Annotated in this window: 58 protein-coding genes, 7 tRNA genes and 1 riboswitch (2 of these 66 cut by a window edge); of the genes, 26 read left to right on the top strand and 39 right to left on the bottom strand. The window is 56.3% G+C overall.

Annotated elements, in window-relative coordinates:
* Nucleotides 1-201 carry the final stretch of a lysylphosphatidylglycerol synthase domain-containing protein gene (locus PGQ95_RS05500; RefSeq protein WP_047049149.1) on the top strand. The gene continues 765 nt to the left of window position 1, outside the view, so 201 of the gene's 966 nt are visible here — the last part of the coding sequence; its start codon lies off the left edge, out of view; it ends in the stop codon at nucleotides 199-201.
* Between the two features lie 93 nt (nucleotides 202-294).
* On the opposite strand, the gene PGQ95_RS05495 is transcribed toward PGQ95_RS05500, so the two are convergent.
* The 6 genes from PGQ95_RS05495 to moaA all read right to left on the bottom strand — a co-directional run bounded on the left by PGQ95_RS05495 (nucleotide 295) and on the right by moaA (nucleotide 3756).
* Nucleotides 295-999, bottom strand: a complete 705-nt coding sequence (locus tag PGQ95_RS05495; protein WP_015367602.1) for a Bax inhibitor-1/YccA family protein — start codon at nucleotides 997-999, stop codon at nucleotides 295-297.
* 44 nt (nucleotides 1000-1043) lie between these two features.
* Entirely contained in the window at nucleotides 1044-1496 is a 453-nt protein-coding gene (gene moaE / locus PGQ95_RS05490; RefSeq protein ID WP_430917206.1) for a molybdopterin synthase catalytic subunit MoaE, read from the bottom strand.
* Between the two features lies 1 nt (nucleotide 1497).
* Nucleotides 1498-1746: a molybdopterin synthase sulfur carrier subunit gene (gene moaD, locus PGQ95_RS05485; protein WP_015367604.1), complete on the bottom strand. Its 249-nt coding sequence runs from the start codon at nucleotides 1744-1746 to the stop codon at nucleotides 1498-1500.
* Nucleotides 1739-2227 (bottom strand): cyclic pyranopterin monophosphate synthase MoaC, encoded by a 489-nt coding sequence (gene moaC, locus PGQ95_RS05480; RefSeq protein ID WP_015367605.1) that lies wholly within the window; start codon nucleotides 2225-2227, stop codon nucleotides 1739-1741. Before moaC ends, moaD begins: the two co-directional genes overlap by 8 nt.
* A gap of 3 nt (nucleotides 2228-2230) precedes the next feature.
* A complete protein-coding gene (gene moaB / locus PGQ95_RS05475) occupies nucleotides 2231-2743 on the bottom strand; it encodes a molybdenum cofactor biosynthesis protein B (protein WP_015367606.1) in 513 nt (170 codons plus the stop codon).
* A gap of 23 nt (nucleotides 2744-2766) precedes the next feature.
* A complete protein-coding gene (moaA, locus tag PGQ95_RS05470) occupies nucleotides 2767-3756 on the bottom strand; it encodes a GTP 3',8-cyclase MoaA (RefSeq protein WP_271032222.1) in 990 nt (329 codons plus the stop codon).
* Nucleotides 3744-3881, bottom strand: a riboswitch (molybdenum cofactor riboswitch). (Overlaps the previous gene by 13 nt.)
* Before the next feature lie 208 nt (nucleotides 3882-4089).
* On the opposite strand from moaA, the gene yvcK reads away from it, so the two are divergent.
* The 4 genes from yvcK to pmrB all read left to right on the top strand — a co-directional run bounded on the left by yvcK (nucleotide 4090) and on the right by pmrB (nucleotide 8519).
* Nucleotides 4090-4995: a uridine diphosphate-N-acetylglucosamine-binding protein YvcK gene (gene yvcK / locus PGQ95_RS05465; RefSeq protein ID WP_087860037.1), complete on the top strand. Its 906-nt coding sequence runs from the start codon at nucleotides 4090-4092 to the stop codon at nucleotides 4993-4995.
* Nucleotides 4996-5105: 110 nt separating this feature from the next.
* Nucleotides 5106-6749 carry a phosphoethanolamine transferase EptA gene (gene eptA / locus PGQ95_RS05460; protein WP_213317777.1) on the top strand — a complete coding sequence of 548 codons (1644 nt, stop codon included), beginning with the start codon at nucleotides 5106-5108 and terminating at the stop codon, nucleotides 6747-6749.
* Nucleotides 6746-7417 (top strand): two-component system response regulator PmrA, encoded by a 672-nt coding sequence (gene pmrA / locus PGQ95_RS05455; RefSeq protein WP_032705592.1) that lies wholly within the window; start codon nucleotides 6746-6748, stop codon nucleotides 7415-7417. Before eptA ends, pmrA begins: the two co-directional genes overlap by 4 nt.
* Before the next feature lie 4 nt (nucleotides 7418-7421).
* Nucleotides 7422-8519 (top strand): two-component system sensor histidine kinase PmrB, encoded by a 1098-nt coding sequence (gene pmrB, locus PGQ95_RS05450; RefSeq protein WP_113373896.1) that lies wholly within the window; start codon nucleotides 7422-7424, stop codon nucleotides 8517-8519.
* Between the two features lie 205 nt (nucleotides 8520-8724).
* On the opposite strand, the gene uvrB is transcribed toward pmrB, so the two are convergent.
* The 5 genes from uvrB to bioB all read right to left on the bottom strand — a co-directional run bounded on the left by uvrB (nucleotide 8725) and on the right by bioB (nucleotide 14956).
* Nucleotides 8725-10740 (bottom strand): excinuclease ABC subunit UvrB, encoded by a 2016-nt coding sequence (gene uvrB, locus PGQ95_RS05445; RefSeq protein ID WP_087860040.1) that lies wholly within the window; start codon nucleotides 10738-10740, stop codon nucleotides 8725-8727.
* A gap of 609 nt (nucleotides 10741-11349) precedes the next feature.
* A complete protein-coding gene (gene bioD / locus PGQ95_RS05440; RefSeq protein WP_113373895.1) occupies nucleotides 11350-12030 on the bottom strand; it encodes a dethiobiotin synthase in 681 nt (226 codons plus the stop codon).
* Nucleotides 12023-12778: a malonyl-ACP O-methyltransferase BioC gene (gene bioC, locus PGQ95_RS05435; protein WP_430917204.1), complete on the bottom strand. Its 756-nt coding sequence runs from the start codon at nucleotides 12776-12778 to the stop codon at nucleotides 12023-12025. The genes bioD and bioC overlap by 8 nt, the downstream gene beginning before the upstream one ends.
* Entirely contained in the window at nucleotides 12762-13919 is a 1158-nt protein-coding gene (bioF, locus tag PGQ95_RS05430) for an 8-amino-7-oxononanoate synthase (protein WP_430917202.1), read from the bottom strand. Before bioF ends, bioC begins: the two co-directional genes overlap by 17 nt.
* The gene (bioB, locus tag PGQ95_RS05425) at nucleotides 13916-14956 is read right to left on the bottom strand and encodes a biotin synthase BioB (protein ID WP_008805734.1); all 1041 of its coding nucleotides are present in this window, start codon (nucleotides 14954-14956) and stop codon (nucleotides 13916-13918) included. The genes bioF and bioB overlap by 4 nt, the downstream gene beginning before the upstream one ends.
* Nucleotides 14957-15042: 86 nt before the next feature.
* Here bioB and bioA point away from each other — a divergent pair, with 86 nt between their 5' ends.
* Together bioA and PGQ95_RS05415 are read left to right on the top strand one after the other, a co-directional pair.
* Entirely contained in the window at nucleotides 15043-16332 is a 1290-nt protein-coding gene (bioA, locus tag PGQ95_RS05420; RefSeq protein WP_430917200.1) for an adenosylmethionine--8-amino-7-oxononanoate transaminase, read from the top strand.
* Between the two features lie 70 nt (nucleotides 16333-16402).
* Nucleotides 16403-16879: a kinase inhibitor gene (locus PGQ95_RS05415; RefSeq protein WP_430917198.1), complete on the top strand. Its 477-nt coding sequence runs from the start codon at nucleotides 16403-16405 to the stop codon at nucleotides 16877-16879.
* A 513-nt stretch (nucleotides 16880-17392) separates the two neighbouring features.
* On the opposite strand, the gene PGQ95_RS05410 is transcribed toward PGQ95_RS05415, so the two are convergent.
* The 6 genes from PGQ95_RS05410 to hutI all read right to left on the bottom strand — a co-directional run bounded on the left by PGQ95_RS05410 (nucleotide 17393) and on the right by hutI (nucleotide 25237).
* Nucleotides 17393-18775: an amino acid permease gene (locus tag PGQ95_RS05410; protein ID WP_015367620.1), complete on the bottom strand. Its 1383-nt coding sequence runs from the start codon at nucleotides 18773-18775 to the stop codon at nucleotides 17393-17395.
* Between the two features lie 99 nt (nucleotides 18776-18874).
* Entirely contained in the window at nucleotides 18875-20410 is a 1536-nt protein-coding gene (hutH, locus tag PGQ95_RS05405; protein ID WP_015367622.1) for a histidine ammonia-lyase, read from the bottom strand.
* On the bottom strand, nucleotides 20407-22095 hold the full coding sequence (hutU, locus tag PGQ95_RS05400; protein WP_015367623.1) for a urocanate hydratase: 1689 nt from the start codon (nucleotides 22093-22095) through the stop codon (nucleotides 20407-20409). Before hutU ends, hutH begins: the two co-directional genes overlap by 4 nt.
* A 142-nt stretch (nucleotides 22096-22237) precedes the next feature.
* Nucleotides 22238-22963 (bottom strand): histidine utilization repressor, encoded by a 726-nt coding sequence (locus PGQ95_RS05395; RefSeq protein WP_087860047.1) that lies wholly within the window; start codon nucleotides 22961-22963, stop codon nucleotides 22238-22240.
* A 61-nt stretch (nucleotides 22964-23024) separates the two neighbouring features.
* On the bottom strand, nucleotides 23025-23981 hold the full coding sequence (gene hutG, locus PGQ95_RS05390) for a formimidoylglutamase (protein ID WP_430917196.1): 957 nt from the start codon (nucleotides 23979-23981) through the stop codon (nucleotides 23025-23027).
* Nucleotides 23978-25237 (bottom strand): imidazolonepropionase, encoded by a 1260-nt coding sequence (gene hutI / locus PGQ95_RS05385; protein ID WP_430917194.1) that lies wholly within the window; start codon nucleotides 25235-25237, stop codon nucleotides 23978-23980. The genes hutG and hutI overlap by 4 nt, the downstream gene beginning before the upstream one ends.
* A 213-nt stretch (nucleotides 25238-25450) precedes the next feature.
* On the opposite strand from hutI, the gene PGQ95_RS05380 reads away from it, so the two are divergent.
* The 4 genes from PGQ95_RS05380 to PGQ95_RS05365 all read left to right on the top strand — a co-directional run bounded on the left by PGQ95_RS05380 (nucleotide 25451) and on the right by PGQ95_RS05365 (nucleotide 28792).
* Nucleotides 25451-26734 carry a putative acyl-CoA thioester hydrolase gene (locus PGQ95_RS05380; RefSeq protein WP_430917192.1) on the top strand — a complete coding sequence of 428 codons (1284 nt, stop codon included), beginning with the start codon at nucleotides 25451-25453 and terminating at the stop codon, nucleotides 26732-26734.
* Nucleotides 26735-26909: 175 nt separating this feature from the next.
* Entirely contained in the window at nucleotides 26910-27449 is a 540-nt protein-coding gene (locus PGQ95_RS05375; protein WP_430917190.1) for a tetratricopeptide repeat protein, read from the top strand.
* Nucleotides 27450-27467: 18 nt separating this feature from the next.
* Nucleotides 27468-28001, top strand: a complete 534-nt coding sequence (locus PGQ95_RS05370) for an RNA polymerase sigma factor (protein WP_259678467.1) — start codon at nucleotides 27468-27470, stop codon at nucleotides 27999-28001.
* Entirely contained in the window at nucleotides 27998-28792 is a 795-nt protein-coding gene (locus PGQ95_RS05365; protein WP_430917188.1) for an anti-sigma factor family protein, read from the top strand. Before PGQ95_RS05370 ends, PGQ95_RS05365 begins: the two co-directional genes overlap by 4 nt.
* Here the strand turns inward: PGQ95_RS05365 and blc are convergent.
* The gene (gene blc / locus PGQ95_RS05360; RefSeq protein WP_087860053.1) at nucleotides 28789-29322 is read right to left on the bottom strand and encodes an outer membrane lipoprotein Blc; all 534 of its coding nucleotides are present in this window, start codon (nucleotides 29320-29322) and stop codon (nucleotides 28789-28791) included. The genes PGQ95_RS05365 and blc overlap by 4 nt on opposite strands.
* A gap of 391 nt (nucleotides 29323-29713) precedes the next feature.
* On the opposite strand from blc, the gene PGQ95_RS05355 reads away from it, so the two are divergent.
* Nucleotides 29714-29926 (top strand): hypothetical protein, encoded by a 213-nt coding sequence (locus PGQ95_RS05355; protein WP_113373886.1) that lies wholly within the window; start codon nucleotides 29714-29716, stop codon nucleotides 29924-29926.
* A gap of 28 nt (nucleotides 29927-29954) precedes the next feature.
* On the top strand, nucleotides 29955-30509 hold the full coding sequence (locus PGQ95_RS05350; RefSeq protein WP_113373885.1) for a helix-turn-helix transcriptional regulator: 555 nt from the start codon (nucleotides 29955-29957) through the stop codon (nucleotides 30507-30509).
* Nucleotides 30510-30562: 53 nt separating this feature from the next.
* Here PGQ95_RS05350 and PGQ95_RS05345 read toward each other — a convergent pair whose 3' ends face one another.
* The gene (locus PGQ95_RS05345; RefSeq protein WP_087860056.1) at nucleotides 30563-31297 is read right to left on the bottom strand and encodes a MerR family transcriptional regulator; all 735 of its coding nucleotides are present in this window, start codon (nucleotides 31295-31297) and stop codon (nucleotides 30563-30565) included.
* A gap of 156 nt (nucleotides 31298-31453) precedes the next feature.
* Nucleotides 31454-32665, bottom strand: coding sequence for a diguanylate phosphodiesterase (locus PGQ95_RS05340; protein ID WP_113373884.1), 1212 nt, complete (start codon nucleotides 32663-32665; stop codon nucleotides 31454-31456).
* 309 nt (nucleotides 32666-32974) lie between these two features.
* On the opposite strand from PGQ95_RS05340, the gene ycgZ reads away from it, so the two are divergent.
* The 3 genes from ycgZ (at nucleotide 32975) to PGQ95_RS05325 (ending at nucleotide 33901) form a co-directional block, all read left to right on the top strand.
* On the top strand, nucleotides 32975-33220 hold the full coding sequence (gene ycgZ / locus PGQ95_RS05335) for a regulatory protein YcgZ (RefSeq protein WP_087860058.1): 246 nt from the start codon (nucleotides 32975-32977) through the stop codon (nucleotides 33218-33220).
* Between the two features lie 61 nt (nucleotides 33221-33281).
* Nucleotides 33282-33587 (top strand): hypothetical protein, encoded by a 306-nt coding sequence (locus tag PGQ95_RS05330; RefSeq protein WP_087860059.1) that lies wholly within the window; start codon nucleotides 33282-33284, stop codon nucleotides 33585-33587.
* Nucleotides 33588-33634: 47 nt separating this feature from the next.
* Nucleotides 33635-33901, top strand: coding sequence for a biofilm development regulator YmgB/AriR family protein (locus PGQ95_RS05325; RefSeq protein ID WP_048230714.1), 267 nt, complete (start codon nucleotides 33635-33637; stop codon nucleotides 33899-33901).
* A 60-nt stretch (nucleotides 33902-33961) separates the two neighbouring features.
* Here the strand turns inward: PGQ95_RS05325 and pgl are convergent, their stop codons facing one another.
* On the bottom strand, nucleotides 33962-34957 hold the full coding sequence (pgl, locus tag PGQ95_RS05320; RefSeq protein WP_430917185.1) for a 6-phosphogluconolactonase: 996 nt from the start codon (nucleotides 34955-34957) through the stop codon (nucleotides 33962-33964).
* 184 nt (nucleotides 34958-35141) lie between these two features.
* Between pgl and PGQ95_RS05315 the strand changes: the two genes are divergently transcribed.
* Nucleotides 35142-35960: a pyridoxal phosphatase gene (locus PGQ95_RS05315; RefSeq protein ID WP_308958660.1), complete on the top strand. Its 819-nt coding sequence runs from the start codon at nucleotides 35142-35144 to the stop codon at nucleotides 35958-35960.
* Here PGQ95_RS05315 and modC read toward each other — a convergent pair whose 3' ends face one another.
* The 4 genes from modC to PGQ95_RS05295 form a co-directional block, all read right to left on the bottom strand.
* A complete protein-coding gene (gene modC, locus PGQ95_RS05310; protein WP_087860062.1) occupies nucleotides 35961-37019 on the bottom strand; it encodes a molybdenum ABC transporter ATP-binding protein ModC in 1059 nt (352 codons plus the stop codon).
* Between the two features lie 2 nt (nucleotides 37020-37021).
* Nucleotides 37022-37711: a molybdate ABC transporter permease subunit gene (gene modB / locus PGQ95_RS05305; protein ID WP_015367643.1), complete on the bottom strand. Its 690-nt coding sequence runs from the start codon at nucleotides 37709-37711 to the stop codon at nucleotides 37022-37024.
* Nucleotides 37708-38484, bottom strand: coding sequence for a molybdate ABC transporter substrate-binding protein (gene modA / locus PGQ95_RS05300; RefSeq protein ID WP_316424428.1), 777 nt, complete (start codon nucleotides 38482-38484; stop codon nucleotides 37708-37710). The genes modB and modA overlap by 4 nt, the downstream gene beginning before the upstream one ends.
* Nucleotides 38485-38611: 127 nt before the next feature.
* The gene (locus PGQ95_RS05295) at nucleotides 38612-38761 is read right to left on the bottom strand and encodes an AcrZ family multidrug efflux pump-associated protein (RefSeq protein WP_087860064.1); all 150 of its coding nucleotides are present in this window, start codon (nucleotides 38759-38761) and stop codon (nucleotides 38612-38614) included.
* Nucleotides 38762-38914: 153 nt separating this feature from the next.
* On the opposite strand from PGQ95_RS05295, the gene modE reads away from it, so the two are divergent.
* The 7 genes from modE to gpmA all read left to right on the top strand — a co-directional run bounded on the left by modE (nucleotide 38915) and on the right by gpmA (nucleotide 46722).
* The gene (gene modE / locus PGQ95_RS05290) at nucleotides 38915-39703 is read left to right on the top strand and encodes a molybdenum-dependent transcriptional regulator (protein ID WP_087860065.1); all 789 of its coding nucleotides are present in this window, start codon (nucleotides 38915-38917) and stop codon (nucleotides 39701-39703) included.
* Between the two features lie 67 nt (nucleotides 39704-39770).
* Nucleotides 39771-41246, top strand: a complete 1476-nt coding sequence (gene modF, locus PGQ95_RS05285) for a molybdate ABC transporter ATP-binding protein ModF (protein WP_113373880.1) — start codon at nucleotides 39771-39773, stop codon at nucleotides 41244-41246.
* Between the two features lie 206 nt (nucleotides 41247-41452).
* Nucleotides 41453-42469: a UDP-glucose 4-epimerase GalE gene (galE, locus tag PGQ95_RS05280; protein ID WP_045364697.1), complete on the top strand. Its 1017-nt coding sequence runs from the start codon at nucleotides 41453-41455 to the stop codon at nucleotides 42467-42469.
* Nucleotides 42470-42500: 31 nt separating this feature from the next.
* Nucleotides 42501-43553: a galactose-1-phosphate uridylyltransferase gene (gene galT, locus PGQ95_RS05275; RefSeq protein ID WP_430917182.1), complete on the top strand. Its 1053-nt coding sequence runs from the start codon at nucleotides 42501-42503 to the stop codon at nucleotides 43551-43553.
* The gene (gene galK, locus PGQ95_RS05270; protein WP_430917180.1) at nucleotides 43550-44698 is read left to right on the top strand and encodes a galactokinase; all 1149 of its coding nucleotides are present in this window, start codon (nucleotides 43550-43552) and stop codon (nucleotides 44696-44698) included. The genes galT and galK overlap by 4 nt, the downstream gene beginning before the upstream one ends.
* Nucleotides 44692-45735 carry a galactose-1-epimerase gene (gene galM, locus PGQ95_RS05265; RefSeq protein ID WP_430917178.1) on the top strand — a complete coding sequence of 348 codons (1044 nt, stop codon included), beginning with the start codon at nucleotides 44692-44694 and terminating at the stop codon, nucleotides 45733-45735. The genes galK and galM overlap by 7 nt, the downstream gene beginning before the upstream one ends.
* Before the next feature lie 234 nt (nucleotides 45736-45969).
* Nucleotides 45970-46722, top strand: a complete 753-nt coding sequence (gene gpmA / locus PGQ95_RS05260) for a 2,3-diphosphoglycerate-dependent phosphoglycerate mutase (RefSeq protein ID WP_015367652.1) — start codon at nucleotides 45970-45972, stop codon at nucleotides 46720-46722.
* Between the two features lie 110 nt (nucleotides 46723-46832).
* Here gpmA and aroG read toward each other — a convergent pair whose 3' ends face one another.
* Nucleotides 46833-47885, bottom strand: a complete 1053-nt coding sequence (gene aroG, locus PGQ95_RS05255; protein ID WP_430917176.1) for a 3-deoxy-7-phosphoheptulonate synthase AroG — start codon at nucleotides 47883-47885, stop codon at nucleotides 46833-46835.
* 314 nt (nucleotides 47886-48199) lie between these two features.
* Here aroG and PGQ95_RS05250 point away from each other — a divergent pair, with 314 nt between their 5' ends.
* Entirely contained in the window at nucleotides 48200-48571 is a 372-nt protein-coding gene (locus tag PGQ95_RS05250) for a YbgS-like family protein (protein WP_015367654.1), read from the top strand.
* Between the two features lie 114 nt (nucleotides 48572-48685).
* Complete coding sequence (zitB, locus tag PGQ95_RS05245) at nucleotides 48686-49624, top strand: CDF family zinc transporter ZitB (RefSeq protein ID WP_430917173.1); 939 nt, start codon at nucleotides 48686-48688, stop codon at nucleotides 49622-49624.
* Here the strand turns inward: zitB and pnuC are convergent.
* The 13 genes from pnuC to tolA all read right to left on the bottom strand — a co-directional run.
* Nucleotides 49621-50340, bottom strand: coding sequence for a nicotinamide riboside transporter PnuC (pnuC, locus tag PGQ95_RS05240; RefSeq protein ID WP_015367656.1), 720 nt, complete (start codon nucleotides 50338-50340; stop codon nucleotides 49621-49623). The genes zitB and pnuC overlap by 4 nt on opposite strands.
* A 35-nt stretch (nucleotides 50341-50375) precedes the next feature.
* A complete protein-coding gene (gene nadA / locus PGQ95_RS05235; protein WP_430917270.1) occupies nucleotides 50376-51419 on the bottom strand; it encodes a quinolinate synthase NadA in 1044 nt (347 codons plus the stop codon).
* A 370-nt stretch (nucleotides 51420-51789) separates the two neighbouring features.
* Nucleotides 51790-51865 (bottom strand) — tRNA-Lys (locus PGQ95_RS05230).
* 132 nt (nucleotides 51866-51997) lie between these two features.
* Nucleotides 51998-52073 (bottom strand) — tRNA-Lys (locus PGQ95_RS05225).
* Nucleotides 52074-52120: 47 nt separating this feature from the next.
* A tRNA-Lys gene (locus PGQ95_RS05220) sits at nucleotides 52121-52196 on the bottom strand.
* Between the two features lie 3 nt (nucleotides 52197-52199).
* Nucleotides 52200-52275: transfer RNA gene (locus PGQ95_RS05215), tRNA-Val, on the bottom strand.
* Nucleotides 52276-52425: 150 nt separating this feature from the next.
* Nucleotides 52426-52501, bottom strand: a tRNA-Lys gene (locus PGQ95_RS05210).
* A 2-nt stretch (nucleotides 52502-52503) separates the two neighbouring features.
* Nucleotides 52504-52579, bottom strand: a tRNA-Val gene (locus tag PGQ95_RS05205).
* Between the two features lie 36 nt (nucleotides 52580-52615).
* Nucleotides 52616-52691, bottom strand: a tRNA-Lys gene (locus PGQ95_RS05200).
* A gap of 161 nt (nucleotides 52692-52852) precedes the next feature.
* Nucleotides 52853-53656: a cell division protein CpoB gene (cpoB, locus tag PGQ95_RS05195; RefSeq protein WP_087860207.1), complete on the bottom strand. Its 804-nt coding sequence runs from the start codon at nucleotides 53654-53656 to the stop codon at nucleotides 52853-52855.
* Between the two features lie 9 nt (nucleotides 53657-53665).
* Nucleotides 53666-54190: a peptidoglycan-associated lipoprotein Pal gene (gene pal / locus PGQ95_RS05190; protein WP_004859700.1), complete on the bottom strand. Its 525-nt coding sequence runs from the start codon at nucleotides 54188-54190 to the stop codon at nucleotides 53666-53668.
* Between the two features lie 34 nt (nucleotides 54191-54224).
* Nucleotides 54225-55517, bottom strand: coding sequence for a Tol-Pal system beta propeller repeat protein TolB (gene tolB / locus PGQ95_RS05185; protein WP_015367659.1), 1293 nt, complete (start codon nucleotides 55515-55517; stop codon nucleotides 54225-54227).
* 130 nt (nucleotides 55518-55647) lie between these two features.
* Nucleotides 55648-55668: the 3' portion of a cell envelope integrity protein TolA gene (gene tolA, locus PGQ95_RS05180; protein WP_032714098.1), read on the bottom strand. It continues 1299 nt past the right edge of the window; the window shows 21 of its 1320 coding nt (coding positions 1300-1320); its start codon lies beyond the right edge, outside the window — the gene reads right to left on this strand; the stop codon is at nucleotides 55648-55650.

Genomic DNA, 55668 nt, shown 5'->3' with positions numbered 1-55668 from the left:
ATTGGCGTGCTGGAGGCGGTGTTTATCGCCATGCTCTCCGGCGAGTCGATTTCGAAGGGGGCGATAATTGCCGCTCTGCTGGCGTGGCGCGCGCTGTACTATTTTCTGCCGTTGCTGCTGGCGACCGTCGCCTATCTGGTACTGGAGAGTCGGGCGAAAAAGCTGCGGCAGAAGAACGAACGCAAGCTGGCCCGCGGATGAAACGGCCCGGTTGCGCTTACCGGGCGACATTTTTGCGGATTGCCTGGATTGGTAGCCCGGATAAGGCGCATCGCGCCGCTATCCGGGATGATATTAACGGCGGTTGCCGAAGATACGCAGCAGCATCAGGAACAGGTTGATAAAGTCCAGATACAGCGTTAAAGCGCCGAGAATCGAGTATTTACGCAGCGTGGCGCTATCGCGGGTATCAATCTGCTCGCCGATGTTTTTCAGCTTCTGGGTGTCGTAGGCGGTCAGGCCGACGAACACCAGCACCCCAATGTAGGTTACCGCCCACATCAGCGCTTCGCTCTTCAGCCACAGGTTAACCAACGACGCCAGCACGATACCGATCAGCCCCATAAACAGCATGCTGCCGAAGCCGCTCAGATCGCGCTTGGTGGTGTAACCATACAGGCTCATCGCCCCGAACATACCGCCAGTGACCACAAAAGTGCTGGCGATAGACGAATAGGTATAAACGATAAAAATGCTCGCTAACGTTAGCCCGGTCAGCGCCGAATAAAGCATAAATAGCGTCGTTGCCATACCCGCGCTTAAGCGCTGCACCATCCCCGAGAGCACAAACACCAGCGCCAGTTGGGCGATAATCAGCCCGAAGAAAGTGATTTTGCTTGAAAAGACGAACATCATGACCGCCGGGGTATTCGCCGCAAACCACGCGATAAACGCGGTTAACAACAACCCGACCGTCATCCAGCCGTAAACCTGCGCCATATAGGTCTGCAGGCCGCTGCGGCTCTGAACAATGGAATCGGAACGAGGGAATCTGTCCATGACTATCTCCTGATTAACAAGTTTCTCTCAGTAAGCGTATCACACTACCAGCGCTCTGCCGCCTGATGATCGCTGTCGCGGACATCGACCCAGCGTTCGCCTTCCGGCGTCGCCTCGCGTTTCCAGAACGGCGCGCGGGTTTTCAGGTAATCCATAATGAACTCTCCGGCGGCGAAGGCGCTGCCGCGGTGGGCGCTGGTCACGCCAACAAAAACAATCTCTTCGCCCGGCCACATTTCGCCAATGCGATGGATAACCGTCACCCGGCCAAGCGGCCAACGCTCCCGCGCCTGTTCGACGATTTCCGCCAGCGATTTCTCGGTCATGCCCGGATAGTGCTCCAGCGTCAGCGCTTTCACGCTGTCGCCGAGATTATGATTACGCACTTTGCCGGTGAAGGTGACCACCGCGCCGTCTTCATCGCGCTCGGCCAGCCACGGATACTCATCGCCGACGCAAAAGCGCGCCGGGCTAACCACGATACGAGTTTGCGTCATCTTAGCCCCCGGTGACCGGCGGGAAAAACGCCACTTCGTCGCCGCTCGCGACCGGATGGTCAAACGAGGTCAGCGTCTGGTTGACTGCCGCCAGCAATTTTCCTTCTTCCAGCGCCAGCGCCCAGCGGTCTCCGCGCGCGGCAAGCTGCTGACGCACGGCTTCAACGGTCGGCAATTCGCTGGCGTCGAGTGTGAGGGTATCGGTGCCAACCAGTTCGCGCACCTGGGCAAAAAACAGGACGTTAATCATGGGCTTCCTCCACCTTAAAATCGCCGGACTTGCCGCCGCTTTTCGCCAGCAGACGTACCGGACCAATCACCATATCTTTTTGTACCGCTTTACACATATCGTAGATAGTCAGCGCGGCAACCGAGGCCGCGGTCAGCGCTTCCATTTCTACGCCAGTTTTACCGGTCAGGCGGCAGAGTGACTCAATGCGCACGCGGTTATGTTCCGGCTGCGCCTGCAGGTTCACTTCTACTTTGCTGAGCATCAGCGGATGACACAGCGGGATCAGCTCCCAGGTACGTTTCGCAGCCTGAATACCGGCGATACGCGCGGTGGCGAATACATCGCCTTTATGGTGGCTGCCGTCGATAATCATCGCAAGCGTTGCGGCCTGCATTTCGACGTAAGCCTCAGCGCGCGCCTCACGCACCGTTTCCGCTTTGCCGGAGACGTCAACCATGTGGGCTTCGCCCGCGGCGTTAATGTGGGTCAGTTGTGACATAAACTATTTCTTTAGATGAGGAATGAAGTTGCACGGGCGAGTGCGCGCATCCAGCTGCGGCGCGATGATATTTTCCCACGCGGTGGCGCAGGCCTTGGTCGAACCCGGCATGGCGAAAATCAACGTGCGGTTGGCAACGCCGGCAACGGCGCGGGACTGCAGCGTCGAGGTACCAATCTCTTCAAACGAAAGCATACGGAACACTTCGCCAAAACCTTCGACCTCGCGATCAAACAGCGGCAACAGCGCCTCAGGCGCCTGATCGCCGTCGGTAAAACCGGTGCCACCGGTGATCAGCACCACCTGCACCTCATCGCTGGCAATCCACGCCGAGACCTGGGCGCGAATCGCGTAGCGGTTCTCTTTCACAATCGCCTTATCGACGAGGGTATGTCCCGCTTCGTGCAGCGCATCGCGCAGCCAGTGGCCGGAGGTATCGTCCTCTTCGCCGCGACGGTTGGAAACGGTAAGAATAGCAATACGGGTCGGGATAAACTCAGCGCTAGCCTGGCTCATCTGAATGCTCCTTTCGAAAACGATTATCCGCCAATATACGACAGGTTCTGCGTAATACCGGTGTTGCCCTGGTGCAGGAAATGGGTCTGCTTTTTATGGGTTAAGGCTTCGGCTATCCGCGCTTCCAGCTCGGCCTGCTGCTCGTCCTCGGCCATCAGGTCGCGCAGGTCTACGCCGCCTTCGCCGAACAGACACAGGTGCAGCTTGCCAACGGATGAGACGCGAAGTCGGTTACAGGTGGCGCAGAAGTCTTTTTCATACGGCATGATCAAGCCGATTTCGCCGGCGTAATCCGGATGGCAAAAGACCTGTGCCGGGCCATCGCTTCGCTGACGGATCTGATGGATCCAGCCGCGGCGCAGCAGTTCATCACGCAGCACCATGCCGGAGATATGGTGGCGGCGGAACAGATCGCTGCCTTCGCCGGTTTCCATTAACTCAATAAAACGCAGTTGAATATGACGTGGTTTGATCCACGCGAGGAAGGTATCGAGCTGGTGATGGTTGACATCACGCATCAGCACGGTGTTGACCTTTACCTTTTCAAAGCCGGCGGCAAACGCAGCGTCAATGCCGTCCATCACCTGTTGGAATTTATCCTGACCGGTAATGGCATGGAACTGGCGAGCGTCGAGGCTATCAACGCTGACGTTAATCGCCGTCAGCCCGGCATCGCGCCAGCGTTGGACATCGCGCGCCAGACGATAACCGTTGGTGGTCACCGCAATCTGACGAATCGCGCTGTTTTCACGCACGGCGGCAATAATCTCGGTAAAGTCGCGACGTAAAGAGGGTTCGCCGCCGGTAAGGCGGACTTTTTCCGTGCCCAGGGCGGAAAAAGCGCGCGTGACGCGTCGCACTTCGTCTACGCTAAGAAAGCCCTTGTTGGTCACGGCGCCGGGCTTGTAGCCGTCCGGCAGGCAGTAGGTGCAACGAAAGTTACACACGTCGGTAATCGACAGGCGCAAGTAATAAAACTTACGCGCAAATGCATCAGTAAGCTGTGAGGCCATATACACCTTTCCAAGTACGGGAGGCGTGGTCATTTCTTTCCACGCCCTGGCGACAGCGCGGCTGCCGCGGCCAGAGCACCATATCTTGCGACACAGGTACTAAGGCTAGAGTGTTAGTGGGTTATGCCGATAGTAGCGCTTTCACGATGGTTTCGCCATTTTCATTTTCGCTATATAATCATCTATATATCGCTAATATCTTGCATTTTCAGTACAGAATAGCCAAAAATCACACTTTAACATTGATATCGGTCAGTTTGACGGAAACCGGGCATTATCTTTTAGGGGTAGATCGGAGACGCTAAACCCGAACATTGAACAGAAGGAATTCGTATGCGCAATCGCACTTTCGCCGATCTGGACCGCGTCGTCGCCCTTGGCGGAGGCCACGGTTTGGGGCGGGTGATGTCGTCGCTCTCGTCGCTCGGCTCACGCCTGACCGGCATCGTGACCACCACCGATAACGGCGGATCAACGGGGCGAATTCGCCGCTCGGAAGGGGGGATCGCCTGGGGCGATATGCGCAACTGCATTAATCAATTAATCGCCGAACCCAGCGTCGCTTCCGCGATGTTTGAGTATCGTTTTGGCGGCAATGGCGAGCTTTCCGGGCATAATCTCGGAAATCTGATGTTAAAGGCGCTGGATCACCTGAGCGTGCGGCCTTTAGAGGCGATCAATTTGATCAGAAATCTGCTTAAAGTGGATGCTTTCCTGATTCCGATGTCGGAACAACCGGTCGATCTGGTGGCGCTCGATCATGAAGGCCATGAAGTGTATGGCGAAGTGAATATCGATCAGTTGGATCACGTTCCTCAGGAACTGATGCTCAGCCCACCGGTGCCGGCGACTCGCGAAGCGGTTGAGGCCATCGCCGAGGCCGATCTGATCCTGATTGGGCCAGGGAGCTTCTACACCAGCCTGCTGCCGATTTTACTGCTCGACGAAATGGCCCAGGCGCTGCGGCGGACCCCGGCGCCCATGGTGTTTATCGATAACCTGGGTAAGGAACATAGCCCAGCCGCCAATCTGACGCTGGCGGACAGAATGACTATTCTGGAACATTACGTCGGCAAAAAAGTGATTGATGCCGCCATCGTCGGGCCGAAAGCCGATGTTAAGGGTATGGAAGAACGACTGGTGATTCAGACCGCGCTGGACGCCAGCGATGTCACCTATCGTCATGACCGCGTGCTGCTGCGCCAGGCGCTGGAACACGCTATTCAGGCATTAGGTTAATCCTCAACCGGCCCCCTTTTAAACAAGATGACGCCTCAGATTAAAATCTTAAGGTTGTCTTAAAATAACGCTGTCAACATAACGAGCATCTCCTACTACGGGTATTCGTTATGTCGTTTATTTCTTTACGTCGGCCGGTACTCGGCCGCACGGCTTATTTGATTCTCTTTGCTTGCTATATCGGTATCTTTCTTAACCTGGCCTTTTATCGCCAGGTTTTCCCGCTACTGCCGGTAAACAATCTCCATAACTGGCTGGTTTTCCTCAGCATGCCGATCGTGGCAATTTGCGTGATGAACATCATCACCACCCTCGCCTCGTTCTTAAAACTCGACCGGGTGGTCATCAGCCTGTTTATTCTGCTGAGCGCCTCGGCGCAGTACTTTATCTGGACCTTCGGCGTGGTGATTGACCGTTCGATGATCGCTAATATCTTCGATACGACGCCTGCGGAAAGTTTTGCCCTGCTGTCGACGAAAATGGTCATCGTGCTGGGTCTCTCCGGGATATTGATGGTTCTGGTCGCCTGGTGGATTAAAATTCGCAAACCGGCCTCTTTCTGGCGCGGCGCGGCGATGCGCCTGCTCAATATCGCCGTTTCAGCGCTGCTCATTGTGCTGGTGGCGGCGCTGTTCTACAAAGATTACGCGTCGGTATTCCGTAACAATAAAGAGCTGGTGAAATCATTGAGTCCATCCAACAGCATTGTGGCGCTGAACTCATGGTATGCGCATAATCGGATGGATAACCTGCCGCTGGTGAAGATTGGCGAAGATGCCAAACAGAAAGCGGTGATGCATAACGGCGCGCGTAAAAATCTGACCATCGTGGTGCTTGGAGAAACCTCACGCGCCGAGAATTTCTCGCTGGGCGGCTACGATCGCGAGACTAACCCGCGTCTGAAGCAGGACGATGTGGTGTACTTCCCGAAAACCACCTCCTGCGGCACCGCAACCGCGGTTTCCGTCCCCTGCATGTTCTCCAATATGCCGCGCGCGCATTACGATGAAGAACTGGCGCACCATCAGGAAGGCGTTCTGGATATTCTGCAACGCGCCGGTGTACAGGTGCTGTGGAACGACAACGATGGCGGCTGTAAAGGCGCCTGCGACCGCGTGCCGCACCAAAACGTCACCAACCTGAACCTCAGCGGCCAGTGCATTGATGGCGAGTGCTACGATGACGTGCTGTTCCATAATCTGGATAGCTATATCGATAATTTACAGCAGGATGGCATTATCGTTCTGCACACCATTGGTAGCCATGGCCCAACCTACTACAACCGCTATCCGGCTGAATTCAAAAAATTCACTCCGACATGCGATACCAATGAAATCCAAAGTTGTACGCAACAACAGTTGACCAATACCTACGACAACACCATTTTGTATGTCGACTATGTAGTTGATAAAGCGATAAAATTGCTGCAATCAAAACAGGATAAATTTACCACCAGTCTGGTGTATTTGTCTGACCACGGCGAATCGCTGGGTGAAGACGGCGTGTATTTACATGGTCTGCCGTACTCCATAGCGCCGGACACGCAAAAACACGTGCCGATGCTGCTGTGGCTGTCGCCGGATTATCAGCAACGCTATGGCGTATCCAGCCAGTGTTTGCAACAACAGGCTAAGACGAACGATTATTCTCAAGATAATCTGTTCTCTACCCTGCTTGGCCTGCTCGGGGTAGACACCCGCGAGTATCAGGCAAAAGACGACCTTTTAACGCCATGTAGAGAGACCGGCAGATGAAAATCTTAGTCATTGAAGACGATGCGCTCCTGTTACAAGGGTTAATCCTGGCCATGCAAAGCGAAGGCTACGTCTGCGATGGCGTCGCCACCGCGCACGAAGCCGCGCTGTCGTTAGCCAGCAACCATTACAGTCTGGTGGTGCTCGACCTGGGCCTGCCGGATGAAGACGGTCTGCATTTCCTGGCGCGTATGCGCCGGGAGAAATTCACCCAGCCGGTGCTCATCCTCACCGCTCGCGATACCGTGGGCGACCGCATCAGCGGGCTGGATACCGGCGCTGACGATTACCTGGTGAAACCTTTCGCGCTTGAAGAGCTCAACGCCCGTATTCGCGCGCTGCTGCGTCGCCATAATAATCAGGGCGATAATGAGCTGACCGTCGGCAACCTGCGCCTTAATGTTACCCGCCGTCAGGTGTGGCTGGCCGGCGAATCGCTGGAGCTGACGCCAAAAGAGTATGCCCTGCTCTCGCGCCTGATGATGAAGGCCGGCAGCCCGGTGCATCGCGAAATTCTCTACAATGATATCTACAGCTGGGATAACGAACCGGCCACCAATACCCTCGAAGTGCATATCCATAATCTGCGCGACAAGATTGGTAAAGCGCGGATCCGCACCGTCCGCGGCTTTGGTTACATGCTGGTGAATAATACGGAGTCAGAATAACGCTATGGCACTGTTTGCGACCGAAACCTGGACCATGCGCCACCGCCTGCTGCTGACCATCGGCGCGATTCTGGTGGTCTGCCAGCTGATCAGCGTATTTTGGCTATGGCATGAAAGCAAAGAGCAAATCCAGCTGCTGGTTGCCAGCGCCATTGAGGGTCATAACAATCAAAGGCACGTCGAGCATGAGGTACGCGAGGCGGTCGCCAGCCTGCTGGTGCCCAGCCTGCTGATCATCGGTCTGGCGCTGTATATCAGCCTGGTGGCGGTGAAGAAAATCACCCGTCCGCTATCAAATCTGCAGAGCGAGCTGGAAAGCCGGACGCCGGATAATCTGCAACCCATTATTCTGCAGGAGTCGGTGCCGGAAGTAACCGCAGTAACCATGGCGATTAACCAACTGGTGTCGCGGCTGACCCTGACGCTCGATCGCGAGCGTCTGTTTACCGCCGACGTCGCCCACGAACTTCGTACCCCTCTTGCCGGGCTGCGCCTGCATCTGGAACTGCTGGCGAAGGTTCACGGCGTCAGCGTTGATCCGTTAATTCAACGCCTCGATCAGATGACCAACAGCATTTCGCAGCTGCTACAACTGGCGCGCGTCGGGCAGTCGTTTTCCGCCGGGAGTTACCAGCAGGTGCATTTGCACGAAGATGTGGTGGAGCCTCTGCAGGATGAGCTGAAAACAATGCTCGAAGCGCGCCAGCAGACGCTGGAGATAGAAAGCGGCGCCGGCGAGGATCTCATTTCCGGGGATGCGACGTTAGCGCGGGTGATTTTACGCAATCTGGTGGAGAATGCGCACCGCTATAGCCCCGTGGGGTCGAAGATTAAGATTTCGGTAAAACCGGGAAATACGCCGATTCTGGCAGTTGAAGATGAAGGGCCGGGCATTGATGAGGCCAAGAGCGGCGAACTGAGTAAAGCGTTTGTCCGTATGGATAGCCGCTATGGTGGAATAGGTCTCGGTTTAAGCATTGTCACCCGCATCGCTCAACTGCACGATGCGCAATTCTTTTTACATAACCGTCAACCCGGACCGGGCGTCCGCGCCTGGGTGCTGTTCCCACGCAGTTCGCGTCAGAAGGTTAATACCCATTGATGTAAGAAGGCGACCACTATCACAAAGGCGGTCGCAATGGCCAGATATTCACGGTTGGTCAGTTTTTGCATGGCGCTATCCTCATTAAACTGAGGATAGTTTGGCTGAAGAAAATTAAGCCAACATTAAGATCCTAAGAAAATAGCGTGACGGCAATTGCAAATTACGCATTGCCGCCATTTTTTAACCGTTCCCCGTATCGCCCTCACGATGCCGCAATAAACAGTTCGCGTAGCTGATGCAATTGATCGCGAATCTGTGCCGCTTCCTCAAACTCAAGGTTCTGCGCGTGCTGCATCATTTGCCCTTCCAGCTCGTGGATCTTCTGCTGCAGCGCTTTCGGCGTCAGTTCGACGCTATCGGCTTCCACCGGAGAACGGGCTTTGCCGCGGCCTTTGGTTTTGGTCTTCGCGATGTTCTGACCCAGCGCCAGAATATCGACCACTTTCTTATTCAGCCCCTGCGGCACAATACCGTGCTCTTCGTTATAACGCTGCTGCTTCTCGCGGCGGCGTTCGGTTTCACCGATCGCCTTCGCCATCGATGGCGTAATTTTATCACCGTAAAGGATCGCCTTGCCGTTCACGTTACGCGCCGCGCGGCCGATGGTCTGGATAAGCGATCGCTCGGAACGCAGGAAACCCTCTTTATCGGCATCAAGTATCGCCACAAGCGATACTTCCGGCATATCCAGCCCTTCACGCAGCAGGTTGATACCCACCAGCACGTCGAACTCGCCAAGACGCAAATCGCGAATAATTTCCATGCGCTCGACGGTATCGATATCTGAGTGCAGATAGCGCACCCGCTCGCCATGCTCTTCCAGATATTCGGTTAAATCTTCCGCCATGCGTTTGGTCAGCGTCGTCACCAGTACGCGCTCATTAATCGCCGCACGGGTACGGATTTCAGATAACAGATCGTCGACCTGCGTCGCCACCGGCCGCACCTCGATGACCGGATCCAGCAGCCCGGTTGGGCGGACGACCTGATCTACCACCTCATCGCCGGATTTTTCCAGCTCATAGGCGCCCGGCGTCGCCGAAACGTAGATAGTCTGCGGCGCCAGCGCTTCAAACTCTTCGAACTTCATCGGCCGGTTATCCAGCGCAGACGGCAGGCGGAAGCCATATTCCACCAGCGTCTCTTTACGCGCCCGGTCGCCGCGGTACATACCGCCGATTTGCGGGATAGTCACGTGCGATTCATCGATAACCAGCAGACCATCCGCCGGCAGGTAGTCGAACAGCGTCGGCGGCGGCTCGCCCGGCCCGCGGCCGGAGAGAAAGCGCGAGTAGTTCTCAATTCCCGAGCAGTATCCCAGCTCGTTCATCATTTCGAGGTCGAACTGAGTGCGCTGGCTCAGCCGCTGCTCTTCAAGCAGTTTGTTGTTCGCCAGCAGTACCTTGCGGCGGTCAGCCAGCTCGTCTTTGATCTCTTCCATCGCCTGAACGATACGCTCACGCGGCGTAACGTAGTGGGTCTTCGGATAGATGGTATAGCGTGGAATGGACGATTCCACGTGGCCGGTCAGCGGATCAAACAGCGATAGCCGTTCGACCTCTTCGTCAAACAGTTCAATACGCAGCGCGATATCATCGGATTCCGCCGGGAAGACATCGATAACCTCGCCGCGCACGCGGAAAGTGCCGCGCTGGAAGGCCTGATCGTTGCGGGTGTATTGCAGTTCCGCCAGCCGACGCAGGATCGCCCGCTGGTCAATCAGCATGCCGGTGGTCAGGTGTAGCATCATCTTCAGATACAGATCCGGATCGCCAAGACCGTAGATGGCGGAAACCGAAGCCACCACCACCACGTCGCGCCGTTCAAGCAGCGCTTTGGTGGCCGACAGACGCATCTGTTCAATGTGTTCGTTCACCGAGGCGTCTTTTTCGATAAAGGTATCCGAGCTCGGAACGTAGGCTTCAGGCTGGTAATAATCGTAGTAGGAGACAAAATACTCCACCGCATTCTCGGGAAAGAACTCTTTCATCTCGCCATACAGCTGCGCCGCCAGGGTTTTGTTCGGCGCCAGCACCATCGTCGGGCGCTGTAAATCAGCGATAACGTTGGCGATGGTGAAGGTTTTCCCCGAACCGGTTACCCCAAGCAGGGTCTGATGCGCAAGGCCATCTTCCAGCCCCTCTTCCAGGCGGCGGATGGCTTCGGGCTGATCGCCGGAAGGACGGAATGCGGAGTGCAGCTTGAACGGTTTGCTCATATTTCAGGACCTGAAGATGGGATTGGCCAGCAGGTGTTTAATTCTACCCTTCAGTTTGACTTTTGCCAATAAATAATACTGGATATAAAAACAGTATCGCATTATTGTATGGCGGTAAACGGACGCGTTGTACTCTGAGGGCGGGCGTAAAATGCGCGCTTTGCGGAATAATCCACCAGCCTGTGTGGTTATCCCCAGAAACATTTATCATTTAACATTTGTCAAGCAAGGTAATGAATCTTTTATGGCAGCCGGTGACACTTTTCTGACAGCCATTGCTTTTATTTAACTTGCTGAAATAAAACATAATTTACCAAAAGACGGGTTTCGCGCCAATTTGCTCGCAGGCCGCGTACTCTCTAGCTTACCGCAAGTTTTCTAACTCTAATACACAAGGTTATCCACAGGAATAGTGGATAACTGTCTGCAGGCCGCGAGGTCTGCCACCCGGCAGAAAAGTCTCATCGGACCAAAGCCCGCGGCTAAAAAAAATTATCGAATTTTTTTTGATATTTATCAGCTAAAGACGGCTGGATTTTTTGCGTTTCCTGGACCACATTTCATCGTCCTGTCAACAAAAAATAGAGCCGCCTCGCAGGCTTATGGGGGTTATTGCAGTGGGCTCAGATCCAGGTACTGCGCGAGTTCCTTACGCTGCGATGCGTCGGCAAGCCAGGGAATTTCCCCCAGCAGCGGCGCTGGCAATACCCGCGTTAAGGTTTGCAGATATTCGCGATGGCGTTTACCCGGCGGCTGGATATCGTTGGCGATCCAGCCCACGAGCGGCAGCCCGGCTTCGCGTACCGCCTGGGCGGTGAGCATCGCGTGATTGATACAGCCGAGTTTGACGCCAACCACTAAAATCACCGGCAATTGCTCCTGCTGCGCCCAGTCGGCGAAGGTCAGAGTTTCCGAGAGCGGCGTAAACCAGCCGCCCGCCCCTTCCACCAGCACCCAGTCTGCCAGGCGCTCAAGTTCGCGCAAGCCGTTGGAAAGCGTCGTCGCGGCGATTGGTCGCCCTTCATCGGCGCTAATAATATGCGGCGAGGTCGGCTCGGCAAAGGTATAAGGGTTAACCTGTTCATAGCGCAGCGCCACCCGGCTATTGCGCTGCAGGGCCAGCGCATCTTCATTGCGTAACCCATTTGCGGTCATGTCGCTACCGGAAGCCACCGGCTTATAGCCTGCGGTGTTAAATCCCAGCTGATTCGCCGCCTGCAGCAGCGCGCTGCTGGCGACGGTTTTACCGACTTCAGTATCGGTTCCGGTGACGAAGAAACGTTTAGTCACGTTCAATGACTCCTGTAAAAAGATGATACGTCAGCGGGCACTGGCCCTGCTGTTGCGGCCAGGCAAGCTGCAGTTCGCGCAGCTTGCCGCGGCTAAGCGGCGCAGACGTCCGGCCCTGATGTAAGTGGGTTGCGCCAATCCCCTTTAGCGAGCGCATGGCGCTTAACGCGTCGGCGAACGGTAAGCTAATCTGATGCACGACGCCTTCGGCGCGCAGGCCGCTCAGCGTCGCCCTTACCGCCCGTTCGCTAAGAAAACGGTTGGCATGGGGATGGTCGTCGACTGCCCGCCACGCTTGATTGAGTTCCGGTAGCGATCCGGCGAGCAACGTGGTGAACGCTACTCGCCCGCCGGGCCGCACCACCCGGCACAGCTCGCCGATTGCCGCGCTTAGCTCGTCACACCACTGCACCGCCAGGTTGCTCCATGCCAGATCGAAGCAGGCATCCGGCAGCGGCAGCGCTTCGATATCGCCCTGCAGATAATGCTGCGCGGCGCCGTTGCGTTGCGCCTGCGCCAACATCCCGGCGGAAAGATCCAGCGCGGTAACTTCGCTTCCTGCTTCGCGCCAGTAACGGCTCATGCTGCCAGGGCCGCAACCGGCGTCCAGCACCTCGGGGAAATCACCTTTCGCCAACTGGCGCAGTAGCAATTCGGCGCTGTGGCGCTGCAGCTCATCATGTTGCGTATAGCCGCTGGCCGCCCGACCAAACGCCGCGGCCACCGCCTGCTTATTCACCGTAGCCATGCAGCACCTCCAGTAAACGCGCAATGTCTTCAGCCTGATGAGCGGCGGTCAAAGTGAGGCGCAGACGCGCGCCGCCGACAGGAACCGTCGGCGGACGAATGGCGGTAGCCCAACAGCCGGCCTCGCGTAGGCTGGATGCCAGAGCCAGCGCTCGCGCGTTATCGCCGACGATCAACGGCTGAATCGCGCTCCGGGAATCGGTCAGGCCCAGCGAAACATCGCCCATTCCTGCGCGGAACTGACGGATGCGGGCGCTCAAGATTTCCCGCCGCTGCTGGCCCTCATCGCTACGAATGATCCGCAACGCCGCGCTTAACGCTACCGCCTGCGCCGGCGGCATCGCGGTGCTGTAGATGAGATGACGGGCAAACTGCAGCAGATAATCGGCCATCGATTCACTGCACAGTACCGCCGCGCCGCTCACCCCAAACGCCTTGCCGAAGGTGACCACCAGCAGCTCCGGACGAACCACCTGCGTATGACAGCTTCCTCGCCCTTCATCGCCAATCGCCCCGATTCCATGCGCATCATCAACCAGAAATAATGCTCCGGCGCTGCGGGCTGCCGCCTGAATATCAGCGAGCGGCGCGCTGTCGCCGTCCATGCTGAAAATCCCTTCGGTAACGACTAACTGCTGGCCGTCCAGCGGTTTCGCCAGCAGTTGAGCGAGCTGTTGCGGGTCATTGTGGGTAAAGCGGCGCAGCTGCGCCGGGCTGAGGCTTGCCGCCTCCAGCAGGGAGGCATGGCTCAGGCGATCGGCCACAATCCGATCGTCTTTTTCCGCAAGCGCAGCAATCAACGCCTGATTCGCGGCAAAGCCGGAGATAAACAGCAACGCGCGCGGATAGCCCAGCCAGTCGGCAAGTTCCTCTTCCAGCGCGCGATGCGCCTCGCTATAGCCGCTAACGTGGCCCGACCCGCCGGAACCGACGCCATAACGTTCCGCCCCCTGCTGCCAGGCGGCGATAATCGCGCCATGCTGGCTCAGGCCCAGGTAGTCATTACTGGAGAAGTTTAGCCAGCGCTCCCCTTCACGCTCCAGCCAGCGTCCGGCGCCGTGGCTTACCGGCAGGCGGCGGCGGAAAGCATCCGCCGCCCGCCGTTCGTCCAGCGCCCGATCGATTCGTTGCTGCCAACTCATAGCGCCGCCGCGTTGTAGTATTCCTCTGTGTCGGGGGTGAGTAAGGCCTGCTCCAGGCGCTGCTGCTGCTCATTATCGCCTTCCAGCACCGCCGTCTGCTGCGGATTGATCCCCAGCTTGCGGAACAGCTGCAGGTCTTTATCTTCTTCCGGGTTAGGCGTCGTCAGTAGCTTGCAGCCATAGAAAATCGAGTTAGCCCCGGCCATAAAGCACATCGCCTGGGTCTGCTCGTTCATCTGCTCGCGCCCGGCGGACAGACGCACGTAGGAGGTTGGCATCATGATGCGCGCAATGGCGATCGTGCGGATGAAATCGAAGGCGTCGACATCGTCGTTATCCGCCAGCGGCGTACCCTTAACCTTCACCAGCATATTGATTGGCACGCTTTCCGGCGGCGTTGGCAGATTAGCCAACTGCAGCAGCAGCCCGGCGCGATCTTTCACGGTTTCCCCCAACCCGACAATGCCGCCGGAGCACACTTTAATCCCGGCATCGCGTACCTTATCCAGCGTATCCAGACGTTCCTGATAGGTACGGGTGGTGATGATGTTGCCGTAAAATTCCGGTGAGGTGTCGAGGTTATGGTTGTAGTAATCAAGCCCCGCGCCGGCCAGGCGCTGTGCCTGACTATCGGTAAGGGTACCGAGCGTCATGCACGACTCTAGCCCAAGCGCCTTCACGCCTTTGACCATCTGCTCCAGATACGGCATATCGCGGTCATTGGGATTCTTCCACGCCGCGCCCATGCAGAAGCGGGTCGAGCCGGCGTTTTTCGCCTGACGCGCTGATTCCAGCACCTGCTCGACTTCCATCAAGCGCTCGGATTCAAGACCGGTTTTGTAGCGTGCGCTTTGCGGGCAATATTTACAGTCTTCCGGACAAGCGCCGGTTTTAATCGACAGCAACGTACTGACCTGCACCTGACGCGGGTCAAAATGCTGACGGTGGATTTGCTGCGCTTCAAAGAGCAGATCGATGAGTGGTTTATTAAATAACTCAGTAACTTGCGACATTGTCCAGCGTGCGTGGTGAGCCATTGGCCTCTCCAAAAAGGTTTTGTTAATTTGCGGTTCGGTTTATACTCGTAAACCTAAATGTTTTCAAAATGGTTTACAAGTCGCTTATGACACTGGACGATCTCGCTTTCGATCGGCGCCACATCTGGCACCCCTACACCTCTATGACTTCCCCCCTGCCGGTCTACCCGGTGGTTTCCGCCCACGGTTGCGAGCTGTCCCTCGCCGGCGGCGAACAGCTGATTGATGGCATGTCATCCTGGTGGGCGGCGATCCACGGCTACAATCACCCGCGCCTGAATGCGGCGATGAAAGCGCAGATCGACCAGATGTCGCACGTGATGTTCGGCGGGATCACCCATCCGTCGGCGGTGGCGCTATGTCGCCAACTGGTGGCGATGACGCCGGAATCGCTGGAGTGCGTTTTCCTCGCCGATTCCGGTTCGGTGGCGGTAGAAGTGGCGATGAAAATGGCGCTGCAGTACTGGCAGGCTAAAGGCCAACCGCGCCGTCGTTTCCTGACCTTCCGCAACGGCTATCACGGTGACACCTTTGGCGCGATGTCGGTCTGCGATCCGCAGAACTCGATGCACAGCCTGTGGCAGGGCTACCTGCCGGATAACCTGTTTGCCCCCGCGCCGCAAAGCCGCTTCGATGGCGAGTGGGATGAGATGGATATGGTGCCGTTTGCCCGCCTGATGGCCGCGCATCGCCACGAAATCGCCGCGGTGATCCTCGAACCGATAGTCCAGGGCGCCGGCGGGATGCGCATGTACCACCCGGAGTGGTTGAAGCGAGTGCGTAAAATGTGCGACCGGGAAGGGATTTTGCTGATCGCCGATGAGATTGCCACCGGCTTTGGCCGTACCGGCAAACTGTTCGCCTGTGAACACGCTGGCATTTCCGCCGATATTTTGTGTCTGGGTAAAGCGCTGACCGGCGGTACCATGACCCTTTCCGCCGCTATAACCACCCGAACGGTAGCTGAAACCATCAGCGATGGTGAAGCCGGCTGCTTTATGCACGGCCCCACCTTTATGGGCAATCCGCTGGCCTGTGCGGTGGCAAGCGAAAGCCTGCGCCTGCTGGAGAGCGGCGAATGGCAACAGCAGGTGGCGGCGATTGAAGCCCAGCTGAAGGCCGAACTGGCTCCGGCAGGAGAGTCAGAATGGGTCGCCGACGTGCGCGTACTGGGCGCGATTGGCGTGGTTGAAACCCGTCATCCGGTCAACATGGCCGCTCTGCAGCGCTTTTTCGTTGAACAAGGGGTGTGGATCCGCCCATTTGGCCGGCTGATTTACCTGATGCCGCCGTATGTCATCAGCCCACAACAGCTGACTCGCCTGACCCGTTCGGTCAACGCGGCGGTACGGGAAGAAACATTTTTTAGCGAATAAACAGCGGAATTGCGCCGTCGGGAAGGCTACACTTCTTTGTTAATCAGCGCATTATCAACGAGGATGAAGCATGAAACTGACCAGTCACGATCTGCAAGACGGCGGCAAGCTGCCTAATCGTCACGTATTCAACGGTATGGGGTACGATGGCGATAATCTTTCGCCGCATCTGATGTGGGACGACGTCCCTGCGGGAACTAAAAGCTTTGTCGTTACCTGCTACGACCCGGATGCGCCGACCGGCTCCGGCTGGTGGCACTGGGTGGTAGCCAACCTGCCTGCCGATACTCGGGTTTTGCCGCAGGGGGCCGGTTCCGGTCAGGCGGAGCTACCGGAAGAGGCCATTCAGACCCGCACCGATTTTGGTAAAGCAGGCTATGGCGGCGCCGCGCCGCCGAAGGGTGAAACCCACCGCTACATTTTTACCGTGCACGCGCTGGATATCGATAAGATTGATGTCGATGCCGAGGCGAGCGGCGCGATGGTCGGCTTTAATGTCCATTTCCATTCGCTCGCCAGCGTTTCCATCACCGCCCTGTTCAGTTAATTATCCCCCCGGATAGCGGCTTGCGCCTTATCCGGGCTACTCGCGGCACCGGTATATTGTCGGGTGGCGCTGCGCTTACCCGACCTACGGTCCGTGCGGCCTGCCTTTAATTTATTCACCATGCTTGCTGAAACTGCCGTTGTTGGCGGCCTCAAAATCGCTGAGACGTTCCCGGAAGGCCGGGGCAGCCCGCATGGATGCGGGCTGAGGGCCGTGTTTTGCAAGGACGCTGCCTCGGCCCGACCCGAAGCCTGCAGGGATAAGTCGAAGGTACCACGAAGTGGCGATTTTGGCGGCCAGAGCCCGGGGGTACAGGGGGCGGCGGCGACTGGCCGCCCCCTGTGCGCTCCCTGCGCCATGAGGGACATAACGCAGAAGAAATATTGGGAGCGCAATGTGTCGGAATTAACACAAAGCACATGTTTTCCCCGACCAAAACCGTTGCAAACCGATAACAGTATCTACGGTCCAAACGTAGCCCCGGTAAGCGCAGCGCCACCGGGGAGATTGACCTTACTGTTCAGTGGCTACCTGCAGCGCGGTTTTACGCACGCGTGCGTACCACACCACCGTCAGCAGCCCCAGCCAGACCAGCCCGGCTAACAGCGCCACGCGCGTCTCTTCCACCATTCCCAGCACGGCGATCACCAGCCCCATAAACAGTAGCGTCAACAGCGGGCCAACCGGCCAGAAGGGGATCGGGAATTCGATCTTACTACGCTCTTCGGCCGACAAACCGCGGCGCATTGAGAAATGAGAGAGCAGGATCATCAGCCACACCCAGACGGTGGCGAACGCCGCCAGCGAGGCAATCAATACAAATACCTGTTCCGGCATCAGATAGTTAAGCACCACCGCCACCAGCAGCGCCACGCCCATCACCACGACCGTCATCCAGGGTACGCCGTTGCTGGCGATCCGCTGGAAGCACTTCGGCGCCAGCCCCTCTTTCGACATACCGTACATCATGCGCCCGGCGCCAAAAATATCGCTGTTAATCGCCGAGATACTGGCGCTAATCACGATGATATTCAGCACGGTCGCCGCCGCCGGGATCCCGAGGCCATCGAAGATCAGCACAAACGGGCTGCCCTGCTCGCCAAAACTATTCCACGGGAATATCGCCATCAGCACCGCCAGGGTGCAGACGTAAAACAGGATAATACGCAGCGGAATGGTGTTGATGGCCTGTGGGATAACCTTCTTCGGGTTCTGCGCTTCCGCCGCGGTGACGCCGATAATTTCCACGCCGCCAAAAGCGAACATCACGATGCCAAGCGAGGCGATGATCCCCTGCCAGCCATTTGGCGCAAAGCCGCCATGGCTCCACAGATTTTCCAGCCCGGTGGCCGGGAAACTATGGCCAAAGCCAAAGAAGATGATCCCCGCGCCCGCCGCCATCATGGCGATAATCGCCACCACTTTAATCAGCGACAGCCAGAACTCCATCTCGCCGAACACCCGTACGTTGCACAGGTTCATCGCGCCAATAAAGAAGATGATACTAAGGATCCAGATCCAGCGCGGCACATCGGGATACCACAACCCCATATAGATACCGAACGCGGTGACGTCGGCCAGCGCCACGATCACCATTTCAAAGGTGTAGGTCCAGCCGGTAATAAATCCGGCCAGCGGCCCGAGATACTGGCGAGCGTAGCTGCCGAAGGAGCCGGAAACCGGATTGCGCACCGCCATTTCACCCAGCGCGCGCATGACCATAAAGACCGCCGCGCCGCCTATCAGATAGGCCAGCAGTACCGCCGGCCCCGCCGCCTTAATGGCGGAGGCCGAACCGTAGAATAGCCCGGTGCCGATAGCGGAACCGAGCGCAATAAAACGAATGTGTCGGGCATTCAGCCCGCGCAGCAGATGCGGTTTGTGTTGTTGTTGCATATACAGGTGTCCTGGTTTTTTTATATGACGACAAATATGCGATGTAGGACGGCCGGGGGGATGACATCCCCCCGACGCGGGTACAGAGAACAACGGTGATTAATTCAGGCCAGGCAATACGGCAGGCAGCAGACGCGTCAGGTGACGTGCGGCCAAAAGCTCGGTGGCATTTTCAATATCAGGAGCGAAGAAACGGTCTTGGGTATAATGCGGCACGCGTTCGCGCAGCAGATGACGCGCCTCTTCCAGCAGCGGACTGGTGGTCAGCCCTTCGCGCATATCCAGCCCCTGCGCCGCCGCCAGCCACTCGACGGCCAGCACTCCGCGGGTGTTTTCCGCCATCGCCCACAGGCGACGACCGGCAGCCGGCGCCATCGAGACGTGGTCTTCCTGGTTCGCGGAAGTTGGCAGGCTGTCAACGCTATGCGGGTGCGACAGCGCTTTGTTTTCACTGGCTAAAGCCGCCGCCGTGACCTGAGCAATCATAAAGCCGGAGTTGACGCCGCCATTTTTCACGAGGAATGGCGGCAGCTGCGACATATGGCTGTCCATCATCAGCGCGATACGACGCTCGGAGAGCGAGCCGATTTCCGCGATCGCCAGCGCGATATTATCCGCCGCCATCGCTACCGGTTCGGCATGGAAGTTACCGCCGGAGATGACGTCATTTTCGGCGGCAAAGACCAGCGGGTTATCGGAGACCGCATTCGCTTCGGCTAACAGTACTTCCGCCGCCTGGCGGATCTGCGTCAGGCAGGCGCCCATCACCTGCGGCTGACAGCGCAGAGAGTACGGATCCTGTACCTTGGCGCAGTTATGGTGCGACTGCGAAATCGCGCTGTCATCGGTCAACAGGTGGCGATACAGCGCCGCCGCATCAATCTGGCCACGCTGGCCGCGTACCTCATGAATACGCGCATCGAACGGACGACGCGAGCCCAGCGCCGCTTCGGTGGTTAACGCTCCGCAAACGACCGCTGAGGCGAACAGATCTTCGGCTTCGAACAGGCCGCGCAGCGCAAAGGCCGTCGACGCTTGGGTGCCGTTCAGCAGCGCCAGACCTTCTTTCGCCGCCAGGGTAATCGGCTCCAGCCCCGCCTGACGTAACGCTTCCGTCGCCGGCAGCCATTCGCCGCCGCGTACCCGCGCTTTGCCTTCGCCAAGTAGCGTCAGCGACATATGCGCCAGCGGCGCGAGGTCGCCGGAGGCGCCGACGGAACCTTTCGCCGGGATCCACGGCGTCACGCCGGCATTGACCAGGCCAATCAGCGCCTGGATCACGCTCAGGCGGATCCCGGAGAAGCCGCGAGACAGGCTGTTAATCTTCAGCACCATAATCAGGCGCGCCAGATCATCGTCCAGCGGCTCGCCAACGCCCGCCGCATGGGATAACACCAGTGAACGCTGCAGGTTCTCCAGATCTTCCGTCGAGATACGGGTCTGGGCCAGCAGGCCAAAACCGGTGTTAATACCGTAGGCGGTCCGCCCTTCGGCAAGGATGGCGTTGACGCAGGCCACGCTCTCATCGATTGCCGCAAACGCGCTGCTATCGAGGGTGATGTTCAGCGGGTGGCTGTAAACGTCGCGGAGCTGCGACAGGCTCAGTTGCCCCGGAATTAGCGTTAAAGATTTCATTTAGCGTTCCCCTGCGTTGCCGCAACCATCGGAAGATTCAGACCCTGTTCCGCCGCACATTCAATGGCGATATCGTAACCCGCATCGGCATGACGCATTACGCCGGTCGCCGGGTCATTATGCAGGACGCGAGCGATACGCGCCGCCGCTTCATCGGTACCATCACAGACGATAACCATCCCGGAGTGCTGCGAGAAGCCCATGCCTACGCCGCCGCCGTGGTGCAGCGAGACCCAGGTCGCGCCGCTGGCGGTGTTAAGCAGTGCGTTGAGCAGCGGCCAGTCGGATACCGCATCCGAACCGTCGCGCATGGCTTCGGTTTCGCGGTTCGGGCTGGCGACGGAGCCGGAATCAAGGTGATCGCGGCCAATCACGATCGGCGCGGAGACTTCGCCGCTACGCACCATTTCGTTAAAGGCCAGCCCCAGCTTCTGCCGCCACTCCAGACCTACCCAGCAGATACGCGCAGGCAGTCCCTGGAAGCTGATGCGCTCGCGCGCCATATCCAGCCAGTGGTGCAGATGCTTATCATCTTTAATGATCTCTTTCACTTTCGCGTCGGTTTTGTAGATATCCTGCGGATCGCCGGACAGCGCCACCCAACGGAACGGGCCGATACCGCGGCAGAACAGCGGGCGGATATACGCCGGCACGAAGCCCGGGAAATCGAAAGCGTTGCTGACGCCCATTTCCTGCGCCATCTGGCGGATGTTGTTGCCGTAGTCGAAGGTCGGTACGCCCATTTCATTAAAGGCCAGCATCGCCTGAACGTGATCGGCCATCGAGCGTTTAGCCGCCAGGATAGTACCTTGCGGATCGGATTCGGCTTTCTGCTGATACTCTTCCCAGCTCCAGCCTTTCGGCAGATAGCCGTGCAGCGGGTCGTGGGCGCTGGTCTGGTCGGTGACCATATCCGGGCGCACGCCGCGTTTCACCAGTTCCGGAACGATATCCGCGGCGTTGCCGCACAGCGCGATAGAGATAGCGCGGCCTTCGGCGGTATATTTTTTGATGCGCGCCAGGGCGTCATCCAGAGAAGTGGCCTGTTCATCCACGTAGCGGGTACGCAGACGGAAATCGATGCGGCTCTGCTGACATTCAATGTTCAGCGAGCAGGCGCCTGCCAGCGTCGCGGCCAGCGGCTGCGCGCCGCCCATGCCGCCCAGACCGGCGGTTAACACCCAGCGGCCTTTCAGGCTGCCCTGATAGTGCTGGCGACCGGCTTCGACGAAGGTTTCATAGGTGCCCTGTACGATGCCCTGGCTACCGATGTAGATCCAGCTGCCGGCGGTCATCTGGCCGTACATCGCCAGCCCTTTGGCATCCAGTTCGTTGAAGTGTTCCCAGGTAGCCCAGTGCGGAACCAGGTTGGAGTTAGCGATCAGCACGCGCGGCGAGTTTTCATGCGTTTTAAATACGCCGACCGGTTTACCGGACTGCACCAGCAGGGTCTCATCGCTTTCCAGGTTTTTCAGCGCCTTCACGATAGCGTCATAGCATTCCCAGTTGCGCGCAGCGCGACCAATACCGCCATAGACCACCAGCTCATGCGGGTTTTCGGCGACATCGGGATCGAGGTTATTCATTAACATACGCAGCGGCGCTTCGGTCAACCAGCTCTTGGCGGTCAGCGTCGTGCCTCTCGGGGCACGTACGTCCAGCTGGCGATATTTGCTTTGCGACATCGGGGTTTCTCCTGACAATTAACGTTGTGTACGTAGATACATATACTTGTCTATACAACTCTACGCAAGCCAGGATTTAACAGAAATGATACAATTTTGTTATATTGCGTCAGCAATCACGTTTTGCTGACGCCAGGGGAAATTACGAGCTGAAATGGCCCTGCAGACGGTAGCGCGCGCCGGGGAACAGCAGGCGAGCGTGTGAGACAATATGCGTCGTCGACCAGGTTCGGCGGCGAATAAGCAGACAGGGATCGTGCGGCATGATGCGCAGCAGCGCGCACTCTTCTGACGTTGCCTGCACCGCCTCGACAATATGTTCGCCTTCGGTTAACGGCGCGATGAGCGATAGATAATCATGCGGCGTGGTGGCGGTGTAATCCTGTAATAGATAGTCCGGCACCACCGCGGCATTGACGCAGCGATCTTCGATTTGTACCGGGACCTCGTTTTCAAAATGCACCATCAGCGAATGGAAGATACGCGTGCCTTCGGCGACGTTGAGCGCCTCCGCCTGGATAACATCCGCTTCGGTCTCCTCTAAAAGCAGCACGTCGCAGCGGTGCTGGTGACGGCGGGAGGCAATCTCATCGGCTATGCTGCGCACTTCAAACAGCGCCGACTGCCCTTTCGGCTCGGCGACGAAGGTACCGACGCCCTGTAGCCTCACCAGCAAGCCTTCATCCGTCAGCTCGCGCAGCGCGCGGTTGATGGTCATGCGGCTGAAGCCGAACTGGGCGACCAGTTCAGCCTCCGAGGGAATTCGGTCGTGCGGACGCCACTCGCCGCGGTGGATCTTTTCGCTGATCGCCTGCTTCACCTTTTCATAGAAAGGCGCGGGCGCGGAACGAGGTTGTTGTGCAAACATGGCCTGGCTTTCCTTATGCGTAATAAGCGGAGCGGCGAAAAGAAAATAATAGCGCGGATCGCTAGCGCCACCAATGGGCGATTTGCCATGCCAGACGGGCCGCCGCGCGAGCGCCCTGTCCGTCGATGTCAAATTGCGGATTAAACTCGACCAAATCCACCGCCTGTAGCTTACCGCTGCGGCACAACGGCTCTACGATCCGCAGCAGGGTCGCCAGCGGCACGCCCAGCGCCGCCGGCGCGGAAACCGCCGGCATTTCGCGCGCCGGCAGCACGTCGAGATCGATAGTCAGATACAGACGGTCGAATTGCGCGATATTGCGCTCAAGCTCCGGCAACACGCGAGTTTCGAAGGCCTCCAGAACCTCCAGATCCTCAACTATATTCACCTGGCGGCGCGCCGCTTCATCCCACAGCGCCTGGGTGTTCGCCGCCCGGCTCACGCCGATGCAGGTATAGTGAAAACCTCGCTGCTGCGCTTCACACTCCAGCGCCAACTGGCGGAACGGCGTCCCGGAGCTGGCGCATTCGGCAAAGCGTAAATCCAGATGCGCGTCGAGATTAATAATGCCCACGTTTTCGCCCGGGAAGGCATCCAGTACCCCAGCGCCGTGGCCGAAGGCCGTCTCGTGGCCGCCGCCCAGCACCAGCGTGCGTTTGCCGGCGCGTTGACAGGCGGCTACCGCCTCGCGCAGCGCCTGATGCGCGGCTTCTAACTGTTCACCGTCGACGCTAATCGTGCCCATATCCACGCAGCGGTCATGGCCCTGATGGCTGGCCATATTGGCCAACGCCCGGCGTAGCGTTTCCGGACCATGTCCGGCGCCGGTACGACCTTTATTACGCCGTACGCCTTCGTCGCAGGCGAAGCCGAGCAGCGCGATATCGCCGGGCATCTCCTGCGGCGCGAAGCGTTCCGCGCGGGCGATGGTCTGGAACAGGCGCAGCGCATTAGGCGCTTCCGCGCTATCATCACGCCCCTGCCAAAGGTTGGCGGGCGTAGCTTGCCACAGCATCATTGCAGTTCTCCTCGTACCACGCGCCCCCAGAGCGGCGCGCGCCCCGGCTCATACACCATCTCGACCGGATGCTCGGCATCCCAGATGGCGAAGTTTGCGACAAAGCCCGCCGCCAGCTGACCATGACTCTCCTGTCGCCCCAGCGCCCGCGCGGCATGGCGAGTCACCCCGGCCCAGGCCTCCTCCGGCGTTAAACCAAACTTGACGCAGGCCATGTTCATCGCCAGATGCAGACTAGCGAAGGGACTGGTGCCCGGGTTGAAATCGGTCGCCACCGCCATCGGCACCTGGTACTTGCGCAGCAGTTCCACCGGCGGTTTGCGGGTTTCGTTAAGGAAGTAAAACGCGCCGGGGAGCAGGGCTGCCACGGTGCCGCTTTCGCGCATCGCCGCCACGCCCTCTTCCGTCAGATACTCGATATGGTCGGCGGAAAGCCCGTGATAGCGGCTCACCAGCTGAGCGCCGCCCAACGACGAGAGCTGCTCAACGTGGCCTTTTACCGGAATGCCCAGCGCCTGCGCGGCCTGAAAGACGCGCTCGGTTTGCTGTGGGCTGAAGCCGACGTTTTCACAGAAGACGTCAACGCTTTCAAACAGCCCCTCTTGCCACAGCGTCGGCAGTATGGTCTCGCAGACCAGCGAGATATAGCCATCGGCGTCGCCATGATATTCCGGCGGCGTGGCGTGGGCGGAGAGCAGCGTCGCCGACAGTTCCACTCCGTTGTCGTCGGCCAGTTTTCGGGCGACCCGCAGCATTTTGCGTTCGTTTTGCAGATCGAGACCGTAGCCTGATTTAATCTCCAGCGTTGTCACCCCTTCACGCAGCAGGCGAGCGAGACGCGGCTGCGCCAGCGCCAGTAGTTCAGCTTCGCTGCTTTCGCGCGTGGCGCGCACGGTGGAGTTAATGCCGCCGCCGTTGGCGCTGATGGTTTGATACGACACGCCGTTCAGCCGCTGCTCCCACTCCTGCGCCCGGCTACCGCCAAAAATCAGGTGCGTGTGGCAGTCAATGAGGCCCGGCGTCAGCAGCCGGCCTTCGAGGTCGATACGACGCCCCGCCGGGGCATCAGCATCGTCGACGATCGCCTCAATGCGGCCGTTACGCACCAGCAGCGCATGGCGCTCCAGCAGGCCGTACGGTTGGCAATAATCAGGGTTCAGGGTGGCGAGACGCGCGTTTCGCCAGATAACGAGTTCAGAGGTGGCTTCAGTCATAGCGTTCAACTTGTCATGGGTTGTATAGACATTTATTTTCATAACGCCGGTAATGTCAATAAAAGCGCGGGTAAATGTTATTTTTTTGTGACTAAAGACGTTCCGTCAGCGCTTCGCGTTGCGTAAAGAAGTGAAGTTTTTGAACTGGCATCTTCCCGTTTCGTTCAAGTTAGTATAAAACAGCAGGTTTTAAAGGACTTATACCCTGTCGCGCACAAAGGGTATGTAACTTTGCATATTATCGCCCGGAGCAACATGAACACATATTCCGTTTCCCGTCTGGCGCTGGCGCTGGCCTTCGGCGTGACGCTGTCCGCCTGTAGCTCGACGCCTGCCGATCAAAAGCCCTCAACGCAGACTGCACCGGGCAATACCGCACGGCCAATTCTTAGCGCCGATGAAGCGAAAAACTTCACTCAGGCAGCTTATTTCCAGTCGCTGACGCCGAATGCCGCCGCCTGGACGCCATCCGCGATCAGCCTGCCGGCGCAGCCTGATTTCATTGTCGGCCCGGCGGGCGCCCAGGGCGTGACCCACACGACTATTCAGGCCGCGGTCGATGCGGCGATTGCCCGTCACTCTGCCCGTCGTCTGTTTATCGCCGTTATGCCGGGCGAATATGCGGGTACCGTCTACGTGCCTGCCGCGCCAGGGGCCCTGACCATTTATGGTACCGGTGAAAACCCTGTCGACGTCAAAATCAGCGAAGCGATTGATTCCGAAATGGACCGCAATAGCTGGCGTCATCTGGTTAATCCGGGCGGCAAATACATGCCGGGCAAGCCCGCGTGGTATATGTTCGACAGCTGCCAGAGCAAATCCGCCGCCACCGTGGGCGTGATGTGTTCCGCGGTCTTCTGGTCGCAGAACAATGGCCTGCAGCTGCAGAACCTGACTATCGCCAACAATCTCGGCGATAGCGTCGATGCCGGTACCCACCAGGCGGTGGCGTTGCGCAGCGATGGCGACCAGGTGCAGATCAACAAGGTCAACATTCTTGGCCGCCAGAACACCTTCTTTGTGACCAATAGCGGCGTGCAGAACCGTCTGCAGGACAACCGTCAAACCCGCACGCTGGTGACCAATAGCTATATTGAAGGCGATGTGGATATCGTTTCCGGTCGCGGCGCGGTGGTATTTGATAATACCGATTTCCGCGTCGTGAACTCGCGTACGCAGAAAGAAGCCTACGTTTTCGCGCCGGCAACGCTGAAAAGCGTGACCTACGGCTTCCTGGCGACCAACAGCCGCTTCACCGCGTCCGGCGATAACGTCGCGCAACTGGGCCGCGCGCTGGACGTAGACGGCAACAGCAACGGCCAGGTGGTGATCCGCGATAGCGTCATCAATGAAGGCTTTAACATTGCTCAACCGTGGGCGGCGGCGGTCGGCTCTAACCGCGCCTTCAGCGGTAACGTTGGCGCGCAGGATGACAAAGGCCACCCGCAGCGTAACCTTAACGACAACGGCTTCAACCGCATGTGGGAATATAACAACCGCGGCGTGGGCAGCTTTGTGGTTGCCGCTCCGAAACAGTAATATTATCGGCCCGCGCTCCCCCCGAGCGCGGGCTTTTCTTATCGACGCATACTCTCGCCACAACGCCAATTAATAATTTTCGCCAACGGCGAATAAATCCCCCCGCTTGCGCGTTTACTCCTTAGAACCGGCAACGCGATGCCTTATCGCGTCTCTCGCCCACCTGGAGGTCACCATGAACGCACAAATTTCTCCCATCAGGCGCTTAGTCGTTCCGGCGCTGCTATTTTTGTTATATACCCCGGCGGCGTTGGCCATGGGCGATAACAGCCCGAGCAAACAAACCCCGGATTGCCCGAGCGGAGAGGCCTACGACAGCGTGAGCCAAAAATGCGTCCCGCAGAAAACCAGCAGCCTTAGCGATGAAGATAAAACCAATTATGCCTGGCATCTGGCGAAAAAAGGGGAATATCAGGCCGCGCTTAACCTGCTGGATACGCTGCACAACGCCAATACGCCTGAGGCGTGGAACTATCGCGGCTACGCCACGCGTAAGCTCGGGAGAACCGATGAAGGAATTGGCTATTATCAGCGGGCGCTGGCGCTGAAACCAGACTACGCGAAAGCCCGCGAATACCTTGGCGAGGCATGGATGGTTAAAGGACGCCCCGATCTGGCCAAACAGCAGCTGGCGGCGATTGCCGGCATTTGCGGCCAAAGCTGCGAAGAGTACCGCGATCTTCAGTCGGCAATAAACGGACGTCCTGAATCCTGATAGTCGTGATTCGCCAGAATCAATAAGGATAAGAACATCGCTAACCGTATCGTTGATAGCCAACTTGCCGCCCATCTTCCTCGCCTGTGGCGCTACGGCCTCGTACTCTCGCACAACCGCGACGTCGCCGAGGAGCTGGTGCAGGCCACCTGCCTTCGCGCGCTCGAAAAGAGCGCGCAGTTTACCCCCGGCACCCGCATCGACAGGTGGCTATTCTCCATTTTGCACTCCATCTGGATTTCAGAGCTGCGCGCCCGCCAGGTCCGCCTCGGCCAGGGGTTTGTCGAGTGTGAGGAGCTGGCCGCCCCTGAGCCGGGCGAGCAGGACGAGACGCAGTGGCGCTATCGGCAACTGATGCTGCGGGTTAATCAACTGCCCGAGGCGCAGCGTAATGCCGTCTTTTTGGTGTATGTCGAGGGGTTTAGTTATCAGGAAGCCGCCGAGACGCTATCGGTACCTATTGGCACCATTATGAGTCGGCTAGCCGCCGCGCGAGAAACGCTGGCCAAAACGCCGGCGGTTTCGCCCCCGGCGCAGGAGAAACGCTCATGAACCCTATTCGCTTTTCCCCACCCTGGCAGGACGAGGCCATTGCCGCCTGGCTTGATGGCGAAATGTGCGCGGAGGACGCCCGCCGTTTTAGCGAAACCTTTGCCCGCGACCCGCAGCTCGCCAGCCGCACCGCCACGTTGATGAATAATCATCAGCCTTATCAACATGCTTTCGCCGCCCTGCTTGATGAAGCGCCCGTGGCGCGGATGCAGGCGAAACTGGCGCCCTACCTCACCGGGTCGGAAAGTAAAGCGCAAAATCAGGCGCGCTTCAGCCGTCGCGCGCTGATCGGCGCCTCACTGGGCCTGTTGGTTATCGGTAGCGCAACAAGTTACTTCTGGCGGCCTGCGCCGCAGGAAGACGATGACGAGAATATTCGCCGTCTTGAAGCCCAGTACATGTCGCTATATAGCGCGGAAACCGTGGCCGATGTGGATAATTCACCCGAGATGCTCGACCGTGGCCTGCGTCGTTCGGCGCAGGATACAGGACTGTTTCTAGAACGACGCCAGCTCGCCTTGCCTGAGGCGGAGCTGAAAATGGTCCGTATGCTGCGTTACGAAAGTACCTCGATCACGCAAATCCTCTGGCTGCATACCGGTTACGGCCCGGTCGCGCTTTGTATTTCACCCGCCGCCCGGCAAACCGCCTCGCCGCCGCAAAATGAGCAGCGACAGGGCATGAACCTGCGCTGGTGGCGCCACGGCGGCTACCAGTTTGCGCTGATCGGCCGTATGCCGGCGCCCGCGCTCAACGATGCGGCGCACACCCTGCGGCAGGCGATAGTTTAAGCCTTCGCCTGCGGCACCCAGACCAGTTTGTTAACCGCAAAACCGAGCTCAGCGGCCAGGGCAAGGTATTGTTGTCGGATGTGGGTCGGAATATCCGGGGTGCGCGAAAGTAGCCATAAATAGTCGCGATTTGGCCCGCTCACCAGCGCGTATTGATAATCGTCGTCGAGCGCGATCACGTTATATCCGCCATAGAAGGGACCGAAGAACGAGACTTTCAGCGCTGCCGTGGTGGAAGCGCCGGTGAAATAGGCTTTGCCTTCGCTTTCACGCCAGCGGTTGTTGCGCGGGTCAAATCCACGATTAAGTACGCGAATGCCGCCGTCATCACGCATGCTGTAAGTTGCCGTCACCTGCTGCAGACCTCGTTCAAAACGGTTTTCCAGGCGCGCGACTTCATACCAGCGCCCCAGATAACGGCTGGCATCAAAGTGGTTTATCGGTTTGACACCTCGAGGCGGCGTGGGGGTCTTACAGGCGACTAGCGCCAGCGATACCGCTACCCCGGTCAGAATTGGCCATAGTTTCATCGCATTCCCTTTTTCTTCACCTTCTTGGCCGACAAGTATAACCCCGAGCAGTGAGCGCCGGTCATTTTTCAGAGATATTCACCGCTCTAATTGTACAATGACACAATAAAACAAATTCAATAATATCAATAAAATACAATTAACTCGGCAAATAAAAATTTAACGTGTACAAATTTTTTCGCAGAAATTTGTACAAGTTTGTTCTGAGCGTCTATAGTTGACGGGTAGCTCGATTTTGCGCGGGCGTTCGGGTCAGCACTCTGCGCCGATACCGCGGTTATTTTGAGGTGGTTCCTGCTTTACCGTTGCCTGTCCGCAATGTTTTGGCGTAAACGATGAGCAAATCGTTTACGCCAGCGGCTTTTATTTTTCGCGTGGGAGATTCAGGGTTATGCACATCAAAAATACAATTCCCGTGCAGTTTATTGCTAACTGCGCATTGCTGAAAAACATTGAAAATAGCTTATTGCAAGAAAATAAAACAGTTGATGACCTTCAATTAATTACCGAGATTAACCAGCGACTGCAAACAGAAAGTAATGAAATACTTTCTGATCTCTATTTGCAGGCGTTGGATATTCTACGCCGCGGTATTCACCATTAATTCGTCCACCCGCTTCGTGGAGACCAAAATGTTCAGTAAACACACGCACATTTGTTCCGAACGCTACGACCTGTGGATTGACAACCACTATCTTCTGAGCGGCATTAGCCTCATTCTGCGTACGCTGCCAGAAAGGTGTTTCAGTAAAAAGTATGTCTTTTTTACCAGCGACAGTTATTTTTCGGTATTACAACATAAATATAATCGCCGGGAGACGGTTTTTGTTTTATTAACCGAAGGCAACGATCTTAATTTTCTCAGCGAATTGCCAATGTTACGCATCCCCGCCAGATCGACGCCAGCAGAATTAAAAACATTTCTCAATCAACCCACCCGGTATTATAAAACGCATACCTCCCCTGGTGAACGGGTGCAGTTTACCGAGCGAGAAAAGAAAGTCATTCAGCTCATCAGTAATGGCGAAGCCATTGCCAGTATTGGCCGCTCGCTCAACTTGCATATTAAGACAATTTATCAAATCCGTTTGAATCTGATAAAAAAACTGGGCTGCAGCGGCAGGACAGATTTCTTTAATATCAGCCGTAGCGAAACATTTAAGTCCTGGAGTCAAATCCATCTGTAAGCACGCGCGACGTAAGCAAACAGAAACCTGCCTCACTTACAAGGCAGGTTTTTTTATTCGTTACCGTGGAAGTGAATACTGAAGCCCTGCTCCTGCCAGTGGCCCAGCAGCTCCAGCTGCAGCGGCGAGGCGGCGCGCCCGGTCCAGACGAAAATATGTTGCCCAGGAAACAGTTCCGGGCGGGGAGATTCTAATGGTTCCGCCAGCACGTTGACGTGCCAACCACGCTGCGAAAGGCGCCAGGCTTCCAGCCATAGGCCGGTGCGGTCTTCATTCCCCCACCCCACCAGCAGCGTCTCCTTGCCATTTTTCTTACGCGACTCGGCTAAAAACAGCGCCACGCAATCAATCAAAATGCCATCCAGCATGCTGCTAATAACCAGCGAGGTGTTTTGATCGAGCTTCAGCCGCTGGCGCACCGGCGCAAACAGGCTATCAAGCAGGGTGTCGACAGGATACTGATGGCTTAATGCGGTGATTTTGGCGCGGATTTTTGCCGGCTGCATATAGCGCAGGATACTCATCATCTCTTCTTGCAGTTGGGCAGATTCATCGCGTGCGGCAGGTAGCTGGCCTTCCAGCAGCGCTTTCACCTTGCCCACTGAAACGCCACGTTCTATCCAGCGCTTAATCTCTTCGATTCGCTGAATATCTTCTTCATCAAACTGACGGTGCCCGCCTTCGCTACGCTGCGGTTTCAGCAAACCGTAACGCCGCTGCCAGGCTCGAAGGGTGACCGGATTGATTCCGCAACGCTCGGCTACTTCACCGATACTGTAAAAAGCCATAAGCCGCCTTATCTCAACCTGATACTTTAGCGCCTAAACTAACGAATTTAGGCATACTGTACAACTCTCTTTTCTTGTACAGATAAAGATATCAGGTTGCAGCTCACAGCGTGCGGGAAAAAGGATGAAAGTGCGTTTACGCTATCTCAGGATGGATCATATTTTCCCCGGCCAGAGGATTGCCGGCAGACCAGCCAGTCGCGGGCTGGCAAACAGATTTCCCTGGAAATGAGAAATACCCGCCGCCTCAAGCCACATCCACTCCTCCGCCTGCTCAACGCCAACCACCGATACGGCAATTTCCAGTGAATGGCAGCATTTGATGATCGCCTGCACGATAGCCTGGCGCGGCCCGTCACGATGGATGTTGCGGATCAGCTGCTGGTCGATTTTAATTCGATCCGGTTGATATTGCGCCAACAGCGATAGCCCGGCAAAACCGGCGCCAAAGTGATCGATAGCGACGCGAATTCCCGCCCCCTTAAGTTTGCGTACGGCATCGGTAAACTCATCCATCCGCGAAATCACTTCACGCTCGGTGAATTCAACAATTATCTGTTCCGGAATCAGGTCATTGCGCTGAATTTCCGTTAACAGGAATGGCACCGCATCCGCCACTTTCACCAGCGTCATCGGCAGCAGATTGATGGTCAGGGTACGTTCACGCAGGCCTAATTTGCCAGCAATGGCCAGCGCAACCCGTTTACTTTGCAAATCCGCGACATAAATCTCATCGCCTGACAAACCGGCAAAATAGGCCGCAGGCGGTTCTCCGTCAACGGTACGCAGCAGCGCTTCCCAGGAGACTATTTCACAGGCAAAAGGGTCAACCACCGGCTGAAAAGCAAAACAGCATGTTTCAGCACGGTCGATACAGGGCACGGCCGGGTAAAACGAGCTCTCATCGGCAATAAAATCCCAGCTATCAGCTGACGGAATTTCATAGTAGTTCTCTTTTTCCGTCGCTTCGACAAAGGTACGGAAAAAATGCAGCGCCCGGTCGTCGTAAGTCAGCTGATATTTTGTCGTCCCCTTATCCAGCACGGCCTGTAGTACCGCATCGCGATCGTGTTCCCTTAAATCAAACAGCTCCATGCCGACCTTACCAAAACGGCGAGACGGCGCGTAATCGCACAGAAGCTCCACCAGATTGTAATGACGCGGGTCCGCGCAAATATGCCGATAAATTTGCTGTACGTTTTCTTCCGGCCCCTCAATGAGTTGGAAAAAATGCGTGCCGTTAAAAAGTAAAATACCGGTGACATCCGCCTGACCATTTCTCTCGTTAGCCGCAGCAACCATCGACTCGAGCGATTTGAATGAGACATCGTCGCAGATATGGCTGCGATAAATGATGGTGGTGAGCATAGCGGTTCCAGATGAGAGGTATAAGCATTCACAGTAGCAGTTACTGTTCGATACGTCTTGCGAAACAAGTATTTATATTAACAAAAATTGAACACACGACGCCGCCTGGCCGCATAATCTTGTACAGATTGTCACGCTTAGAACCCTCATGGCAATTTTACACAAAATAAAAAAACAATAAATTTATCAATAAATTTCAATAGACTATACTCTAAACGCGATTTATTGCGCAACACGCTATGTACAAGTTACAAGTTATTGTATAAGTTTACTCACAGTTAACAGATGAGTGAAATTAAAGGAGCGCATATGCAGCAGAATGGTTACATTCCAGATACAGCGAACGCGATAGCCCAGTATTTCAACAAAGCATCGTTACCTTCTCAGCAGGAGACGCTGGGCGAAATCGTGATGGACATTCTCACCGAAGGGCGGCATTTGAACCGCAAAGCGCTTTGCACCAAGTTACTGAGCCGTCTTGACGTCGCACGAGCCCCCGAAGAAGAAGATCATTATCAAACGTTGATTGGCCTGCTGTTTGAGCGTCAGGAGTAAACGCTGACTGTCGGCCTGCACCTGACCTGGCTTACAGGAACACGAGGCATGCAGAGGGACGATGATGAAAAGCACTCAATCAGATCGGGTTAGCGATGAGATTATCGGCGAGGCAGTTTTATCTCTTCTTAAAACAAACCGGCCAATTAATATTCCGACGCTGCTAGTCAAACTTCGGTTAATGCAGGCAGCGGAAACGAACCACCAGCGAAGGAATGCAATTATTGCCGTTATTGATGAAATTAGCGTCAGACTCACGACGCGCGGCAATCACGCTCCAGTCATTAAAAAGATTAACGGCCAGTGGGAAAACAGAGCCGTTGTTGTGGATAGTAACGTCGAACCGACGGGCAATAAAATACACTGATCCCCGATCAAGTTTAATAAACAAGTGAGAATATGATGAGACAGACTATGCATCAGCAATCAGATATTTACGCAGGACTGCAGGATACAGCGCTCTCAGAATATTTCCGCAGCGCCGGAGATAAATTAGTCGATGAATCTGCGGTCATGTCGCTGGCAATCGACAGTATCCTCAGCTCAGATGGGCATCTGAGCAATAAGGCGCTTATTTTATGGTTGATCAATGCCCTGGAAACCGCCGATAACGTGGTTACCGCGGATGTGATTCGTAAGACGCTGGAAATTGTCGTCGGCTATACGATGGATGATATTTAGGCCTGTCAGTCCGAATAAAAAAACCTCGCCGGCGCGAGGTTTTTTTCTATCAATAGCAAATTAATGCGCGTTAACCACTACCCACATCGGGCCCTGACCAACGGCATAACGTCCTTTCTCTTTTAATAGCCCCTGCTCGCCGGCAATTTCATATACCGCGATATGATGCGATTTCTGCCCGGCGGCAATCAGATACTTACCGCTGTGATCGACATTAAAGCCGCGCGGCTGCGCTTCGGTCGGCTGGTAGCCTTCAATAGACAGTACGCTACCGTCTTCAGAAACGCTGAAGATGGTGATAATGCTGGCGGTACGATCGCAGGCATACAGATGGCGGCCATCCGGCGTAATATGAATATCCGCAGCCCAGCGCACGCCGGTGAAATCTGGCGGCATCATATCCAGCGTCTGCACGCACTCAATTTTCCCGTGCGGATCTTTAAGCTCCCACACGTCAACCGAGCTGTTCAGTTCGTTCACGCAGTAGCCGTACTGCTGGTTCGGATGGAACACCATGTGCCGCGGACCGGCGCCTTCCACGGTAGTGACTTCCGCCGGCTCCTGCGCGGCCAGATAGCCGTCATCGCTCAGATTAAACAGGCAAATACGATCCTGCTTCAGCGCCGGGACCCATAGCGTGCGGTTGTCCGGTGAAATATTGGCCGAGTGACAGCCTTCCAGCCCCTCGACGACGGTGACCGTTTCGCCCGGCAGGCCGTCAATCAATGGCGTCACGCTCACGCAGCCCTGATTGTAGGAAGCGCTGAAAACAAAACGGCCCTGATGGTCGGTGGAGATATGCGTCGGGCTCCCCGGCAGCGCGGTTTCACCGGCGAAAGTCAGCGCGCCATTATCTGGCGCAATGCGGTAAGCCAGGACGCGAAACTCCGGACGAACGCCGACATAGAGATACTCTTTGTTCGGGCTTACCACCATCGGCTGCACCTGGCCCGGGGCATCAACAACCTGAACCAATGTCAGATTTCCCTCAGCATTGAGGCTCCAGACGTGAATCTGATGGCTCTCCGGGCTGGCGGTATATACGGTTTGTTTCATGACTACTCCTTTCCTCACTGCTCGTGAAACTGCTCGTGGACATCGTTATACATTTCATCCGGCGCGCGGCGCAACGATGAATGGTATAGACGTTTTTAACGGTAGATGCTGAAAAATTTGCCCCTGAGACGAAGCCGTGTACCATCATGGCAGACCCTTTTTCACCATTTACCGGAACCAACACATGACCTCACGCGTGATCGCCCTCGATTTAGACGGCACCCTACTGACCTCAAAAAAAACGATTCTTCCGGCGTCGCTCGATGCGCTGGCTCGCGCCCGGGAGGCTGGATATCAGGTGATCGTCGTAACCGGCCGACATCACGTCGCTATCCATCCTTTTTATCAGGCACTGGCTCTCGATACACCTGCAATTTGTTGTAATGGCACTTATTTGTATGATTATCATGCAAAAAAGGTTCTCGAGGCCGATCCGATGCCGGTAGATAAAGCCCTCAGCCTCACCAACATGCTCGCCGAACACGATATTCACGGTCTGATGTACGTTGATGACGCCATGCTTTATGAACGTCCGACCGGCCACGTGATACGCACCACTAACTGGGCGCAGTCGCTGCCGGTTGAACAGCGCCCGGTTTTCACCCAGGTGGATTCTCTGGCCCAGGCGGCGCGTGAAGTGCAGGCGGTGTGGAAATTCGCCCTCACCGATGAAAATATCCCGAAACTACAGGACTTCGCGCAGACCGTCGGCCAGAACCTGGGCCTGGAATGCGAATGGTCGTGGCACGATCAGGTGGATATCGCCCGCGCCGGCAATAGCAAAGGCAAACGCCTGGCGCAGTGGGTCGCCGCGCAAGGATTATCCATGCAGGATGTTATCGCCTTTGGCGATAACTACAACGATCTCAGCATGCTGGAAGCCGTCGGGACCGGCGTGGCGATGGGTAACGCGGTTGAGGAAGTAAAAGCGCGGGCAAAAGTGGTGATTGGTGAAAACGAAACCACCAGCATCGCCGACTTTATCAATCGTAACTTGCTGTAATCAGGCCGCGATCGATACGCTTTTAATTTGCGCATACAGCCATTGACCTGCGGTGATGCCCAGGTCATCCCGCGCCCATGGGCTAATTCGCGCCCATAGCGTTCTGCCGCTGACCGTAAGCTGTACCTCAATCTGGCCGTTGGTTTCCACGCAATCAACAACCTGCGCGCGCAGGATATTACGGATACTGGTCTGTCGCGGGTGCTCCAGCACCAGCGACACATCCGACGCCTGAATACGAACACGCGCCGCTTCGCCCGGCTCTCGCGCCAGCTGATTAACCCATAGTTGCTGATCGCCCAGCGCCAGCGCGGTCATTGCATACTGCGGATGCTGCGCGATCACCGAGACGTTAAGAATCGTGCTCTGCTGCTCCTGCGGCAGCCACGGATGCATCACGCTGCTGCTCCACACCGTTTCGAGATCGCCAAACGCCTTCACTTTTCCCGCTTCCAGCACCAGCACGTTATCGGCCAGGTGCTGAATTTCATCCAGCGAGTGGCTGACATACAGCATCGGGATATGGATCTCGCGCGCCAGCCGCTGTAAATAGGGGAGTAATTCGCGCTTTCGCGGAATATCCAGCGAGGCCAGCGGCTCATCCAGCAGCAGCAATTCCGGCGCGGTCAACAGGGCGCGGCCAATCGCCACCCGCTGTTTTTCGCCGCCGGACAAACTACCGGGCAGCCGTTCGAGCAGATGCTCAATGCCCAATAACGCCACCAGCTTGTCAAATTGCGCGGCCATGCTTTTAGCCATCCCATATTTCAGGTTGCCGCGCACTTTATAGTGCGGAAACAGCCGCGCGTCCTGAAACACATAACCGATACGCCGCTTCTCCGGCGCCAGGCAGATGCGCTGTCGCGCGTCATTGAGCACCCGGCCATTGAGCACAATGCGCCCCTGCTGCGGCTGCGTCAGCCCGCTGATAGCATTAATCAGTGAGGTTTTGCCCGCGCCTGAGACACCGAAAATAGCGGTGATGCCGCTGGCGGGAAGGGTTTCATGCACTTCGAGGCAGTGATTGCCCAACGTCTGGCTAAAATCGAGCTCCAGCATAGTTATTTTCCCATCCGCTTACGGCTAAGGCGCGCCAGCCATTCGGACACCAGCAGCGATACCAGCGCCAGAACAATAGAGATGATGCATAACCGCGCGGCGGCGCCTTCGCTGCCGGGCGTTTGAATCAGGGTATACATCGCGGAAGGAATGGTGCGCGTTTCGCCAGGAATGTTTGAGACAAAGGTGATCGTCGCGCCAAACTCCCCCAGCGAACGGGCGAAGGCCAACACCGTGCCGACAATAATGCCCGGCAGGGTCAACGGCAGCGTGATGGTGAAAAATACCCGCCAGCGATTAGCCCCGAGGGTGCGCGCCGCCTGTTCAAGTTTCACGTCCACCCCTTCAAGGGCGAGGCGTATCGCCCGCACCATCAGCGGAAATGACATCACCGCCGCCGCCAGCACCGCCCCCCGCCAGCTGAAGGCGAAAGTCAGACCAAACCAATCATATAACCAACTACCGATAAAGCCGCGTCGCCCCATGGAAATCAGCAACAGATAGCCGACCACCACCGGCGGCAGCACCAGCGGTAAATGTATAATGCTATCGAGTAACGCTTTGCCGGGAAAATGGCGGCGCACCAGCAGCCAGGCGAAAAAGATCCCAAAAGGTAAGCTGCAAACCACCGCCAGGGATGAAACTTTCAGGCTCAGCAGTACCGCCTGCCATTCGGGATCGCTTAAAATCATTGCTGTGTGGTGAATCCGTAACGTTTAAAGATAGCCGAGGCTTCCGGGCCTTTGAGGTAGTCGTAAAACGCGGTTACGGTAGCATTTTTATGCCCATCAACGATAGCCAGCGGATACTCGACTTTTTTGTGCGATTCCTCCGGGAAGGTGCCCACCACTTTGACCCCCTTGCTGGCGACGGCATCAGAGCCGTAGACGATGCCCAACGGCGCTTCGTTGCGCTCCACCAGCGCTAGCGCGCCACGCACGTCTTCTGCCGGCGCGAGCTTCGGCGACAGCGTCTCCCAGGCCCCGAGTTTCTGCAGCGCTTCTTTCGCGTAGATCCCTGCCGGCACGTGGTCCGGATCGCCGACCGCCAGACGTCCGCCTTGCAGCAGGCTGGTCCAGTCGGTTTTATCATTAATGGCAATATCGCCGCGATCGCTGGCTTTCGGCGCGACCACCACCAGACTATTGCCCAGCAGCGTAGTGCGGGAAGCCGTATCGATTGATTTTTTGTCTACGGCATAGTCCATCCATTTCTGGTCCGCTGAAATAAACAGATCGGCGGGCGCGCCGGCTTCAATCTGCCGCGCCAGCGTGGAGGAAGAAGCAAAGGAAGAGACCACGTCGACACGATGCTCTTTTTTATACGCTTGCGCGATATCCTGCATAGCGTTGGTTAACGACGCCGCGGCAAAAACGGTAATTTTGCCGTCCTGCGCCAGCGCATGACCAGAAACGCAGAGCGTTAATGCCGCTCCGGTGAGAAAACGCGACCATTGACCTGCCATTGGAAACTCCTGTTTATTCGTTATGTAGTAGATAATATAACGACTATGGTGAGAATTTCACAGCGTCAATTAGGGGGAATCGGGATCGGTACAAAAGAAAACGCCCGGCGGACCGGGCGTTGGGGAATCAGTGATTTTGCTGGCTGCTGTCTTTATGACCGACGCCGGAGAAAAGGTTAAACACTTCACCGAGGCCGTAAATCAGACCGAGGATGACCGCCATCACCACAGGTACCATGACGACAGCAAATACCAGACTTTTCAACAGCTCTAACATGGTTGGCTCCAGATAGTACGAATACTTCATTGTAACCATTTCAGCCGGAAAAACACGCCCCATTTGTGCGGTGCCTCGCCGCCGCCGCGGCAGATGCCTGTTGCAAGATGGGCGCTATCGTTCACAATACGCTTTTTACGTCAGGAATTGATTATGCAGGCCGAAATCCTTCTTACGCTTAAGCTTCAGCAGCGCCTGTTCGCCGATCCCCGCCGAATAGCCTTACTCAAGCAGATCGATCGGACTGGCTCAATTAGCCAGGGCGCGAAGAACGCCGGTATCAGCTATAAAAGCGCATGGGATGCGATCAACGAAATGAACCAGCTCAGCGAACAGTCGCTGGTCGACCGCGCCACCGGCGGCAAAGGCGGCGGCGGCGCGGTGCTGACCCGCTATGGCCAGCGGTTGATTCAGTTATACGATCTGTTGGCGCAGATTCAACAAAAAGCCTTCGATGTGTTAAGCGACGATGACGCCCTGCCCCTCGACAGTTTGCTGGCTGCGATTTCCCGCTTCTCGTTACAAACCAGCGCCCGCAACCAGTGGTTCGGCACCATCACCGGTCGCGACCACCAGCAGGTACAGCAACATGTCGACGTGCTGCTGGCGGACGGTCAGACCCGTTTTAAAGTCGCCATTACCGCTCAAAGCGCCGACCGCCTCGGGCTTGATGAAGGCCAGGAAGTACTGGTGTTGCTGAAAGCGCCGTGGGTCGGCATCACGCTTGACCACGCCGTAGCGCAGCAGGCGGACAACCAGCTTACCGGGCGCATCAGCCACATTGAACGCGGGCCGGATCGGTGCGAAGTTATCATGGCGTTGCCGGATGGGCAAAACCTGTGCGCCACGCTGCCAACGGCGCAAACCGACGGTTTGCAGGAAGGCGCGCAGGCGATCGCTTACTTCAATGCCGATCGTATCATTCTGGCGACCTTATGCTAATGGCATTGACTTTATTGCCGTGAAGTCGTATCCCTGAAGCACAACGCTGCAAAAAGTGGGATACACAATGTCATCATTGCAAATTTCGCAAGGTACGTTTCGTCTTAGCGATACCAAAACATTACATATCGATCGCCTCACGCTGCGCGCTGGCGAAAGCTGGGCTTTCGTCGGCAGTAACGGTAGCGGTAAATCGGCGCTGGCCAGAGCGCTGGCCGGCGAACTGACTTTACTCAACGGGCTGCGCGAAAGCGCATTTCAGCGTATCACTCGCCTCTCTTTTGAACAGCTGCAGAAACTGGTCAGCGACGAGTGGCAACGCAACAACACCGATATGCTGAGCCCCGGCGAAGAGGATACCGGGCGCACTACCGCGGAAATCATCGAAGATGAAAAACGCGATCCGGAGCGCTGTGCCCGGCTGGCGGAGCAGTTTGGCATTAGCCACCTGCTGACGCGGCGCTTTAAATATCTGTCGACAGGCGAAACCCGCAAAACGCTGCTCTGCCAGGCGCTGATGAGCGACCCCGATCTGCTGATCCTCGACGAGCCGTTTGATGGCCTGGATGTCGCTTCGCGCCAACAGTTAGCCGACCTGCTGGCCTGCCTGCATCAGGCTGGTATCACCCTGGTACTGGTACTCAACCGCTTTGACGAAATCCCGGAATTCATTGAATATGCCGGCGTGCTGGCGGATTGCACGCTGAGCGAAACCGGCGAGAAACAGGCGTTATTACAGCAGGCGCTGGTTGCCCAACTGGCGCATAGCGAAAAACTGGCCGGTATGACGCTACCTGAACCGGATGCCCCCGCCGCACGGCATGACTTAGCAGAGAACGCTCCACTTATCGTTCTTAACGACGGCACGGTGTCGTATAACGATAAAGCGATCATCAACCAGCTAAGCTGGACGGTGAACCCCGGCGAACACTGGCAAATTGTCGGCCCTAACGGCGCGGGAAAATCCACATTGCTAAGCCTGATCACCGGTGACCATCCGCAGGGTTACAGCAACGACCTGACGCTCTTTGGCCGCCGTCGCGGCAGCGGCGAGACCATCTGGGACATCAAAAAACATATTGGCTATGTCAGCAGCAGCCTGCATCTGGAATACCGCGTCAGCACAAACGTGCGTAACGTGATCCTTTCCGGCTACTTTGATTCGATAGGCATTTATCAGGCGGTCTCTGATAAGCAGCACAAGCTGGTCCAGCGCTGGCTGGATATACTCGGCATTGATAAACGCACCGCCGACGCCCCGTTTCATAGTTTGTCGTGGGGACAGCAGCGGCTGGCGCTGATCGTTCGCGCGCTGGTTAAACATCCGACTCTACTGATACTCGACGAACCGTTACAGGGGCTGGATCCGCTGAATCGTCAACTGGTACGTCGTTTTGTTGATGTTTTGATTAGCGAAGGGGCCACGCAGCTGCTGTTTGTATCGCATCACGCCGAAGATGCCCCTGACTGCATCACTCACCGTCTGGAGTTCATTCGCAGTGGAGACGGTTACACTTACCGTCTCGGCGCGCTGGCGGAATAGCGCTATACAGGGGTCTGCGGATCCCTGTATTTTTTCAGAGAAATAACCAAAAACCACAACAACACACTGTTTTATAAATAATTACATAAAATCAGTCTTAATACACCATCAAGTGTAAACGATTCCACTATTTTAGCCTGTGTCACACTTTTGCCTTCTTTGGTATGCTATCTTCTTCTCACACGATAAGCCTATTGGAGCGAATCATGAAAGTACTGGTCACAGGTGGTAGCGGTTACATTGGAAGTCATACTTGCGTACAGCTGCTGCTGCAGGGACATGATGTGATTATTCTCGACAATCTCTGCAACAGTAAACGCAGCGTATTGCCGGTCATTGAACGTCTCGGCGGCAAGAAAGCCACCTTTGTCGAAGGCGATATTCGTAATGAAGCGCTGATGACGGAAATTCTGCACGATCACGCTATTGAAGCGGTGATCCATTTTGCCGGCCTGAAAGCCGTCGGCGAGTCCGTCGCCAAACCGCTGGAATATTACGACAATAACGTCACCGGTACACTTAAATTAGTTTCCGCTATGCGCGCAGCCGGCGTTAAAAACTTTATTTTCAGCTCCTCCGCGACCGTCTACGGCGACCAGCCAAAGATCCCTTATGTTGAAAGCTTCCCGACCGGTACCCCGCAAAGCCCCTACGGTAAAAGCAAACTGATGGTTGAGCAGATCCTCGCCGACCTGCAGAAAGCCCAGCCGGACTGGAGCATCGCGCTGCTGCGCTACTTCAACCCGGTCGGCGCGCATCCATCAGGCGATATGGGCGAAGATCCGCAGGGCATCCCGAACAACCTGATGCCGTATATCGCCCAGGTTGCCGTCGGCCGCCGCGAATCACTGGCGATTTTCGGTAACGACTACCCGACCGAAGACGGCACCGGCGTGCGCGACTACATCCACGTGATGGACCTCGCCGACGGCCACGTCGCGGCCATGGAAAAACTGGCGAATAAAGCCGGCGTTCATATCTACAACCTTGGCGCAGGCGTCGGCAGCAGCGTGCTGGACGTGGTCAACGCCTTCAGCAAAGCCTGCGGTAAACCGATTAATTATCACTTCGCGCCGCGCCGCGATGGCGATCTCCCGGCCTATTGGGCTGACGCCGCCAAAGCCGACCGCGAGCTGAACTGGCGCGTGACGCGCAACCTTGACGAAATGGCGCAGGACACCTGGCACTGGCAGTCCCGTCATCCGCAGGGTTATCCGGACTAATAGCCTAAAGGTAAGGCTCTAAGGAAATACCATGACGCAATTTAACCCCGTCGACCATCCGCACCGTCGTTATAACCCGTTAACCGGGCAGTGGATTCTGGTTTCACCGCATCGCGCCAAGCGCCCCTGGCAAGGGGCGCAGGAGACGCCGGCAAAACAAACGTTGCCCGCGCACGATACGGATTGTTTCTTGTGCCCGGGTAATACCCGCGTCACCGGCGACACTAACCCGAATTACACCGGCACTTACGTGTTTACCAACGATTTTGCGGCATTGATGACCGATACTCCGGACGCCCCGGAGAGCGACGATCCGCTGATGCGCTGCCAAAGCGCGCGCGGCACCAGTCGGGTTATCTGCTTTTCGCCAGACCACAGCAAAACGCTGCCGGAACTGAGCATTGAAGCACTGGAAGGCGTGGTTAAAACGTGGCAAGAGCAGACCGCGGACCTTGGGAAAAGTTATCCCTGGGTCCAGGTCTTCGAAAATAAAGGCGCGGCGATGGGCTGCTCCAATCCGCACCCTCACGGCCAGGTATGGGCCAACAGTTTCCTGCCCAATGAGGCGGAACGTGAGGACAGTCTGCAAAAGAAATATTTCGCTGAGCAGGGTTCGCCGATGCTGGTGGATTATGTGCAACGCGAACTGGCCGACGGCAGCCGTACCGTTGTAGAAACCGAACACTGGCTGGCCGTGGTCCCCTATTGGGCGGCCTGGCCCTTTGAGACGCTGCTGCTGCCAAAAGCGCATATCCAGCGCCTGACCGATTTAACCGCAGCCCAGCGCCACGACCTGGCGCTGGCGCTGAAAAAGCTGACCAGCCGTTACGACAACCTGTTCCAGACCTCCTTCCCCTACTCCATGGGCTGGCACGGCGCGCCGTTTAATAACGAAGATAATCAACACTGGCAGCTGCACGCTCACTTTTACCCGCCGCTGTTGCGCTCCGCCACGGTGCGCAAATTTATGGTCGGTTACGAAATGCTAGCCGAAACCCAGCGCGATCTCACGGCGGAACAAGCCGCCGAAAAGTTACGTGCCGTTAGCGATATCCATTTTCGTGAATCAGGAGTTGAACAATGAGTCTGAAAGAGAACACCCAGGCGCTGTTTGCTGAACAGTTTGGCTACCCTGCTAGTCACGTCATTCAGGCGCCGGGCCGCGTCAACCTGATTGGCGAACATACCGATTACAACGATGGTTTCGTGCTGCCGTGCGCCATTGACTATCAAACCGTTGTCAGCTGCGCGCCGCGTTCTGACCGTATCGTGCGGGTCATTGCCGCCGATTACGATAACCAGCGCGACGAGTTTTCCCTCGATGCGCCCATCGTTAGCCACGACACCCAGCAGTGGTCAAACTACGTCCGCGGCGTGGTCAAACATCTGCAGAAGCGCAATAACCACTTCGGCGGCGCCGATCTGGTCATCAGCGGCAACGTACCGCAGGGTGCGGGGTTAAGCTCCTCGGCGTCGCTGGAAGTCGCCGTCGGCACCGTGTTCCAGCAGCTGTATCATCTGCCGCTCGACGGCGCGCAAATCGCCCTTAACGGCCAGGAAGCGGAAAACCAGTTTGTCGGCTGTAATTGCGGCATTATGGACCAGCTTATTTCGGCGCTGGGTAAAAAAGATCATGCGCTGCTGATTGACTGCCGCACCCTTGGCACCAAACCGGTGTCGATGCCGAAAGGCGTCGCGGTGGTGATTATCAACAGCAACTTTAAACGCACGCTGGTCGGCAGCGAATACAACACCCGCCGCGAACAGTGTGAAACCGGCGCGCGTTTCTTCCAGCAGCCTGCTCTGCGTGACGTTGAACTTGCGCAGTTTAATGCCGTGGCCCACGAGCTGGACCCGATTGTGGCGAAACGCGTGCGCCATGTATTAACCGAAAACGCCCGTACCGTCGAAGCGGCGAGCGCGCTGGCAAACGGCGACCTGCAGCGTATGGGCCAACTGATGGCGGAGTCTCACGCTTCCATGCGCGATGATTTTGAGATCACCGTACCGCAAATTGATACGCTGGTTGAGATTGTCAAAGCGGTTATCGGCGACCAGGGGGGCGTGCGGATGACCGGCGGCGGCTTTGGCGGCTGTATCGTTGCCCTGATACCGGAAGCACTGGTTGAAAAAGTACAGCAGGCGGTTGCCGCTCAGTATGAAGCGAAAACCGGCATTAAAGAGACTTTTTACGTCTGCAAACCATCCCAGGGAGCCGGCCAATGCTAACGCCAACCCGCGAACTCGCGCCCGACGGACAGCCGTGGAACGTGCTAACGCTGCGTAATAACGCCGGGATGACGGTGACGGTGATGGACTGGGGCGCAACGCTAATCTCCGCGCAAGTGCCCCTTGCCGATGGTAGCCTGCGCGAAGCGTTACTGGGCTGCGCCACGCCGCAGCAATATCGCCAGCAGGCGGCATTTCTGGGCGCGTCCGTCGGCCGCTACGCTAACCGTATCGCCAACAGCCGCTTCACGCTCGATGGCGAGATCGTGAATTTAACCCCGTCGAACGAGGCCGGCCACCAGCTCCACGGTGGGCCGGACGGCTTCGACAAGCGTCGCTGGCAAATTGTCAGCCACGACGACAGCCAGGTGCTGTTTGCGCTCGACTCCGCCGATGGCGATCAGGGTTTCCCGGGCCATCTGCAGGCAACCGCGCGCTTTCACCTGACTGACGATAATCGTATCGCCATTGAGTATCGCGCCACCGTTGATAAGCCCTGCCCGGTCAATATGACTAACCATGTCTATTTTAACCTCGACGGCGCGCAGGGCGACGTGCGCCACCACCGCCTGCAGATCTTCGCCGACCAGTATCTGCCGGTGGAGAGCGATGGTATTCCGTATGGCGATTTGCGCGACGTGGAGTACACCAGCTTTGATTTCCGCGCGCCGAAGGTGCTTGCCGACGAGTTCCTTGCCGATGCTGACCAGCAAAAAGTGAAAGGTTACGATCATGCCTTTCTGCTGCAGGCCAAAGGCGACGCCCGCCAGCCGGCGGCGCATGTCTGGTCGCAGGATGAAAAGCTACAGCTGACGGTGTACACCTCGGCCCCGGCGCTGCAGTTTTATTCCGGCAACTATCTCGGCGGCACGCCATCGCGCGGCAGTCAACCTTACGGCGACTGGCAAGGGCTGGCGCTGGAGAGCGAGTTCCTGCCGGACTCCCCAAATCATCCGCACTGGCCGCAGCCAGATTGCGTATTACGGCCCGGCGCCGAGTACGTTAGCCTGACGGAATATCAGTTTATCGCCGGATAACGTCATAACCCTCCCTGCGGAGGGTTTTTTTTCGCCTTTTTGCTCTAATTTGCACCGCTAAAAGACAAAAAACTAACCGGTGTTTTACAAGCATCTTACACTGCGTCACTATTTTCGCTATGGTTAGGGATAAGCATTGCCGTGAGGCAAATCACGGCAATATAATGAGAATAGTTATCAATCAATAAACACATACACCACAGTAGTCGGGTTGCGTGTAGGAGGAGTAAGAGAATGGCTGTAACTAAGCTGGTACTAGTTCGTCACGGCGAGAGCCAATGGAACAACGAAAACCGTTTCACCGGTTGGTACGACGTTGACCTGTCTGAAAAAGGCGTTAGCGAAGCGAAAGCGGCGGGTAAACTGCTGAAGGAAGAAGGCTTCAGCTTTGATTTTGCTTATACCTCCGTGCTGAAACGTGCCATCCACACCCTGTGGAACGTGCTCGACGAACTGGATCAGGCCTGGCTGCCGGTTGAGAAATCCTGGAAACTGAACGAACGTCACTACGGCGCGCTGCAGGGCCTGAACAAAGCCGAAACCGCTGAGAAGTATGGCGACGAGCAGGTTAAACAGTGGCGTCGCGGCTTTGCCGTCACCCCGCCGGAACTGACCAAAGATGACGAACGTTATCCGGGCCACGATCCGCGTTACGCGAAGCTGACCGATGCGGAACTGCCGACCACCGAGAGCCTGGCGCTGACCATTGACCGTGTCGTACCTTACTGGAACGAAACCATTCTGCCACGCCTGAAAAGCGGCGAGCGCGTTATTATCGCCGCTCACGGTAACTCCCTGCGTGCGCTGGTGAAATACCTCGACAACATGGGCGAAGACGAAATCCTCGAACTAAATATCCCGACCGGCGTACCGCTGGTGTATGAGTTCGATGAAAACTTCAAGCCGATCAAACACTACTACCTGGGCAATGCTGACGAAATCGCTGCGAAGGCCGCGGCCGTCGCTAACCAGGGTAAAGCGAAGTAATACGCAACTGAATTATTTCGCCAACAAAAAAGCGTGGAATTTTCCACGCTTTTTTATTTTTAGCTATTGCTGACATAACGCGAAGGCAGCCAGCGATGGCAAAGCGCTGGTTAGCCGCGGCGCGCTTTAACCGCGTCCGCCAGCTGGCGCAGGATGGTCTCGGTATCTTCCCAGCCGATACAGGCGTCGGTCACGCTCTTGCCGTAGGTCAGCGGTTCGCCGCTTTCCAGGCTCTGATTGCCTTCCACCAGGTGGCTTTCAATCATCACGCCCATAATCGCGTTTTCACCGCCGGCAATCTGCTGGCACACGTCGGCGCCAACTTCCATCTGCTTTTTAAACTGCTTGCTGGAGTTAGCGTGGCTGAAGTCGATCATGATTTGCGCCGGCAGACCGGCTTTTGCCAGACCCACTTTCACTTCGGCAACGTGCTGAACGCTGTAGTTCGGCTCTTTACCACCGCGCAGAATGATATGACAATCGCTGTTGCCGCTGGTGTTCACAATAGCGGAATGGCCCCACTTCGTTACCGATAAGAAACAGTGCGGCGCGCCAGCTGCATTGATCGCATCGATAGCGACCTTGATGGTGCCATCGGTGCCATTTTTGAAGCCAACCGGGCACGAGAGGCCGGAAGAGAGTTCACGGTGCACCTGGGATTCAGTGGTACGCGCGCCGATTGCGCCCCAGCTCATCAGGTCCGCCACATATTGCGGGGTGATCATGTCAAGGAACTCGCCCGCCGCTGGCAGACCGCTGTCGTTGATTTCCAGCAGCAGCTTACGCGCGATACGCAGCCCGTCGTTAATGCGGAAGCTGTTATCCATATGCGGATCGTTAATTAGCCCCTTCCAACCGACGGTGGTGCGCGGTTTTTCAAAATAGACGCGCATAACGATTTCCAGCTCCCCTTTGAGCGCCTCACGCAGGGTCAGCAGGCGGCTGGCATACTCTTTCGCCGCGGCAGGGTCGTGAATAGAGCACGGACCAATGACCACCAGCAGACGATCGTCGTTGCCTTTGAGGATGTTGTGAATCGCTTTGCGAGCATGTGCAACGGTATTAGCAGCATTTTCGGTAGCGGGGAATTTTTCCAGGAGCGCAACGGGAGGTAATAATTCGTTGATCTCTTTAATGCGTAAATCGTCGTTCTGATAATTCATCTTCTTTCCAGGCGTTGCCATACTTATACAATGAAATGCAATCCTTCCAATCTATCTCTTCGGTCAAAAAGTGTAAACGTGATTTTACACTGACGATGGAATAATCCTGGAATTAGGGAAAAATACGCCATAAAGTAGCGAAATCCTGCCAGCCAACTACAATTTTTAACTGCAACATCCAATTAAATGTTTATTTTCAGTATTATATTTTAAATCCTCACGCTAAGACGGAGTGTTAAACCATAGCACCGCAGATCCCTGGCACATCTATGTTGGCGCGTTTAGCTAACAAATCGACTAAGCAGGAGTATCCGATGAATATGAATAAACTCACAGCCCTACTTCTCACCGCCACCTTAAGCTTAGCCAGCGGCGCCGCGCTGGCCGCCGATAGCGGCGCGCAATCGAACAACGGTCAGGCCAATTCCGCCGCTGATGCCGGACAGGTTGCGCCCGATGCCCGTGAAAACGTGGCGCCAAATAATGTCGATAACGACAAAATTAACTCCGGCGGCACCATGCTTCATCCTGATGGTTCGACAATGAATCATGACGGGATGTCGAGCGACGAGGTCCATAAAAACAGCATGTGCAAAGATGGACGCTGTCCGGATACGGATAAAAAAATGGAAAGCGGCAATGGCATGAACAACGATGCCAGCAAAACGGATGGCACCTCGCAGTAATTGAAACGGATGAGATAAGGGATCAAGGTGGCAGTGCTCACCTTGATCCCTTTGTTCGCTGAATTTCGGTAAGATGTCATAGTGTAATAATGATAACTATTAAGGGATGACATCATGGCGCATGCACATTCACCGACCCCTGCTGGCGAAAACAGTAACGCCAACCGGCTGCTTTGGGCTTTTATCGTAACCGCCGGTTTTATGATTATTGAGGCCATCGGCGGCGTCATTTCCGGTTCGCTGGCCCTGCTGGCCGATGCCGGACATATGCTTACCGACTCCGCCGCCCTCCTGTTCGCTCTGCTGGCGGTACGCTTCGCCAGCCGGCCGCCAAATAGCCGCCACACCTTTGGCTGGCTGCGTTTAACCACTCTCGCCGCCTTCGTCAACGCCATCGCCCTGGTAGTCATTACCATTTTCATCTTCTGGGAAGCGGTACAGCGTTTTAACCATCCGCAGCCTGTCGCGGGAAAAACCATGATGGTTATCGCCGTCGCCGGACTACTGGCCAATATTCTCGCCTTCTGGATCCTGCACCGCGGCAGCGCCGAAAGTAATCTTAATGTCCGCGCGGCGGCACTGCATGTGCTGGGAGATCTATTGGGTTCCGTCGGCGCTATCGTGGCCGCTATCGTCATTCTGATGACCGGCTGGACGCCGATTGACCCGATCCTCTCGGTGCTGGTGTCGTGTTTAGTACTGCGTAGCGCCTGGCGGCTGTTGCAGGAGAGTATGAATGAGCTGCTGGAAGGGGCGCCGCGCTCGCTGGATGTCGAAGCATTAGGCCGCGATCTACGCCGCTCAATTCCTGAAGTCCGCGACGTTCACCACGTTCACGTCTGGCTGGTGGGGGAAAAACCGGTGATGACGCTGCACGTACAGGTCGTGCCGCCGCACGATCACGATGCGCTACTTGATAGCATCCAGCATTTTCTTGAGCATAAATATGAAATTGAGCATGTGACGGTACAGATGGAGTACCGTCCCTGCAGCGGCCCGGAATGCCACCTGAATCTGGCGCATTCCGGACATGAGCATCATCATCACCATTAACGTGAAAGCGCGTGAGACCCCCGCTCACGCGCGCTGTTAATCCACATCCGGCTGCCATTCAGGGCAATGAACGTCAGCAGCAAATATTCCAGCGACATCGCGTATACGCCCTGTAGAGCGAAAATCACCACGCTGATGACGTTGATGATCACCCACAGCAGCCAGTTCTCAACGTATTTACGCGTCATCAATACCATCGCGGCAATCGACAGCACCATCATGCAGGAATCCCAGAATGGGAAAGCATCGGGTTCCAGCGTCGGCATCGCCACCTGCAGCCCGAGCATTTGCATCAGGTTGACGGCGATGCGGGTCAGGAAGGCAAATACCGGGTTAATAAACACCGTCATCAGGCCGATAGCCACCACGCAGCCCGCCAGCCAGGCCAGCGCTTTTGGCAGCGGTAGCCAGCGAATTTTCAGTTCCGCTTCGTTATCGCTGGTCTGCCTTGACCACGCGTACCAGCCGTAAACGTTCGCCGCGAAGAAAAACAGCTGCAGCAGCAGGCTGGCGTACAGTTGGATCTGGAAGAAGATGATCGCAAAAAGCGTTACGTTCACCAGGCCGAAGGCATAGTTGCTAATCTTTTCCAGGCTCGCCAGCCAGATGCACAACAGGCCGGCGATGGTGCCCACCGCCTCAATCCACGACAGATCGTAGCCGCCGGCGCCGATCGGTATATGCACTAAAATATTCTGCGTACTGAAAAAATCCATTTTATCCCCTAAGCGTAACGCGACGCGGTAATGAGTTATCCCCGTAGTGTAGCCGCAAATTCCAGCATACGGTTAAGCGGAATTAATGCCCCGGCACGCAGTTTGGCGTCAACGTGAATTTCGTGTTCAACGCCGCCCTGCTCTAACCCTTCCGCTATCGCTTTCAGGCCGTTCATCGCCATCCATGGACAATGGGCGCAGCTGCGACAGGTTGCGCCCTCACCTGCCGTAGGCGCTTCCAGCAGCTCTTTTTCCGGTACCGCCTGCTGCATTTTATAGAAGATCCCGCGATCGGTTGCCACGATAAGCTGGCGCTGCGGCAGGCTTTTCGCCGCGGCAATTAATTGGCTGGTTGATCCTACCGCATCCGCCATGTCGACAATCGCCTGCGGTGATTCCGGATGCACCAGGATCGCCGCGTCGGGGTAGAGCCCCTTCATGCGCGCCAGCGCCTGGGTTTTGAATTCATCATGGACGATGCAGGCGCCCTGCCAGCACAGCACGTCGGCCCCGGTCTGGCGCTGTACATAGCGGCCAAGGTGGCGGTCCGGCGCCCAAAGTATCTTTTGTCCGAGGCTATCGAGATGCTCAATCAACTCCACCGCGATGCTGGAAGTCACTACCCAGTCGGCGCGCGCTTTTACCGCCGCTGACGTATTGGCATAGACCACCACGGTGCGATCCGGGTGAGCATCGCAAAACGCGTTAAAGTCATCAATGGGACAGCCGAGATCCAGCGAACATTCCGCATTCAGCGTCGGCATCAAAATGGTCTTTTCCGGACTGAGAATTTTGGCCGTTTCGCCCATAAAACGCACTCCGGCAACCAGCAGCGTGGAGGCCGGGTGACGCGCGCCAAAACGCGCCATTTCAAGCGAGTCGGCAATACAGCCGCCGGTCTCTTCGGCCAGTTGCTGGATTTCAGGATCGGTGTAGTAATGCGCCACCATCACGGCGTCGCGTTCACGCAGCAGGCGTTTAATTTTCTCGCGATAAAACGCTTTTTCGTCACAGTTCAACGGTTGTGGTTTTGGCGGGAAAGGATAAATCGCCGTTTCAGGATCAAACATTACGCTCATCATGCAATCTCGTTTTACTGGCTTAACTTTGAAACCGTAAATATCGCTATGTATCGCCTTAATACGGTTCTTGTGTTTTATATGCTAAACAAGATAGCCGATTGCAAGCGAAATGTCGTGATGAATTTTGTATTCCCCGGGGACGATGCTGCGCATCTTCCCGGGCTACCGGTTCGTGCGCTATGGAGTCAAGGTAAGCGTAGTGCGAACATGGAGTTGATTGTGGAGAATGACGCATAGCAAAAAGGCGCCTTTAGGGCGCCTTTTTACATTGGTGGGTCGTGCAGGATGACTCAGCTTCGCCTCGCCCTACGGGCCGTTGCTGACGCAACGTTATCCTTCACGTTCAACATCAAAGTTCAATGTTGAATGGTGGGTCGTGCAGGATTCGAACCTGCGACCAATTGATTAAAAGTCAACTGCTCTACCAACTGAGCTAACGACCCCTTGCGGGATGTTACTGCTGTAATCATTCAGGATGGTGGGTCGTGCAGGATGACTCGGCTTTGCCTCGCCCTTCGGGCCGTTGCTATCGCAACGTTATCCTTCACGTTCTACCAGAAACCACCGTTAAAGATTGGTGGGTCGTGCAGGATTCGAACCTGCGACCAATTGATTAAAAGTCAACTGCTCTACCAACTGAGCTAACGACCCTAAGGGTGTTACCTGAAAGATTTTGTACTCGGCACCATCATTTTAGATGGTGGGTCGTGCAGGATTCGAACCTGCGACCAATTGATTAAAAGTCAACTGCTCTACCAACTGAGCTAACGACCCGAGTGGTGGGTGATGACGGGATCGAACCGCCGACCCCCTCCTTGTAAGGGAGGTGCTCTCCCAGCTGAGCTAATCACCCGAAACTGCGCTGGATACTACCGATACTGCTTCCACCGACCCCATCATTAAGATGGTGGGTCGTGCAGGATGACTCGCTTCGCTCGCCCTACGGGCCGTTGCTGAAGCAACGTTATCCTTCACGTTTAACATCGAAGTTCGATGCTAAAAATGGTGGGTCGTGCAGGATTCGAACCTGCGACCAATTGATTAAAAGTCAACTGCTCTACCAACTGAGCTAACGACCCGGTGGTGGGTGATGACGGGATCGAACCGCCGACCCCCTCCTTGTAAGGGAGGTGCTCTCCCAGCTGAGCTAATCACCCGATACTACGCTGGATACTACAATTAAAACTAATTAGTGGTGGGTCGTGCAGGATTCGAACCTGCGACCAATTGATTAAAAGTCAACTGCTCTACCAACTGAGCTAACGACCCACTCTGGCGTCGCTTTGGGCTTGTTCGATATCCCTTGGCAACGGCGGCATATATTACTGATTTCAGATTTCAGCGCAACTAAAATTTCGATAAAGATCACTTAACTGCTTGGGTTTCGTGCGACAAGACCAGAAATAACGCGATTTCTGGTCATGCCATAATCAACCCAGGGCGTTAAGGCGTTTTTGCGCTTGTTTCGCACCATCGGTGCCAGGGAATTTGCTGACCACCTGCTGGTAAACCGCTTTCGCTTTAGCGGTGTCACCTTTGTCCTGCATGATAACTCCGACTTTAAACATCGCATCCGGCGCTTTCGGGGATTTCGGATAGTTTTTCACCACCGAGGCAAAATAATATGCCGCATCGTCTTTTTTCCCCTTATTGTAGTTCAACTGTCCGAGCCAGTAGTTGGCGTTCGGCTGATAGGTTGAATCCGGGTACTTCTTGACGAAGTTCTGAAACGCCACCATCGCGTCATCCTGGCGGGACGAATCTTTAACCAGCGCAATAGCCGCGTTGTAATCGGTGTTGGCATCCCCGGTCATCGCAGGCGCCCCAGAAGAGGCCGCCGGCGCTGTACTGGCGGTAGCCGAACTCTGATCGCCAGAAGACGATGGAGCCTGCGTCTGCGCGCCTGCCGCAGCTGCTCCGCCACCGCTCGTCAGCCCGTCGATCTGTTGCAGAATCTGCTTCTGGCGTTCGACAATCTGATTGAGCTGATACTGATTTTCCTGAATCTGACCGCGTAGGGAATCAATATCGCTTTGGTTATCGGAGAGTTGTTGCTGGAGTTGGGTTAAAAGCTGGCTGTGAGCATTGGAAATACGCTCAAGTTGAGTGACGCGGTCTTCGACCGAGCCTGAGCCGACACTACTGATTGGCGCCTGAGCAAAAGCGGCCCAGGGGGCCGCTATGCCAACCAGTAACGACAGACTCAATAAATGATGTCTGAAGTTACTGCTCATGCAATTCTCTTAGTAAACCAGTACGGCGCGACGGTTTTTGGCATATGCCGCTTCGTCATGACCCAGTACTGCAGGTTTTTCTTTACCGTAAGAAACGATGGAAATCTGGTCAGCAGAAACACCTTTGCCCTGCAGATACATCTTAACGGCGTTAGCACGACGCTCACCCAGAGCGATGTTGTATTCCGGAGTACCGCGCTCATCCGCGTGACCTTCTACGGTCACTTTGTAGGACGGGTTGCTACGCAGGAAGTTAGCGTGCGCATCCAGCATTGCAGCGAAGTCAGAACGGATATCGTACTTGTCCAGATCGAAGTAAACGATGTTGTTCTGCTGCAGCTGCTGCATCTGCAGACGAGCTTGCTCTTCGGAAGACATGTTGCCGCCGTTAGCGTTAGCGTCCATACCAGTGCCGGCACCCAGCATGCCTTCACCGCTCTGGTCGTTGCTGGCGTTCTTGTTGGAAGAACACGCCGCGATTGCCATAACCGGCAGAGCGATCATCAGCCCTTTCAGCACTTTGTTCAGTTGCATTTCTTTGATTCCTTTAATAATCAATTATTTATTATCACAGATACGGCGACCAGGCAGGGAATTTTACCTGTCCATCAGTTGCCGGAAGACGCGCTTTGAAACGCCCATCTGTAGAAACCAGATTCAGCACGGATCCCATCCCCTGAGAAGAGCTGTAGATTACCATAGTGCCGTTAGGTGCCAGACTTGGCGTTTCATCTAAAAACGTTGATGACAGAACCTGTACACCACCCGCTTCCAGATCTTGCTTAGCAATGTGTTGCTGACCGTTGGCCGAGCTTACCATTACCATAATTTTACCATCAGCGCTGACGTCAGCATCCTGGTTCTGCGAACCTTCCCAGGTAATACGCTGCGGCGTACCGCCGTTGATGTTGACTTTATACACCTGAGGACGGCCAGCCTGGTCGGAAGTAAACGCCAGATTCTGGCTATCCGGGAACCAGCTCGGTTCGGTGTTATTGCTGCGACCGTTAGTCACCTGACGAATCTGGCCGGAGCCGAGGTCCATCACGTACAGGTTCAGGCTACCGGTTTTCGACAGTGCGAATGCCAGTTTGCTGCCGTCCGGCGAGAAGGCCGGTGCGCCGTTATGCTGCGGGAAGGAAGCAATCTGACGGACTGCGCCATTCGCCAGCGTCTGGACTACCAGCGCGGAGCGGCCGCTTTCGAAGGTCACATAGGCCAGTTTAGAACCGTCCGGAGACCATGCCGGCGACATCAGCGGCTGCGATGAACGGTGAACCAGGAACTGGTTGTAGCCATCGTAGTCAGAGACGCGCAGCTCATACGGGAACTGGCCGCCGTTGGTGCGAACCACATAAGCGATACGGGTACGGAAAGCGCCTTTAATCCCGGTCAGCTTTTCGAATACCGCGTCACTGGCAGTATGTCCGGCATAACGCAGGTACTGCTTGGTCACTTTGAAAGAGCCTTGCGACAGGATGGTACCCGGCGCACCGCCGGTATCCACCAGCTGATAGGCAACCTGGTAAGAACCGTCAGGGTTCGGCGTCACCTGGCCTACGACCACGGCGTCAACGCCCAGCGCAGACCATGCCGCAGGCTGCACTTCCTGAGCGCTACCCGGCTGCTGAGGCAGGCGCGAGCGATCCAGCGGATTAAACTTGCCGCTGTTACGCAGGTCAGCCGCTACCACGCCGCCAATATCTTCAGGCGCAGCGCCCGGGCCAGCCCACTGGAATGGCACCACACCGATGGGGCGCGCCGAGTCCACCCCCTGGGTGATCTCGATGCGTACTTCTGCGTGCAGCACCGCCGCCCACAGCATCAAAAAACCAAATGCTACTCGTAATGCCTGCTTCATCATATCTCCCTTATCCGGGCGGAAAGCCCACGATAATTTAGCAGAATGTTAACAAACCCAAATACACAAAACTACCAAAACCCTGTGACTACCATAGATTGTTTTTCCCCGCTTGTACGGGGAAAAACGATTACAGTTTAAAGTCTAGTGT

The organism is Klebsiella sp. 141240 (assembly GCF_050600805.1).
In the GTDB taxonomy this organism is placed as follows: Bacteria; Pseudomonadota; Gammaproteobacteria; order Enterobacterales; family Enterobacteriaceae; genus Klebsiella; species Klebsiella aerogenes.
This window is presented reverse-complemented; position numbering and strand designations above follow the sequence as displayed.

Bases quoted from the DNA above. Each gene is read 5' to 3' on its own strand.
- PGQ95_RS05495 (WP_015367602.1), bottom strand. From the start codon at position 999: ATGGACAGATTCCCTCGTTCCGATTCCATTGTTCAGAGCCGCAGCGGC.
- moaE (WP_430917206.1), bottom strand. From the start codon at position 1,496: ATGACGCAAACTCGTATCGTGGTTAGCCCGGCGCGCTTTTGCGTCGGC.
- moaD (WP_015367604.1), bottom strand. From the start codon at position 1,746: ATGATTAACGTCCTGTTTTTTGCCCAGGTGCGCGAACTGGTTGGCACC.
- moaC (WP_015367605.1), bottom strand. From the start codon at position 2,227: ATGTCACAACTGACCCACATTAACGCCGCGGGCGAAGCCCACATGGTT.
- moaB (WP_015367606.1), bottom strand. From the start codon at position 2,743: ATGAGCCAGGCTAGCGCTGAGTTTATCCCGACCCGTATTGCTATTCTT.
- moaA (WP_271032222.1), bottom strand. From the start codon at position 3,756: ATGGCCTCACAGCTTACTGATGCATTTGCGCGTAAGTTTTATTACTTG.
- yvcK (WP_087860037.1), top strand. From the start codon at position 4,090: ATGCGCAATCGCACTTTCGCCGATCTGGACCGCGTCGTCGCCCTTGGC.
- eptA (WP_213317777.1), top strand. From the start codon at position 5,106: ATGTCGTTTATTTCTTTACGTCGGCCGGTACTCGGCCGCACGGCTTAT.
- pmrA (WP_032705592.1), top strand. From the start codon at position 6,746: ATGAAAATCTTAGTCATTGAAGACGATGCGCTCCTGTTACAAGGGTTA.
- pmrB (WP_113373896.1), top strand. From the start codon at position 7,422: ATGGCACTGTTTGCGACCGAAACCTGGACCATGCGCCACCGCCTGCTG.
- uvrB (WP_087860040.1), bottom strand. From the start codon at position 10,740: ATGAGCAAACCGTTCAAGCTGCACTCCGCATTCCGTCCTTCCGGCGAT.
- bioC (WP_430917204.1), bottom strand. From the start codon at position 12,778: ATGGCTACGGTGAATAAGCAGGCGGTGGCCGCGGCGTTTGGTCGGGCG.
- bioF (WP_430917202.1), bottom strand. From the start codon at position 13,919: ATGAGTTGGCAGCAACGAATCGATCGGGCGCTGGACGAACGGCGGGCG.
- bioB (WP_008805734.1), bottom strand. From the start codon at position 14,956: ATGGCTCACCACGCACGCTGGACAATGTCGCAAGTTACTGAGTTATTT.
- bioA (WP_430917200.1), top strand. From the start codon at position 15,043: ATGACACTGGACGATCTCGCTTTCGATCGGCGCCACATCTGGCACCCC.
- PGQ95_RS05415 (WP_430917198.1), top strand. From the start codon at position 16,403: ATGAAACTGACCAGTCACGATCTGCAAGACGGCGGCAAGCTGCCTAAT.
- PGQ95_RS05410 (WP_015367620.1), bottom strand. From the start codon at position 18,775: ATGCAACAACAACACAAACCGCATCTGCTGCGCGGGCTGAATGCCCGA.
- hutH (WP_015367622.1), bottom strand. From the start codon at position 20,410: ATGAAATCTTTAACGCTAATTCCGGGGCAACTGAGCCTGTCGCAGCTC.
- hutU (WP_015367623.1), bottom strand. From the start codon at position 22,095: ATGTCGCAAAGCAAATATCGCCAGCTGGACGTACGTGCCCCGAGAGGC.
- PGQ95_RS05395 (WP_087860047.1), bottom strand. From the start codon at position 22,963: ATGTTTGCACAACAACCTCGTTCCGCGCCCGCGCCTTTCTATGAAAAG.
- hutG (WP_430917196.1), bottom strand. From the start codon at position 23,981: ATGATGCTGTGGCAAGCTACGCCCGCCAACCTTTGGCAGGGGCGTGAT.
- hutI (WP_430917194.1), bottom strand. From the start codon at position 25,237: ATGAAAATAAATGTCTATACAACCCATGACAAGTTGAACGCTATGACT.
- PGQ95_RS05380 (WP_430917192.1), top strand. From the start codon at position 25,451: ATGAACACATATTCCGTTTCCCGTCTGGCGCTGGCGCTGGCCTTCGGC.
- PGQ95_RS05375 (WP_430917190.1), top strand. From the start codon at position 26,910: ATGAACGCACAAATTTCTCCCATCAGGCGCTTAGTCGTTCCGGCGCTG.
- PGQ95_RS05365 (WP_430917188.1), top strand. From the start codon at position 27,998: ATGAACCCTATTCGCTTTTCCCCACCCTGGCAGGACGAGGCCATTGCC.
- blc (WP_087860053.1), bottom strand. From the start codon at position 29,322: ATGAAACTATGGCCAATTCTGACCGGGGTAGCGGTATCGCTGGCGCTA.
- PGQ95_RS05355 (WP_113373886.1), top strand. From the start codon at position 29,714: ATGCACATCAAAAATACAATTCCCGTGCAGTTTATTGCTAACTGCGCA.
- PGQ95_RS05350 (WP_113373885.1), top strand. From the start codon at position 29,955: ATGTTCAGTAAACACACGCACATTTGTTCCGAACGCTACGACCTGTGG.
- PGQ95_RS05345 (WP_087860056.1), bottom strand. From the start codon at position 31,297: ATGGCTTTTTACAGTATCGGTGAAGTAGCCGAGCGTTGCGGAATCAAT.
- PGQ95_RS05340 (WP_113373884.1), bottom strand. From the start codon at position 32,665: ATGCTCACCACCATCATTTATCGCAGCCATATCTGCGACGATGTCTCA.
- ycgZ (WP_087860058.1), top strand. From the start codon at position 32,975: ATGCAGCAGAATGGTTACATTCCAGATACAGCGAACGCGATAGCCCAG.
- PGQ95_RS05330 (WP_087860059.1), top strand. From the start codon at position 33,282: ATGATGAAAAGCACTCAATCAGATCGGGTTAGCGATGAGATTATCGGC.
- PGQ95_RS05325 (WP_048230714.1), top strand. From the start codon at position 33,635: ATGCATCAGCAATCAGATATTTACGCAGGACTGCAGGATACAGCGCTC.
- pgl (WP_430917185.1), bottom strand. From the start codon at position 34,957: ATGAAACAAACCGTATATACCGCCAGCCCGGAGAGCCATCAGATTCAC.
- PGQ95_RS05315 (WP_308958660.1), top strand. From the start codon at position 35,142: ATGACCTCACGCGTGATCGCCCTCGATTTAGACGGCACCCTACTGACC.
- modC (WP_087860062.1), bottom strand. From the start codon at position 37,019: ATGCTGGAGCTCGATTTTAGCCAGACGTTGGGCAATCACTGCCTCGAA.
- modB (WP_015367643.1), bottom strand. From the start codon at position 37,711: ATGATTTTAAGCGATCCCGAATGGCAGGCGGTACTGCTGAGCCTGAAA.
- modA (WP_316424428.1), bottom strand. From the start codon at position 38,484: ATGGCAGGTCAATGGTCGCGTTTTCTCACCGGAGCGGCATTAACGCTC.
- PGQ95_RS05295 (WP_087860064.1), bottom strand. From the start codon at position 38,761: ATGTTAGAGCTGTTGAAAAGTCTGGTATTTGCTGTCGTCATGGTACCT.
- modE (WP_087860065.1), top strand. From the start codon at position 38,915: ATGCAGGCCGAAATCCTTCTTACGCTTAAGCTTCAGCAGCGCCTGTTC.
- modF (WP_113373880.1), top strand. From the start codon at position 39,771: ATGTCATCATTGCAAATTTCGCAAGGTACGTTTCGTCTTAGCGATACC.
- galE (WP_045364697.1), top strand. From the start codon at position 41,453: ATGAAAGTACTGGTCACAGGTGGTAGCGGTTACATTGGAAGTCATACT.
- galT (WP_430917182.1), top strand. From the start codon at position 42,501: ATGACGCAATTTAACCCCGTCGACCATCCGCACCGTCGTTATAACCCG.
- galK (WP_430917180.1), top strand. From the start codon at position 43,550: ATGAGTCTGAAAGAGAACACCCAGGCGCTGTTTGCTGAACAGTTTGGC.
- galM (WP_430917178.1), top strand. From the start codon at position 44,692: ATGCTAACGCCAACCCGCGAACTCGCGCCCGACGGACAGCCGTGGAAC.
- gpmA (WP_015367652.1), top strand. From the start codon at position 45,970: ATGGCTGTAACTAAGCTGGTACTAGTTCGTCACGGCGAGAGCCAATGG.
- aroG (WP_430917176.1), bottom strand. From the start codon at position 47,885: ATGAATTATCAGAACGACGATTTACGCATTAAAGAGATCAACGAATTA.
- PGQ95_RS05250 (WP_015367654.1), top strand. From the start codon at position 48,200: ATGAATATGAATAAACTCACAGCCCTACTTCTCACCGCCACCTTAAGC.
- zitB (WP_430917173.1), top strand. From the start codon at position 48,686: ATGGCGCATGCACATTCACCGACCCCTGCTGGCGAAAACAGTAACGCC.
- pnuC (WP_015367656.1), bottom strand. From the start codon at position 50,340: ATGGATTTTTTCAGTACGCAGAATATTTTAGTGCATATACCGATCGGC.
- nadA (WP_430917270.1), bottom strand. From the start codon at position 51,419: ATGAGCGTAATGTTTGATCCTGAAACGGCGATTTATCCTTTCCCGCCA.
- cpoB (WP_087860207.1), bottom strand. From the start codon at position 53,656: ATGAGCAGTAACTTCAGACATCATTTATTGAGTCTGTCGTTACTGGTT.
- pal (WP_004859700.1), bottom strand. From the start codon at position 54,190: ATGCAACTGAACAAAGTGCTGAAAGGGCTGATGATCGCTCTGCCGGTT.
- tolB (WP_015367659.1), bottom strand. From the start codon at position 55,517: ATGAAGCAGGCATTACGAGTAGCATTTGGTTTTTTGATGCTGTGGGCG.